At 49.9% G+C, this 51,427-nt stretch carries 44 protein-coding genes; 39 read left to right on the top strand and 5 right to left on the bottom strand.

The genetic code is table 11. The features are described from left to right. Nucleotides 1–302 precede the first annotated feature (302 nt). The 4 genes from pduL (at nt 303) to AC1DWB_RS19095 (ending at nt 4,075) form a co-directional block, all read left to right on the top strand. Nucleotides 303–914 carry a phosphate propanoyltransferase gene (gene pduL / locus AC1DWB_RS19110; protein WP_477542683.1) on the top strand — a complete coding sequence of 204 codons (612 nt, stop codon included), beginning with the start codon at nt 303–305 and terminating at the stop codon, nt 912–914. Between the two features lie 108 nt (nt 915–1,022). Further along, nucleotides 1,023–2,588 carry a tRNA (N6-isopentenyl adenosine(37)-C2)-methylthiotransferase MiaB gene (gene miaB, locus AC1DWB_RS19105; RefSeq protein ID WP_477542682.1) on the top strand — a complete coding sequence of 522 codons (1,566 nt, stop codon included), beginning with the start codon at nt 1,023–1,025 and terminating at the stop codon, nt 2,586–2,588. Between the two features lie 27 nt (nt 2,589–2,615). Then, on the top strand, nt 2,616–3,089 hold the full coding sequence (locus AC1DWB_RS19100) for a YlbF/YmcA family competence regulator (RefSeq protein ID WP_477542681.1): 474 nt from the start codon (nt 2,616–2,618) through the stop codon (nt 3,087–3,089). Between the two features lie 98 nt (nt 3,090–3,187). Beyond that, a complete protein-coding gene (locus AC1DWB_RS19095) occupies nt 3,188–4,075 on the top strand; it encodes a diacylglycerol/lipid kinase family protein (protein WP_477542680.1) in 888 nt (295 codons plus the stop codon). A gap of 130 nt (nt 4,076–4,205) precedes the next feature. Here AC1DWB_RS19095 and AC1DWB_RS19090 read toward each other — a convergent pair whose 3' ends face one another. Then, nucleotides 4,206–5,618: a hypothetical protein gene (locus AC1DWB_RS19090; RefSeq protein ID WP_477542679.1), complete on the bottom strand. Its 1,413-nt coding sequence runs from the start codon at nt 5,616–5,618 to the stop codon at nt 4,206–4,208. A gap of 129 nt (nt 5,619–5,747) precedes the next feature. On the opposite strand from AC1DWB_RS19090, the gene AC1DWB_RS19085 reads away from it, so the two are divergent. From AC1DWB_RS19085 to AC1DWB_RS19040, 10 genes are all read left to right on the top strand, one after another. Beyond that, nucleotides 5,748–6,680: an Rpn family recombination-promoting nuclease/putative transposase gene (locus AC1DWB_RS19085; RefSeq protein ID WP_477542678.1), complete on the top strand. Its 933-nt coding sequence runs from the start codon at nt 5,748–5,750 to the stop codon at nt 6,678–6,680. A gap of 69 nt (nt 6,681–6,749) precedes the next feature. Next, nucleotides 6,750–7,247 carry a mismatch-specific DNA-glycosylase gene (locus AC1DWB_RS19080; protein WP_477542677.1) on the top strand — a complete coding sequence of 166 codons (498 nt, stop codon included), beginning with the start codon at nt 6,750–6,752 and terminating at the stop codon, nt 7,245–7,247. Nucleotides 7,248–7,446: 199 nt separating this feature from the next. Next, nucleotides 7,447–8,223, top strand: a complete 777-nt coding sequence (locus AC1DWB_RS19075) for a phytanoyl-CoA dioxygenase family protein (protein WP_477542676.1) — start codon at nt 7,447–7,449, stop codon at nt 8,221–8,223. Nucleotides 8,224–8,360: 137 nt separating this feature from the next. Next, entirely contained in the window at nt 8,361–8,798 is a 438-nt protein-coding gene (locus AC1DWB_RS19070) for a GNAT family N-acetyltransferase (RefSeq protein WP_477542675.1), read from the top strand. Nucleotides 8,799–8,841: 43 nt separating this feature from the next. Further along, nucleotides 8,842–9,600 carry a phosphoribosylformimino-5-aminoimidazole carboxamide ribotide isomerase gene (hisA, locus tag AC1DWB_RS19065; RefSeq protein ID WP_477542674.1) on the top strand — a complete coding sequence of 253 codons (759 nt, stop codon included), beginning with the start codon at nt 8,842–8,844 and terminating at the stop codon, nt 9,598–9,600. Between the two features lie 196 nt (nt 9,601–9,796). After that, entirely contained in the window at nt 9,797–10,600 is an 804-nt protein-coding gene (locus AC1DWB_RS19060) for a protein phosphatase 2C domain-containing protein (protein WP_477542673.1), read from the top strand. A gap of 53 nt (nt 10,601–10,653) precedes the next feature. Continuing rightward, the gene (locus AC1DWB_RS19055; protein WP_477542672.1) at nt 10,654–11,055 is read left to right on the top strand and encodes a hypothetical protein; all 402 of its coding nucleotides are present in this window, start codon (nt 10,654–10,656) and stop codon (nt 11,053–11,055) included. Nucleotides 11,056–11,084: 29 nt separating this feature from the next. Next, nucleotides 11,085–12,455 (top strand): MFS transporter, encoded by a 1,371-nt coding sequence (locus AC1DWB_RS19050; protein WP_477542671.1) that lies wholly within the window; start codon nt 11,085–11,087, stop codon nt 12,453–12,455. A 52-nt stretch (nt 12,456–12,507) separates the two neighbouring features. After that, on the top strand, nt 12,508–12,693 hold the full coding sequence (locus AC1DWB_RS19045) for a hypothetical protein (protein WP_477542670.1): 186 nt from the start codon (nt 12,508–12,510) through the stop codon (nt 12,691–12,693). A 104-nt stretch (nt 12,694–12,797) separates the two neighbouring features. Further along, a complete protein-coding gene (locus tag AC1DWB_RS19040) occupies nt 12,798–15,005 on the top strand; it encodes a DNA topoisomerase III (protein ID WP_477542669.1) in 2,208 nt (735 codons plus the stop codon). Nucleotides 15,006–15,103: 98 nt separating this feature from the next. Here AC1DWB_RS19040 and AC1DWB_RS19035 read toward each other — a convergent pair whose 3' ends face one another. Further along, entirely contained in the window at nt 15,104–16,114 is a 1,011-nt protein-coding gene (locus AC1DWB_RS19035) for an aldo/keto reductase (protein WP_477542668.1), read from the bottom strand. 662 nt (nt 16,115–16,776) lie between these two features. On the opposite strand from AC1DWB_RS19035, the gene AC1DWB_RS19030 reads away from it, so the two are divergent. The 13 genes from AC1DWB_RS19030 (at nt 16,777) to AC1DWB_RS18970 (ending at nt 34,189) form a co-directional block, all read left to right on the top strand. Further along, nucleotides 16,777–17,511 (top strand): SDR family NAD(P)-dependent oxidoreductase, encoded by a 735-nt coding sequence (locus AC1DWB_RS19030; protein WP_477542667.1) that lies wholly within the window; start codon nt 16,777–16,779, stop codon nt 17,509–17,511. 82 nt (nt 17,512–17,593) lie between these two features. After that, nucleotides 17,594–18,178, top strand: coding sequence for a hypothetical protein (locus AC1DWB_RS19025; protein WP_477542666.1), 585 nt, complete (start codon nt 17,594–17,596; stop codon nt 18,176–18,178). A gap of 135 nt (nt 18,179–18,313) precedes the next feature. Next, nucleotides 18,314–18,892: a DUF4362 domain-containing protein gene (locus tag AC1DWB_RS19020; protein ID WP_477542665.1), complete on the top strand. Its 579-nt coding sequence runs from the start codon at nt 18,314–18,316 to the stop codon at nt 18,890–18,892. A gap of 299 nt (nt 18,893–19,191) precedes the next feature. After that, nucleotides 19,192–19,452, top strand: coding sequence for a hypothetical protein (locus AC1DWB_RS19015; RefSeq protein ID WP_477542664.1), 261 nt, complete (start codon nt 19,192–19,194; stop codon nt 19,450–19,452). A gap of 88 nt (nt 19,453–19,540) precedes the next feature. Further along, on the top strand, nt 19,541–22,069 hold the full coding sequence (hrpB, locus tag AC1DWB_RS19010; RefSeq protein WP_477542663.1) for an ATP-dependent helicase HrpB: 2,529 nt from the start codon (nt 19,541–19,543) through the stop codon (nt 22,067–22,069). A gap of 617 nt (nt 22,070–22,686) precedes the next feature. Next, complete coding sequence (locus AC1DWB_RS19005; protein WP_477542662.1) at nt 22,687–24,093, top strand: extracellular solute-binding protein; 1,407 nt, start codon at nt 22,687–22,689, stop codon at nt 24,091–24,093. A 211-nt stretch (nt 24,094–24,304) separates the two neighbouring features. Next, complete coding sequence (locus AC1DWB_RS19000) at nt 24,305–25,297, top strand: hydroxyacid dehydrogenase (RefSeq protein ID WP_477542661.1); 993 nt, start codon at nt 24,305–24,307, stop codon at nt 25,295–25,297. Nucleotides 25,298–25,390: 93 nt separating this feature from the next. Beyond that, a complete protein-coding gene (locus AC1DWB_RS18995; protein ID WP_477542660.1) occupies nt 25,391–27,013 on the top strand; it encodes a type 2 periplasmic-binding domain-containing protein in 1,623 nt (540 codons plus the stop codon). Between the two features lie 229 nt (nt 27,014–27,242). Further along, a complete protein-coding gene (locus tag AC1DWB_RS18990) occupies nt 27,243–28,964 on the top strand; it encodes an ATP-binding cassette domain-containing protein (protein ID WP_477542659.1) in 1,722 nt (573 codons plus the stop codon). An 18-nt stretch (nt 28,965–28,982) separates the two neighbouring features. Next, nucleotides 28,983–30,836, top strand: coding sequence for an ABC transporter ATP-binding protein (locus AC1DWB_RS18985; RefSeq protein ID WP_477542658.1), 1,854 nt, complete (start codon nt 28,983–28,985; stop codon nt 30,834–30,836). A 95-nt stretch (nt 30,837–30,931) separates the two neighbouring features. Next, nucleotides 30,932–31,864 carry a manganese-dependent inorganic pyrophosphatase gene (locus AC1DWB_RS18980; protein ID WP_477542657.1) on the top strand — a complete coding sequence of 311 codons (933 nt, stop codon included), beginning with the start codon at nt 30,932–30,934 and terminating at the stop codon, nt 31,862–31,864. Nucleotides 31,865–32,166: 302 nt separating this feature from the next. Next, the gene (locus AC1DWB_RS18975) at nt 32,167–33,399 is read left to right on the top strand and encodes an aminopeptidase (protein WP_477542656.1); all 1,233 of its coding nucleotides are present in this window, start codon (nt 32,167–32,169) and stop codon (nt 33,397–33,399) included. A gap of 25 nt (nt 33,400–33,424) precedes the next feature. After that, nucleotides 33,425–34,189 (top strand): TIM barrel protein, encoded by a 765-nt coding sequence (locus AC1DWB_RS18970; RefSeq protein ID WP_477542655.1) that lies wholly within the window; start codon nt 33,425–33,427, stop codon nt 34,187–34,189. Nucleotides 34,190–34,288: 99 nt separating this feature from the next. On the opposite strand, the gene AC1DWB_RS18965 is transcribed toward AC1DWB_RS18970, so the two are convergent. Then, nucleotides 34,289–35,035 (bottom strand): metallophosphoesterase family protein, encoded by a 747-nt coding sequence (locus AC1DWB_RS18965; RefSeq protein WP_477542654.1) that lies wholly within the window; start codon nt 35,033–35,035, stop codon nt 34,289–34,291. 52 nt (nt 35,036–35,087) lie between these two features. Next, nucleotides 35,088–35,954 carry a 4-hydroxy-tetrahydrodipicolinate synthase gene (gene dapA, locus AC1DWB_RS18960; RefSeq protein ID WP_477542653.1) on the bottom strand — a complete coding sequence of 289 codons (867 nt, stop codon included), beginning with the start codon at nt 35,952–35,954 and terminating at the stop codon, nt 35,088–35,090. 115 nt (nt 35,955–36,069) lie between these two features. Between dapA and AC1DWB_RS18955 the strand changes: the two genes are divergently transcribed. From AC1DWB_RS18955 to AC1DWB_RS18945, 3 genes are all read left to right on the top strand, one after another. Continuing rightward, the gene (locus AC1DWB_RS18955) at nt 36,070–36,954 is read left to right on the top strand and encodes a LysR family transcriptional regulator (protein ID WP_477542652.1); all 885 of its coding nucleotides are present in this window, start codon (nt 36,070–36,072) and stop codon (nt 36,952–36,954) included. Nucleotides 36,955–37,049: 95 nt separating this feature from the next. After that, a complete protein-coding gene (locus AC1DWB_RS18950) occupies nt 37,050–38,180 on the top strand; it encodes an ATP-binding protein (RefSeq protein WP_477542651.1) in 1,131 nt (376 codons plus the stop codon). A gap of 21 nt (nt 38,181–38,201) precedes the next feature. Further along, nucleotides 38,202–40,391: a PEP/pyruvate-binding domain-containing protein gene (locus tag AC1DWB_RS18945; protein WP_477542650.1), complete on the top strand. Its 2,190-nt coding sequence runs from the start codon at nt 38,202–38,204 to the stop codon at nt 40,389–40,391. Here the strand turns inward: AC1DWB_RS18945 and AC1DWB_RS18940 are convergent. Then, entirely contained in the window at nt 40,377–40,625 is a 249-nt protein-coding gene (locus AC1DWB_RS18940; RefSeq protein WP_477542649.1) for a DUF3951 domain-containing protein, read from the bottom strand. The two genes, AC1DWB_RS18945 and AC1DWB_RS18940, sit on opposite strands and share 15 nt — an antisense overlap. 118 nt (nt 40,626–40,743) lie before the next feature. Between AC1DWB_RS18940 and AC1DWB_RS18935 the strand changes: the two genes are divergently transcribed. The 9 genes from AC1DWB_RS18935 to AC1DWB_RS18895 all read left to right on the top strand — a co-directional run. After that, entirely contained in the window at nt 40,744–41,685 is a 942-nt protein-coding gene (locus AC1DWB_RS18935) for an ABC transporter substrate-binding protein (protein WP_477542648.1), read from the top strand. Continuing rightward, nucleotides 41,682–43,007 (top strand): dicarboxylate/amino acid:cation symporter, encoded by a 1,326-nt coding sequence (locus AC1DWB_RS18930; RefSeq protein WP_477542647.1) that lies wholly within the window; start codon nt 41,682–41,684, stop codon nt 43,005–43,007. The genes AC1DWB_RS18935 and AC1DWB_RS18930 overlap by 4 nt, the downstream gene beginning before the upstream one ends. A gap of 23 nt (nt 43,008–43,030) precedes the next feature. Further along, on the top strand, nt 43,031–44,746 hold the full coding sequence (locus tag AC1DWB_RS18925) for a MutS-related protein (RefSeq protein ID WP_477542646.1): 1,716 nt from the start codon (nt 43,031–43,033) through the stop codon (nt 44,744–44,746). A gap of 151 nt (nt 44,747–44,897) precedes the next feature. Then, complete coding sequence (locus AC1DWB_RS18920) at nt 44,898–45,683, top strand: HAD family hydrolase (protein ID WP_477542645.1); 786 nt, start codon at nt 44,898–44,900, stop codon at nt 45,681–45,683. A gap of 25 nt (nt 45,684–45,708) precedes the next feature. Further along, nucleotides 45,709–47,253: a glyoxalase superfamily protein gene (locus tag AC1DWB_RS18915; RefSeq protein WP_477542644.1), complete on the top strand. Its 1,545-nt coding sequence runs from the start codon at nt 45,709–45,711 to the stop codon at nt 47,251–47,253. Then, a complete protein-coding gene (locus AC1DWB_RS18910) occupies nt 47,253–48,461 on the top strand; it encodes a multidrug effflux MFS transporter (RefSeq protein ID WP_477542643.1) in 1,209 nt (402 codons plus the stop codon). Before AC1DWB_RS18915 ends, AC1DWB_RS18910 begins: the two co-directional genes overlap by 1 nt. Nucleotides 48,462–48,627: 166 nt before the next feature. Continuing rightward, nucleotides 48,628–49,146, top strand: coding sequence for a sigma-70 family RNA polymerase sigma factor (locus AC1DWB_RS18905; protein ID WP_477542642.1), 519 nt, complete (start codon nt 48,628–48,630; stop codon nt 49,144–49,146). Continuing rightward, a complete protein-coding gene (locus tag AC1DWB_RS18900) occupies nt 49,143–49,487 on the top strand; it encodes a hypothetical protein (RefSeq protein ID WP_477542641.1) in 345 nt (114 codons plus the stop codon). The genes AC1DWB_RS18905 and AC1DWB_RS18900 overlap by 4 nt, the downstream gene beginning before the upstream one ends. Beyond that, a partial coding sequence (locus AC1DWB_RS18895; RefSeq protein WP_477542640.1) for a hypothetical protein occupies nt 49,465–51,427 on the top strand: 1,963 nt, incomplete at its 3' end. The genes AC1DWB_RS18900 and AC1DWB_RS18895, both read left to right, overlap by 23 nt.

The following is a 51,427-nucleotide window of genomic DNA, read 5'->3' as shown; positions in this document are numbered from 1 at the left end:
GCCATGACGAAGTTGATGGAGACGAACGGGATGTTGACCGGGATCATCTAACAGAACAAAGAAAACCAAAGCTACGAAGAGCAAGTTCCAGGTTTCCGAGCGGAGTCGCTCTCCAAACAAGACTTGAAAATGAGCGAAGCGGATTTCTCCAAGCTGGTAGCCGAGTTTAAATAAGTTTCATACAGGAAAAAGGCGTGTGAGCTGATCACGCGTCTTTTCCTTTTGCAGTGACATGGGTATACTGAGGGCAGAGGATATAAATGATGATCCCATAGAGAAACCCCAAGGAGGTTTTTATCGAAATGCAAGAACACAATTTGAACGATACTCCGAACGCCCCGCATAACGTGCCAATCGGAGTATCTGCCCGACATATTCATTTATCCAGAGAGCATTTGCAAGTGTTGTTCGGTGATGGTTATGAATTGAAGCCGATGAAAGAATTGAGTCAACCAGGACAATATGCGGCGGAGGAGACGGTGGCGATCGAAGGGCCCAAAGGTGGATTCGCGAAAGTCAGAATATTGGGACCTACACGCGGGAGTACGCAAATTGAAGTATCACGAACTGATGCTTTCACACTCGGCATTAATGCTCCTGTACGCGAATCTGGTAACATCGAGGGGACGCCTGGTCTCTTAGTGAAGGGGCCAAATGGGCACGTAGAACTCAATCAAGGTGTTATCGTGGCGGCTCGACATATCCACCTACATACGTCAGAGGCAGCAGCATGGGGGATTCGGGACAAAGAACGGCTTCATGTAGAGCTACATGGAGAACGACCGTTGGTGTTTACGGATGTACTTGCACGCGTCTCGGAGTCATATGCGCTAGATCTTCATATCGACACGGATGAAGCGAACGCAGCAGGTGTGAAGACTGGTGATGTTGCGGTTATATTGCGGAGTGTTTAAGTTTCGAACTGCCTGGTAATCTATGGGTAGAAATTGTGAAGACGTTTTATTTTCTAGTGAAAAATGGTATACTTTTTGGGATAGCTGGCTAGAAAGTAGGGTACGAACATGACCAATTCAAGCAAAGACACGAAGGACTACTCCAAGTACTTCGATATGTCGAATGCCAAAGTTCTCCGTGAAGATGAACATGGCAAGCACATCCGAGTGAACGGCCGAGAAATTCATATTGTTTCCCAGCCTTCCTATAAAGAAGAGAAACGAAGAGGCAAGGAAGACGTTCAAGTTCTGTATGAAACCGGAATTCCGGATGACATGAGATCGATCGGTGCAGGTAAGTTGTACAACATTACGACATACGGCTGCCAGATGAACGAGCATGATACCGAAGTCATGAGAGGGATGCTCGAAGCGATGAGCTATACGTCTACGGATGATCGCAACGAGGCCGATATTATACTGCTGAACACTTGTGCGATTCGCGAGAATGCGGAGGATAAGGTGTTCGGTGAACTGGGTCACTTGAAGCATCTGAAGATCGAGAAACCTTCGCTGATCTTAGGCGTATGCGGCTGTATGTCTCAGGAAGAGTCCGTGGTCAGCCGGATTATGCAGAAGCACTCGTTCGTCGACTTAATCTTCGGCACACATAACATTCATCGGCTTCCCGCTCTGTTGAAGGACGCATATTTCGGCAAGGAAATGGTTGTTGAGGTGTGGTCGAAGGAAGGCGATATCATCGAGAATTTGCCGAAGAAACGTGAGGGTATGAAGGGCTGGGTCAACATTATGTACGGCTGTGACAAGTTCTGTACATACTGTATTGTACCGTATACCAGAGGCAAGGAACGTAGCAGACGGCCGCAGGATGTTCTTGCAGAAATTCGGGAGTTGGCACGTCTTGGGTTCAAGGAGATTACCCTGCTAGGTCAGAACGTGAACGCGTATGGAAAAGACTTCACAGATCTGACTTACTCGTTCGCCAACTTGATGGAAGATGTTAAGAAAATCGACATCCCACGTATCCGCTTTACAACGTCGCATCCCCGGGATTTTGACGATCAACTGGTCGAGGTACTTGCTAAACGTGGCAATCTGGTGGAGCATATCCATCTCCCGGTTCAGTCGGGCAGTACGGAAGTGCTCAAGAAGATGAGTCGGAAATATTCGCGCGAGCACTACTTAGAGCTAGTGCGCAAGATCAAGCAAGCTATTCCGGATGTAGTGCTAACAACGGATATCATAGTAGGATTCCCTGGTGAAACAGATGAACAGTTCGAAGACACGCTTTCGTTAGTGCGGGAAGTGCGATATGATTCTGCCTACACATTCATATATTCTCCTAGAACAGGAACACCTGCAGCCGAGATGGAAGATAATGTGGACCCTGAACTGAAGAAGACTCGCTTGGCTCGCTTGAATGAACTGTTGAATGTGATTGGCCGGGAACGCAATGAGGCCATGCGGGGGCAAGTTGTTGAGGTATTGGTGGAGGGGGAGAGTAAGAACAACCCTGATATGTTATCTGGACGGACTAGAACGAATAAGCTTGTACATTTCCAAGGACATGCTGGACTGACCGGACAATTGGTACATGTCCTTATTACTGAACCGCAGACTTGGGTGCTGAAGGGCGAACTAGTGCGTCTTTCGGATAATGCTAATGTCGGCTAGAAGAAACAATACAAAGGAGTGAATGGAATGGCAGCGCATCAACATAGCCATGATCATCATGAGCATGATCACGAAGGCAACTGTGGAATCGAGAAGTTCAATGTAAGAGACCTAATCGTTCGTGAAGACATTATGAAGCGTACAACAGACTTGGCGAACTTGATCTCCACGTCAGATGAAGTCRTATTCTACCGCAAGGCTGAGCAGCAAATTAAAGAAAATCATGAAGTACAAGACTTGATCAAGCTCATTAAGAAACGGCAAAAAGAAGCAGTTGCCTTCGAGTCTTTCCAAAATGCGAAGATGGTAGAGAAGATTAATCTGGAGATTGAGGAACTGCAGGATCAATTGGACGGATTTCCAGTTGTGGAACAATTCAAACAATCTCAAGAAGAYATCAATTATTTGCTTCAAATGGTCGTTTCGGTAGTGAGAGACACCGTGTCTGAGAATATCAAGCTGGATGCTGCTACGGTTGAATCAAAAAATTGCAGTGACTAGTACCGAACGGGATAGTACAATGGTTCTGTTAAGCAAGCCGACAGAAGCGTTGTACTTTTTTTGTACTTCCAGGCATGGTTCGCAGAGGGAGATGCCACATGATATGGTTCATAGTCAATCGTCTGTCAGGGAACGGAAAAGGCGCTTCTCGTTGGCAGGAGATTGAGCGGCTCTTGCAGGGGGCCGAGGCACAATATGGGGTTCGCTTTACGGAATATAGCGGACACGCTGCTGTGTTGGCGAAGGAGCTAGCGGCCAAGCTTGGGACGCAAGCTGTAGTTGCTATTGGCGGAGACGGGACCGTGAATGAGGTTGCGAGTGGGCTTGCTGAGGGCTCCATTCCGATGGGCTGCATTCCGTCGGGCTCGGGTAACGACTTCGCACGAAGCGTAGGTATCCCGAACGATGCTCAAGGAGCTCTGAAGCGAATATTGGACAATCAGGTAACAAGAATCGATGCGGCCCGTTTGAATGGAAAAAGCTTTGTCATAAGTTCTGGAATTGGCTTCGACGGTGAAGTAGCTCGTGTTACGAACCAAGCTTTCTATAAACGTATGCTGAATCGGATTGGACTAGGTAGTCTCTCTTATGTCATTACAGTGTTAAGGTTGTTATTTCAATATAAGCCTTGTCCGGTTACTGTAGAATTGGATGGAGTAGCGCATCATTTCAAGGCGGTCTGGCTTATTGCGATCGCTAATATGCCGTATTATGGCGGAGGAATGCGAATATGTCCCGATGCTCGAGGCGATGATGGTGTGTTCCAGCTGTGCCTCGTGGACGGAATTACTCGTTGGCAGTTGTTGTTGTTCTTCCCTAGCGTATTTCGCGGTACACATACGAAGCACCCAGCTGTCCATATGTTGAGTGCGACTCATGTAACCATTCGGGCAGAACGTGCGCTCTCTATGCATGCGGATGGAGAATGGGCTGGAACAACTCCTGCTGAAGCGGACTGGCATGCCGAAGGCTTATATATTGTATAAGTACTGGATTCACAAACAAAGAAGCTTCCATCCCCGCTATGGCGGTGGTTTGGAAGCTTCTTTGTTAAGAATTTGGGATTGTCTCGTTCTGCTCTACCATTTTTGGGACAACCTCTTAAACAAATTATGATCAGATTAGAAAGATGGCGAAGATGGTCGTGACGAGAAGTCCGATAACGACTGGCTTGAGGTTGCGGCGGGCTAATTCGAACGGATCTACACCACATATTGCCGCAGCTGGTATGAGCGCCCACGGGATTAGTGTTCCGCCTCCCACCCAGATGGCTGCAATCTGACCAAGGGCAGTCAATGTAGCGATCCCGGAACCAATTGCAGTGGAGAATAGATGCGCAATCGAACCTGCCAATGATATACCGGAGAAACCGGATCCATCTAGACCTGTAATTGCTCCTACAGAAGTCAGTGTAACTGCGCTGACAGTAGGATTAACCGGGACATGATTGGCTAAGGCCACTCCGAGGTCGTTAACGATTCCATGTGAACCTTCTGGTAGTAGCTTGCCGAATATATCGATGAATGCCGAGTCACCCAAGTAGAAGAAAGCTGCGATCGGAATCACCGGCCCGAATACGCGGAATCCGAATTGGAAGCCTTCAATTAAATACGATGTTGAGCGTTCCAAGCCTGCACCCTTATGAGTCAGCATGGATAACACAAGCATGATGAACAGTGCAGTCCCGCCGATCAGAGCCGTTGCATCTCCACCCTGAAGATCGAGCTGGAACATGGCTACAATATCAGCTGCAAACAAGAGTGGGATGAGCACCGCAAGCCACGTTTTCATTTGATTGGATAGCRCATTACGTTCTGTATCCGTTGATGTACTGTCCTCCAGGCCTGAAGCAACTGTAGATCGACCTGTATAGGGAGTTAGCTTGCCCGTGCGCATATCCTTGCGCATCATCCAGAAGGCAACAACGGTTGTGACAACGCCCATCACAATAACGAGCGGGATACTGGCATGCAATACATCTCCAACTGGGATGCCAGCAGCATCAGCTGTCAGCTTCGGAGCCCCTTGTATGACGAAGTCTCCTGAGAGTGCAATCCCATGACCGAACAGGTTCATTGCCATCGCAACGCCTAATGCTGGTAAGCCAACGCGCATTGCGACGGGTAACAACACAGCTCCTACGAGCGCAACAGCAGGCGAAGGCCAGAAAAACCAGGAGATGACCATCATGACAATACCGACGACCCAAAATGCCATAGACGGTGTACGTATCAATCGGGTAATCGGGGAGATCATCACTTCATTGATTCCAGTACGAATGAGCACCTTGCTGAGCGATACGATGATGGAGATGATCAGGATCGTTCCTATCAATTCCTTGATAGCAAAAATAAAGCTGGAAAACACACCACTTATCGAATCACTGATCGATTGAGTGGCGACAAGCCCTAGCAGCAATATACCTGCTACACATATGAGGGTCGTGTCTCTACGTTTTACCATGAAGCCGATAATAAATACTACGAACACCAAGTAAATCCAGTGAAGTGAAACCAGTGAAGTATCCATCCATCGCTCAACTCCAAGAAAGGGTTTTCAATATATTCTAGAGTATGCTTGAGCGGAAAAATGTGTGTTATGGTATAATATTGGGAACAACGGGTGCTACTTGGATCTAATCGTTGGAGATGATATCAGATGGAACTGTTGGATCCGAAAGTAGACTTTGTGTTTAAACGTATATTTGGCAGTGAAGAGAACAAAGATGTGCTGTTAGCGTTCCTCAACGAAACGTTAAGAGAGACCGAGCAACAGCCACTGACCCAAATTACACTTGTTAATCCGTTTATTGACAAGGAAGCGGTGAACGATAAGTTATCGGTTCTTGACATTCGCGCTGTAACTGGTGACCTTAAACAAATCAATCTGGAAATTCAATTATTTGACAAGCAGGATATCAATAAGCGGACGCTGTATTACTGGTCTAAAATGTATGCAAACCAACTGGATGAAGGACATATGTATAAAGACTTGAAGAAAACGGTGACCATAAATATAGTCAATTTCAAGGTAGTAGCGAATTCCCGATTTCATAACACATTTCATCTGAGAGAAGACCATTCTGCTCACATCTTAACAGACGATATAGAGATTCATTTTATGGAATTACCGAAATTAGTGGATAATGACTTGTCTGATGATAAACTTATCAATTGGTTGTTATTCCTGAAGGAACCCGAGAAAGTAAGATGGGAGGAGAGGGCCATGGATATGCCAGAATTGAAAAAAGCTATGAATACTTTGGAGTATTTAAGTCAGGATCGAGAAACACGAGCCATCTACGAGATGCGACACAAAGCAATGATGGATGAAGCCTCCTATCGCGATTGGATGGAAAATGCGGAGAAATATGCATTGGAAAGAGGATTACAGCAAGGAATTGAACAAGGCTTAAAACAAGGAATCGAAAAGGGAATTGAAGAAGGAATTGAAAAAGGAATTGAAAAAGGAATTGAAAAAGGAATTGAAGAAGTGGCAAAGAATATGATTGCAGAAGGGCTCGATCTTCCCAAGATTTCCAAGTTAACGGGTCTATCTGAAAATGAGCTTATGAAATTGAAATCCAAATAAGTATACGGGAAGCTCCATTTGGGAGCTTTTCTTTTTAGGCTGAATATCAATACAAGAAAGGAATTTCAAATGACTCCACATATTGCTGATCATCTTCGCCCAGGCTTGAACGTGATCTTCGTCGGCTACAACCCCAGCATCAAATCTGGCGAGACCGGCCATCATTATGCCAACCCGCATAACCGCTTTTGGAGAGTGCTGTATGAAGCGGGTTTGACTCCGCGCTTGTACAGGCCCGAAGAAGACAGTGCTTTATTAGCATTGGGGTATGGATTCACCAACATCGTGTCCCGCCCTTCCCGTACGGCCGCAGAGATCACCAAGGAAGAGTACGCGGAAGGTGCCAGTGAGCTGCAAGTGAAGCTGGAACGGTACCGTCCCCGAACAGCGTGCTACGTAGGCAAAGGGGTGTACGAGCAGTTTAGCGGGGTGAGGCAATGTCCTTGGGGCTTGCAAGCATTTTCCGTTGTCAACGGAGTGAATGATTTCGTCGCGCCGTCCACGAGCGGACTTGTACGCATGACATTATCGGAACTGGTCGTGATTTTCAGCAAGCTTCCAAAATGATTTTTGAGCAATTTGGGTAAATACATCTGGTAGTGAACCCTTTATAATAAGAGCTAGGATAGTAAATAATGACAAAGTTGAGGTGTAGGGAGTGTTAGTGAAAATATGTAAAAGTGAAATGGAAATGAACGGACCGTACTTAACAGAACTCCGAAGTTCTAACGATATAAGGGACGACATGGAGGCACTGCGCGAAAGAATGAAGGAAGATGGTTATATATTAATTCGAGGATTTCATGATCGTGACAAAGTGTTGAAGGCAAGGCAACAGATTCTTGAGAAAATTCAATCGATGGGCAAGCTGAAGGCGGATACAGAGCTCGAGCAAGCCATCATCGGGGAAGGCCAGAAAGGTATTATGTTCGGGGGGACGAACACAGATTTACCTGTTTATCTGGACTTAGTTAATTCACCAGAGGTGATGGATTTTTTTGCACAGTTTCTAGGGGGGCCATCGCGTACACTTGATTACAAATGGCTTCGAGCCGTGCCGCCAGGGGGATTTACCGGTGCTCACTATGACATCGTGTACATGGGGCGTGGAACAAAAAATTTGTACACGCTCTGGTCACCGATTGGGGATACACCGATCGAGATGGGTACGCTGGCGATCCTGCTCGGTTCCCACAATCTCTATAAAGTACGTGAAACCTATGGGAAAATGGATGTGGATCGTGATAATGTGGAAGGTTGGTTTTCTAGTGATCCACTGGAACTGGTCGAGAAGTTCGGTGGACGATGGGCAACCACGAACTTTGAAGCGGGGGACGCGATCTTCTTCGGCATGTTTATGATGCATTCCTCTACTGAAAATTCGAGTGAACGGTATCGCATCAGCTGTGATACTCGTTATCAATTGGCCTCTGAACCGATCGACGAACGTTGGATAGGCGATAAGCCCAAAGCGCATAGGTCTGTCCATTCGGAACAACCTCTCAGCATGGTAGAAGCTCGGCAAAAGTGGGGACTTGCTTGATAGCTGTAATGAATATGGGTGTTATCCGGTTTTGTATGGGCAACTTACGAGAAAGCTCCGAGAGGGGCTTTTCTTATGAAATGAAGTCGTGTGGAGCATAAGATAGGCCTGATAAGGTTGAAAGGGGCGCGATATCAATGTATATTGATTCAATACGCTTAATCCTGCCCACGTCCTCTCCGGACTGGGACGAGTTAGTTGATGAAAGTTTGTTCGAGGGATATAAGCATGTGAAGCGGTTGGCCGACGATTACCGAAGCGGCACGAATCGGTTCGATCAGCCAGGTGAGGCGTTGTACGGCGCGTTTGTTCAGGATAAGCTTGTCGCAGTGGGAGGATTGAATCAGGATCCGTATTCCGAAACTCGTGACATAGGTCGCGTTCGCAGAGTGTATGTGCTGCCGGCATATCGTAGGTATGGGATTGGCCGGAAGCTGATGGAAGCGATCGTTCAGGAAGCGACACGCCATTATAGGATTGTGACCCTAAGAACGGATAATCCTGATGCAGATGCATTATATCAGTCAATAGGCTTCAGGAGAGATGCCTTCATGCGAACACCACTCATTATATAGAATTGCGATCAAATAACCAATCTAGAGAGGCGGATACTACCCATTGAAATTCAGACCATGTATCGATATCCATCAAGGGAAAGTTAAACAGATAGTAGGAGAAACGCTGAATACGCAAAATCGTCCGGTTGTTGAGAATTTCGTGTCTGAGTACGACTCGGCCTATTATGCGCAATTGTTCAAGCAAGACGAATTGACAGGCGGCCATGTTATCATGCTGGGCGGAGGAAATGAAGAAGCCGCGGTTCGGGCTTTGCTAGCTTACCCAGGGGGGCTGCAGATCGGCGGTGGGATTACGGCAGACAATGCGGCCCATTACTTGGAACAGGGTGCTTCGCATGTTATAGTGACTTCCTACATATTCAGGGACGGACGGCTGGATATGGATCGGTTGCGCTCCATCGTCGCCGAGATCGGCAAAGATCGGCTGGTCATCGACTTGAGCTGTAAGCAACGAGAAGACAAGTGGTATGTGGTCACGAATCAATGGACAACATTCAGTGATTTCGAGCTGACACGGTCCAATCTCCAGGAGCTGCAGCAGTATTGCGATGAATATTTGATTCATGCGGTAGATGTAGAAGGCAAGCGAACCGGTATTCTCCAACCACTAGTGCAGCTGTTGGCGGATGGYGTCACAATACCTACTACTTATGCAGGCGGAGCGCGCTCCATTGAAGACTTAGAGTTATTCGAATCATTATGTGCAGGTAAGCTGGATATCACGATTGGCAGTGCGCTCGATATATTCGGGGGTAAGCTTGCTTATCGCCAAGTAGTGGAACATTGCGCAGAGCGTTGAGTACAAGATTGTATGGACAATACGATGGCTTAGCCAGCATTCCTATGAAATCCGCGAGGGAGCCCTCTCAAGAGGTTGGATCGTATCCCCCGCTCGGTCTTGGAAGCCATGCGCCGGCTTCATAAGAAGTGTGGAGTCCCTTATCATTTACCGGATTAAGGTTTAGGATCAATAAGAACAAAGGAGTCGAGATGCGATGAATGTTAAGCACTTCCATAGAAAGAGCCCTTTGAAATCCGAGGCGGAAGATGCGTTCACAATAAATGCAGATGCTGGCATTTATGCCGTCATGGATGGGGTAACGCCGCTTCATACGTATCGAGACGAGAATGGGCATAATGGTGCATACTTGGCGGCGAATGAATTCAAGGCCAATTTTGAACATAGTGGGCCGTATTCTCATTTGATCGATATTTTTACGTATTCGAACAGGTGCATCCGCGAGAAAATGATCGAAGCAGGTGCAGATCTCTCGATCATGCACGAACTATGGTCTACCTGCGTGGCCGCTGTTCAGATCCAGGGCAATTCCGTCAACTTCGCTCATCTAGGTGATTCGATGATCGTGGCCGTGTATCAGGATGGGCGTGTAGCAACGATTACAGAGAACCGGGTGAAGGGCTTATCGGCCAGGGCTAAGCAAGCTCGCGAGCAAGCTAGAAGCGAAGGTGCCATTCTGCCCGACGAGAGCTATTACGATGTTCCGCTTCATCGCAATCAAGGTAACCGTTGGATGGCCAACCACCCTAACGGCTATGGTGTAGCCAATGGGATGGAAGAAATCACGATTCATTTGCAATCAGGCCAGCTGCAAGTAGCACAATTGAAGCATCTGTTACTACTGACAGACGGATTGTTCCACCCTGCGCTGGAGTTGGAGGATACGTGCAGAAGGATTATTGAACAAGGTTTCGAGCAGTATGCGGATGAAGTTGTGGTAGCGGAGCAGCAGATCCAGGCATTACCAGACGACCGGACAGGCATCCTCATTTCATTCTAAGTGACTCTGGTTGGTCGTCTCAATTAAAGCGATACTCGAGGTGCATCTAGGCTATGAACTCATCGGATTACATTAAGATTCGGGCTCTCGAAGGGGAGCTAATGATGTACCATAAGAAGCAAGAACTCGCATTGACTGTCTCGACTCAAGAGCTTGTGATTCAGAAGCCGCATTTGAATTATTACGTGAAGCTGACTGACATCGTTAGCATCGTTCCCTTTCAAACGCCAGGAGGGAGAGGTGTCCGACTAATTAACAAAGATGAAGGCTCTCGCGAAATCGTTCGATTAAACGGTACTTCCGGAACTTATCGATTGTTCGTTAAGCAAGCGACGATGCATAGCCGTAGCGGGTTGACGGAGATAGGCAAGATGGAGTTCATTTTGCCAGTAGCGCAGGACATGATGGATAAGATCGGATTGTATGGAGGATTTAATTGGAGTTACGAATCATGATCCAGTAGACAAGATAGACGAGGTGAAGTATGACAAGTAACCCAGCTGCCGATGAGGCGGCTAAACCGGTTCAAGGAAAATGGCCTGTCATGATCAGTATCGTAATAGCGGTGCTAGTCTCTTCCTTGGACTCAACCATTACGAATACGACGATTCCGCACATCGTGGAAGATTTGGGCGGATTTTCTCTATATGCATGGAGTTTCGTTTCCTATATGATCGCTTCCACGGTATTAACGCCGATTGCGGGAAGACTGTCTGATTTGTATGGACGTAAGAAAGTTTTCGCAACCGGAATCATCATCTTCATGATCGGTTCACTGCTGTGTGGGACTTCTCAATCGATGCTGCAGTTAGTTTTATTCAGGGCGATTCAGGGCGCTGGCGCCGGTATTCTGATCCCGTTCCCCTCGATTATTGCAGGAGATTTGTTCTCCGTGCAGAAGAGGGCAGCCATCCAAGCTTTTTTCTCAGGAATGTGGGGGTTATCAGCGGTACTGGCCCCATTGTTAGGTGCGTTCTTCGTCGAAGTGGCGAACTGGCGTTGGATATTTTACGTCAACATTCCATTGTGCTTACTAGCAATCGCGTTGTTAATCCCCTATAAAGAAGTGTACGTTTCGAAGAAAGCTTCGATCGATTACGGGGGAGGCTTGTTGTTCTCAGGCGGGATCACCATGCTTCTTCTGCTGACGGTTGTGACCAAAGGATTTTGGCTGTATGCCATAGGTGGAGTGATCATGTTAGCCGCTTTTTGGATGGTCGAGAAGAGGCATGCCTCCCCGCTCATTCCTTTCTCACTGTTTCACAACCGTGGGATTTCTTGGATGATCGCGAACTCGTTCCTTGCTACTGCAGCGATGTTCGGCACGGCTAATTACATTCCCTTCTTCCTGCAGAAGCAGGGGTACTCCATCTTCATGAGCGGGCTTTCCTTGTTAGGTGAGGCGATAGGCTGGCTGTTGGTTGCCGTACCGTCGGGACGATGGGTGATCCGATTCGGATACAGACCACTGCTTATCGCAGGGAACACTTTGATGCTCATAAGCGGATTATGCTTCTTGCTGTTATCAGAGCGAAGCGGGTTCTGGGATGTGTTCGGACTTATGTTCATGGAAGGGATGGCGTTCGGTCTGCTAGTGACGGTCACGACGATTGGCGCTCAACAATTAGTCGGGCCTCAGCAAAAAGGCATCTCGACGTCTCTGCAATTTTTTGCCCGTAATATTGGGACAGCAGTGGGGACGACCATTATGGGCGCACTCTTAACCAAAGCTCCCGTGTTTATGGATGGAATTCATCACTTGTTCATCTATGCCAGCATCGTAACGGTGTTCGCCTGGATGTCATCCTTCTTCATTCGCCCTTCACGAAACGAATCTATTGAAGGCAGCGGATAGATCGGGTATGATGGTAATAACTAGGTGAACATGCGGATAGGAGGTTATAACGATGAGCTTCAACATTGGTGGTACGAATGTGCCAGGTGCTGTGGTGGGTGCGATTGAAACAGGCAAGAGCAAGGCCGAGCAGGTCGTCAAGCAAGCGATCAACGATGTCATGAGCGATCCTGCCAAGAACATCAAGCAAGCGCAGCAGCCATCGGGATTATCGACTTTTATGGATATTCGGGTCTAACAGCCTGGAGCCAGGGATAAGAATGAACCGACATCAGACCATGGAGGCTTCTTGCCTCTGTGGTTTGTTTGCATATGGACTCCATAATGAAGGGACTGCATGAGATGAAATCGATCGTATTGGCGGAGAAACCGAGTGTTGCCAAGGAGATAGCTCGAGTACTAGGTTGCAATGGGCGACAAAAAAGTTATTTCGAAGGTCCGCGCTACATCGTGACTTGGGCATTGGGACATTTGATTACATTGGCCGAGCCGGAAGACTATGATGCCAAGTATAAAACGTGGAACCTGGAAGATCTGCCTATCTTGCCGAAAAAAATGAATTTGAAGGTCATGCGCGAGACGTCGCACCAATTCAAAGCGATCGCCCAATTGTGTAAGCGCAGCGATGTTGGTGAGATGATCATTGCCACAGACGCTGGGCGGGAAGGCGAACTTGTAGCCCGCTGGATCATGGAGCAAGTCCAATGGCGCAAGCCGTTCAAGCGACTGTGGATATCCTCGCAGACGGATAAGGCGATTCGCGAAGGGTTCGAGCGGTTGAAGCCGGGCACCGATTACAACGGCTTGTACGCTTCGGCTGTGTGTCGGGCGGAAGCCGACTGGCTGATCGGTCTGAATGTAACGCGTGCGCTCACTAGCAAGTACAATGCCCAGCTGGCGGCGGGCCGTGTGCAGACGCCTACGCTGGCGATATTGATGGAGCGGGAACGGGAGATCGCCGAGTTCCGCTCCGTGCCGTTCTGGTCCGTAACAGCCGATTTCGGCGCATTACGGGCGAAGTGGCGTCGTGGCGAACAGCACGACGGGCGGTTGTACGCCGAGCCGGAAGCGGAGGCGTTGGCGTCAAGGCTGAGCCGGGCGAAGGCGGTCGTGGAGTCGGTCCGGATGACCGACAAGCAGGAACCGCAGCCGCTGGCGTACGACTTGACTGAGCTGCAGCGAGACGCCAACAAGATGCTCGGCTTCTCGGCCAAACAGACATCGTCTGTGCTGCAACGGCTGTACGAGCAGCATAAGCTGGTCACGTACCCGCGCACCGATTCTCGCTACTTGACGTCGGATATGGCCCCGACGTTCAAGAATAGGCTCGATGCGATTGCGATAGGACCCTACGCTCCGTTGATCGCACCGCTGCTGCGCAAACCATTAGCAGTGACGAAACGAATTGTTGACGACAGTCGGGTGACGGATCATCATGCGATCATACCGACAGAGCAGTACGTAAATTTATCTGCGCTTAGCCCAGAAGAACGCAGGTTGTACGACCTGATCGTCCGGCGGTTCATCGCGCTGTTCTACCCGGCGTACCGTTATGCGGAAACGAGCGTTGTGATCGAAGCGGCAGGCGAGCGTTTTTATGCCAAAGGCGTTGTGCCGAAGGAAAATGGTTGGCGAGATGCTTACGGCGCAAGTGGGAGTGGCAGTTCAAACAATGGCGGAGGACATCCATCGATAGATGACGAGGAGGAGCAGGAAGCGGACGGTGCAGCTCGAGTCAGCGGGTCGGATGCAGCCGAAGATCGGGCGACTTCCGGGCAACGGTTGCCGGAACTGGTGAAAGGACAAACCTTGCAATTGCGCTTGGCAAGCGTGGCCAACCATCGGACCCAACCACCTGGCCGATTGACCGAAGCATCGCTGCTTGGACGGATGGAGAAGCAACATCTGGGCACTCCCGCTACGCGGGCGGACATTATCGAGAAGCTGCTTCAGACGGACACGGTCGAGCGCAAGCTGAATCGATTGTCTCCGACTGGCAAGGGTAAGCAACTGATCGAGATCGTAGCAAGCGATCTGCGTTCTTCGGAACTTACAGCTCGCTGGGAGCAAGAACTCGAGCGGATCGCCAAGGGGCAAGGCAACGCTAATGCATTCATGGAAGACATACGTCGGCAAACAACTCGACTCGTCCAGCAAGTCAAAGCGAGCGAGGTGGAATACAAGCCGCACAATCTGACTCATTCCAAGTGCCCGGAATGCGGTACAGCCTTGATGGAGCGCAAGGGCAAGCGCGGCAAATCACTTGTCTGCTCCAACCGCGAATGCAGCTATCATCGGCAAGCGGAGCCTGCATTGTCATTCAAGCGTTGTCCGCAATGTCACAAACGTATGGAAGTGCATACGGGAAAGGCAGGTAAGTACGCCCAGTGCAAGCCTTGCAATGTAATCGAGAAGCTGGACGAGCAAGCCGGTGGAGCTCGCGTACAGCGGAAGCAACAGGCTCAACTTATCCAGCAATTCAGTGACAATGAATCGCTTGGCTCAAGCCTTGGTGATGCTTTGAAGGCTGCGATGGAGAAAAAGTCTTGAGAAATAGAATCCCTCTTCAAACGGGCGGCTGCACAGCAATGTGCGGTCCGCCCGTTTTCGATTTCAATTAGTCGAAAGAAATAGTCGTTTATTTGTTGTCAGAAGCTGAGCGAAATATCGGATAATTGGTCGAGGTGTTCCTTGGCAAGCCGGAAGGAAAGCGCTCCGATGTTCTCCTCTGCATGCCGTACTTTGGACGCCCCAGGGATGGCAACAACCGTATCGCCATGGGCGTGGACGAGCCAGTTTAGTGCGATTTGGCTTGGGCTGACGCTATATGTAGTGGCCAGCTGCTCCAGCAGTTCGACAACAGATCTGCTCTTGTTCAATCCAGCGGTTTTGAATTTCGCTTGGAACTTTCTCGGACCGTTTGCCGCACGAACAAGTGAAGGATCGCTGTGGAATTTACCGGTTAACAAGCCCTGCTCCAGTGGTGAATAAGCAATGATCGTCATGCCGAGTTCTTGGGCCGCCTGCATAATCCCATTGCGCTCGATGCGCCTGTCCAGCATGCTGTATTTCACCTGATTGGAGACGAGTGGGAAGCCGTAATCCGCCAGCACTCGATGTGCTTCTCTCATCTTCTCGGCGGAGAAGTTACTGACACCGGCATGTACGATGTGACCGTCTTTCAACAACTTGCTCATTTCTCGCATCTGACTGCGGACCGTAGAGAAGGAGTACGGCTGATGAATCTGGTACAGATGAATGGTTCGTCCGCCTAACTGTCGGGCCCGTTCTTCAATCGTCTTCGTGATCGAGCTGGCTGTACGCATCACCGGCCACCACTTGGTTGCGATGATCGCTTCATTCCCAGGTTGTCCAAGAGCGGAGAGAGCTTGATCCAGTGCTTTCTCGGATGCGCCCCATCCATACACTTCAGCCGTATCGAACCAATTGATGCCGCCTTGAAGACTGACACGCACAATATTCACGATGTCGGGATCGGATAACACAGGCCAAAATTTGCCGACCAAACCACTTCCTTTACTGAACTGCCAGCAGCCTAATCCGAGTGCTGAGATACGTAGCTCAGTTTGACCTAATCTGCGAAGCGGTGGTAATATAAACTTATTTTGTACACGTTGCTGGGACTGCTCATCGGACATAGGTCAACCCCTCCATCGTAATCAGGATGATAAGTTTCGATCATACCTGGATTGTACCATAGTGTTCCCAGCCTATTCCGAACAATCTCTACAGTTTTTTGCAGAAGCAAAAAAGAACGCTCTGACAACCTCGCAGCTTGGAACTAAGTAAGGTGTGGTCTAGCGTTCTTATGTGTAGTTTTTGATCCCATTTTAAATACTTACTAACACAACGGAAGCCCTACCTCTCATCCGTCCTTACGGCTCCTTGGCCGCGCCAGTCTCGAATTAGCAACACTTTCATACTTCCTTAACCATCAGCCGCTTGTAGTTGGAAATGAAGGGTGAAACGAATCTAATCTTGAGGTCCAAATCTGAGGAATTTCCTGAGGGAGAAATGCGGACATGGAACAAATTCGTTATTTCAAAAACTAAATATTTATTATACAGGATAATGAACGAGATGTAAAGTGAAGTCGAGACTTTCGTAAAAACATACTTCAAGGAGACGGAATAGAGTTTCACACACGCAAGAAAATGTTGGTAGCCAGGTATTCCTAACAACTTGTACAATGAGATTGCCTCCTTGGATAACTGCAGACGGACAATTGTCCGATGCAGGGAAGGAGGCTTTTTGCGTATATGAGGTGATAAACTTATGTTGAAAAAGGAGGGACGGATGGATGTCACAGTCCTTGTACATCATTACGGGTTCTGCCAAAGGCTTGGGAGCATCCTTAGCTCGATTACTTCTCGGGAGTGAATCACATGTTGCAGGCATTGCCCGAAACGATAATGCTGATACTAGAGCACATGCAGGGCACAATGGATACAGCTACACATCTTGGATTCAGGATTTGCTTATGCTCAAGGAAGACCAAGTTCAATCTTTCCAGGAACGTATTCTCGCCGATGGCAGCCGAGCGAAGATGCCTACTTCTGTATGTCTGATCAACAATGCGGCAACAGTAGCGCCCCTTAAGCCAATCGAGCGATGTGAGAATGCAGAGATAAGGAACGGCATGCAGACGAATTTGATCTTTCCGATGTTGCTTACTTCCTCCTTCATCAAGCTGACTGAACGCTGGGACGCGGCCAGAACGGTTGTGAATATCTCCTCGGGCTCCGCCCGATTCGCCAATGCGGGAATGAGCGTCTATTCCAGTTCGAAGGCTGCGCTTCATATGTTCTCGGAAAGCATCCGACTGGAACAGGTAACTGCTCAGCGACCGGTGTCCATCCTTTCTTTCGACCCAGGTATGTTCGACACGGGCATGCAGGAGATGGCGCGAAATACGAGTGTGTCGGACCTGCCAATAACCGGCTACTTCAAGGAAGCGAAGGAGACCGGCAAGCTGGAACATCCGGATGTGGTCGCCGCAACCCTAATTAAGCAAATTAAGGAAAGCTTCCGCTAAATCTGGAACAATATAAACCCGACTCACGTCTATATGTAGACAGTGAACGTCAAGTACCAGTCTGGGCAAAGGCGGAGTCGGGATGTATAAACAAAGGTTGGCTCGGTTGCTTATTATCGCATGCTTCACAGGGTGGTTCGTATCCTTTCAGATGCCCTCCCAGGCAGCGGCATGCTCTTGTGCGGTGCAGAAGGACGCTCATGAGGCTGCAGCTAGATCACAAGCTGTATTCAAAGGCAAGGTTATCGATATAGAGCAGAAGGGAGGCATCATTCGAAGCCTGCTGCGCAAACAAGCTCGTACAGATGCAATCTTCGAAGTGCAGCAATCCTGGAAAGGCGTTTTCTCATCGGTAGTTACTATTAGCAGTGACTGGAGCACATGTGGGTTTGATTTTGTTGAAGGTGAGGACTATTTAGTCTATGCGTATTTGAATGATGAGCGTGATTTATACACAAGCATCTGCTCTCGGACTGGACTTGTTCGTATGAGGGACGACGATTTGAAGCAACTTGGTGTGGGAGCCGCTCCGTCTGATTCACCAACGGCTGGTGAAACATGGTTCTGGGCATGGATCGTCGGTGCCGGTATAGCAGTAGTCCTATTCGGCTATTGGCTGTACGTTCGATCAAGATTAGGCCCATTGAACCATCGGAGAGGGGAGTAACAGCATGCTCTTATCGAAAGTATGGTTGATAACTATCGTTTGTGTAGGATGCTGTTACTTACCGGGTGCGGGGATGGGACACTAAGCAATAATTCCGGGATACGGTCGATGAAAGATTACAAGAGGGACACCTTATTGAGTGCTCAAGAAGTAGCAGATCAGATGCAGAATGCAGGAAGAGGAACCCGGCTTGCGCGTTGGGATTTTAGCACACAGACGAAGTTGATCGATCTGCGTATGCCGATATTTTATGACGTTAATAATATTCTGATCTTGTACGAACATCATGTAAGTGGAGATCGTGCTCGGGCCAAAACTGTTCATAATGCGGCTATTGAAAAGTCGATTGAGAAGTTATACAAGGACGAAGTTGTCTTCAAGCTAGACCGATCTTACAACGTGGAGAAGCTGGAGCAGTTTCTAGCTCATGTGCGGAATGGGACACCAGATCAACTCAAGGTCACATCCATGACTATTGAAGGGGATCCAATCTTCACCTATGCAATCTGGGATGGCAAGAAGCTCACATACGGATATGACAATAGCGAGGATGCCTACGGCGGAACCGGTAAAGGCTTGAGGAAATCAGAGTGCACCTCAGTGGAGAAGAAGATAGAAAAGACTGACGGGGGGAGCTACGCTCGCTATATAGCATCGGGTTGCTTGAAACAGAATCCGACATTGCATATCGCAAGTATTCCGCTCGTCCCGTAGACTTGTTGTTAGGAATATGGACGGGCCGCTTCCGCTTGGAGGACGGCCGTTTCAGTTTGTAGGGGATCTTGGTGACAAAAACAGATTAATTTTTATTTGCATGCAACTATATTCATAAGTCGTTTGTCCTATAACATGAGGTTAGTAATATTTTTGTGACATCTGTCATGACATATGTCATTTCGAAAATATATACTATTAGGTATATAGTCACTATAATGGTCGGAGTGTTATAATCAAGTAAAGGACATTGGACCTACTGTAGAATGAAATATTTCGGTACGAGGTGGATGAGTAATATGACTGCGAATCAGATTATCACGATGCTGAGTAAAATCAGAGATCAACATAGCGAAGTTGAAAAATGTGTGGATCTGATTTACGAGGTACAGCGCACAGGGGGACCGTTGGCAGAGGTAATTACGATTCTGAAGTATGAGAAACCATTGGTTCATTCGTTATTGAAGACGAGATTGCGGCACAACCCAGGCATCAATTTAATTTTGACTATTTCCATGGATTACGGGCAAGCTAAGCAGAAATTATCATTGTTTTCATGAATAGCTAAGTGGGCCGCGGTTGACTCCTTCTTCCCGAGAGTGATACATTGTAGGGATTGAAGTACATAACGAGTGTTCGAGGCTACTCATGCAACCGATTCCTTTACCGATTGAACAAGTTCTAGATGAATTACGAGAGGCGCTGGAGTTCCGCATGAATGCGGTGCTTGCAGCGCCTCCTGGCGCTGGTAAGACGACTCGCGTCCCATTAGCTCTACTGAATGCGCCTTGGGCAAGTGGCAAGCGAATTCTCATGCTGGAGCCGCGACGTATCGCCACACGATCAGCCGCTCGATACATGGCTGCATCGCTTGGTGAACAGGCTGGGCAGACTGTTGGTTACCGGATGCGACACGATTCTCGGGTCAGTGGTGCCACTCGCATCGAAGTGATTACGGAAGGGATATTAACCCGTATGCTGCAGGACGATCCAGCTCTGGAGGACGTCGGGATCGTAATATTCGATGAATTCCATGAGCGCAGTCTTCACGCTGATCTTGGTTTAGCTTTATGCCTGCAGGCGCAGAGCTTGCTAAGACCGGACTTGCGTTTATTAGTCATGTCAGCCACACTTGATACTTCTCGCATCTCGGAGCTTATGGAGGATGCCCCGGTAGTAGTAAGTGTTGGTCGGGCTTACCCAGTGGAAACACGCTATCGATCGGGACCGCGTGATGATGCTGGCTTGATTGCGATGGCGACTACAACGATTGTGACGGCCTTGGAGCGGGAACAGGGCGACATACTGGTGTTTCTGCCTGGTATTGGGGAAATACGGCGATTGGAAACGAAGCTGGCCTGGCTTCGTCTTGATCCGGCTGTAAGTGTTGCAACGCTTCACGGCAGCTTGTCACAGGAAGCGCAAGATCGGGCGATTGCAAGCAGTCCAGCAGGGACGCGGAAGATCGTACTTGCAACATCGATAGCGGAGACAAGTATCACAGTTGAAGGGGTGCGAACGGTAATCGATTGCGGCCTCAGTCGCGTGCCGATGTTCTCGCCGCGGACGGGCTTGACGCATCTGGAGACCGTGCCGGTCGCGATGGATTCGGCCGAACAGAGACGCGGGAGAGCGGGGCGAGTAGCCCCAGGCGTTTGCTACCGACTATGGTCGGAAGCGGAAGAGCGCCAACTTCCCCTTCGAGGCGTTCCTGAGATTTGCGTCGCCGACCTGTCGTCGCTCGCGTTGGAGCTAGCGGCGTGGGGAGCGGCGGATCCCGCCGAGCTGCGCTGGCTCGATTCGCCGCCAGCACCGGCGTACCGCCAGGCGCGCGAGCTGCTCGCTCAGCTCGGCGCGCTCGACGCGGCCGGGGCGACAACGCCGCACGGCCGGCGCATGGCGTCGCTCGGGCTGCAGCCGCGCCTCGCACACATGCTGCTCATGGCCGCTTCGCTCGGCCATGGGCAGCTCGCGTGCGAGCTCGCCGCGCTGCTAGGCGAGCGCGACCCGCTGCGCGCCGCTGGCGGTGCCGCCGCGTTCGCCGCCGCGGACGTGCGCCTGCGCGTCGAGGCGCTGCGCCGAGCGGCGCTCGCAGGCGCGAGTAGCGGCGGCAGCAGCGCGGCGGCCGCGGAGGCGCAGGCGTGGCGGCGCATCGCCGAGGAAGCCGCCCGCTTGGCGCGCGCCACTGGTGCGACAGGCGCTGCCGCGGGTGACATCGAGAATTGCGGCCTGCTGCTGGCCTTCGCATATCCGGACCGCATTGCCCAGCGACGGCCGGATGGCCGTTACTTGCTGCGCAATGGCAGAGGGGCGGCTTTCCGTCACGTCCAGCTACTTGCGCAATCGGACTTTATCGTCGCTGTCGAGTTGGACGATCAAGGAGTGGACTGCCGCATCGATCTGGCGGCATCACTGGACTACAGCGACCTCGAGCGCCATTTTGGCGATCAGATCGAGGTCGAAGAGACCGTCGACTGGGATAGGGAGTCCCAGTCCGTGAAAGCTCGCAAGCGCCACCGCTTGGGCGCGTTAATCTTGAAAGACATTCCGAATCCGAATCCCGATCCGGTCGCATGCATGTCGACCCTGCTACGAGGGATCGAGATAGAAGGACTACATATTCTGCCTTGGACGAAGTCCGCCAAGCAGATACAGGAACGGCTGCTTTTCCTGCATCGTCTGAATACGCAATGGACGGATTTCAGTGAGGAAGCATTAACGGCCACTCTTGAAGATTGGCTCGGTTCGCATGTGTATAACATGAGAAGTCGGGCTGACTTGCAACGTCTGAACTTGACTGGCATCATTCAGGATACATTGTCCTGGAACGACCGCCAGGAGCTGGATCAACAGGCACCGACTCATTTCGTAGTTCCGAGTGGCTCGCGGATACCAATCGACTACAGCGATACGCAAGCTCCATCTGTCGCGGTACGATTACAGGAGATGTTCGGCTTGGCGGATACGCCTCGTCTTGGATGGGGGCGTGTACCGCTAACCTTACATCTGTTGTCGCCGGCAAGTCGTCCAGTGCAAGTGACCCGTGACTTGGCTAGCTTTTGGCGAGATGCGTATTTTGAGGTTAAGAAAGATTTGAAGGGCCGATACCCGAAGCATTATTGGCCAGATGATCCATATAGCGCCGTGCCGACGAACCGGGTACGTCCTCGTCCTTAGTTAAGTGGCCGAGGGTGCTGCATAATGGAATGGGTGAATAACTGGTTACTGGTGAAGCAATTTACATCTGAACATTCTGGCTGTGCATGGCAGAAAACGAGGCTGTCGATTAACAGTTGATAGACAAGTGAAAAAGGACCCTAAGTCATCCCCACAAAACACGCAAGGTCGAAAATCGGCATTACAGCCGCTGAAGCGGTGCACCCGGGCCGTGCAAGGCCGAAAATCGGCCTTACAGCCGCTGAAGCGGTGCACCCGGGCCATGCAAGGCTGAAAATCGGCCTTACAGCTGCTGAAGCGGTGCACCCGGGCCGTGCAAGGCCGAAAATCGGCCTTACAAGCCGTCGAAGAGGCGCACCTGGCCCTGTAACGCGGAAATACCGCGTTAATCGCCCCAAAAAGCCGCCCCAAACCAGTTGTACCGCGGGTTTTCCGCGCTAATCGCACTAACCCTAACCACCAACAAGCTCCCGGACAAATAGCCGGGAGCTTGTTTCATAATGTACATCATCGCACTAACTCATAAGTAACTCTCTTGTCGAAGAACCGATTTTGGTGTAAGCTGATTTACAATAATATCGACGTGTACGAAACTACAAGTAAAGGTTGGAGTGCGTATGGCAGATAGGCCTAGTCGCAGTACGTTTCACGATCGCATGGACGAGATGGTCAGTGTGCTGCGCGATGAGATCATATCCGGGAAACGGCCAGTCGGAGAATTCCTCGCCTCGGAGAGGGCGCTTGGCAAGCAGTTCCGGATCAGCAACAAATCCGTAAGAGAAGCACTAGGAATGCTACAGTCGGAAGGACTGATCGAGAAGATCCCGAAGGTGGGCTCGCGAGTGGCAAGCTTGCCGGATGATAAAGCGATACGAGTCCGGTTTGCCTACCACGACGAGCTCGTGAACGAAGCAGACATTTCCCATTTAATCTCCATGTTCCATAAGCAGCATCCACATATCCGGATTCAGCCTGTGCCGCTAATGTCGGGACATTATGACGATTTCACCCAATTCCTGAATGCGGATCTCATGGATGTGTTCATCGTCAACTACAACGGGTTTATGCAAATACTGGCGGATGACTGCGTCGATTTGCTGGAAACCCAGCAGCCGAGCCCAGACGTATATCCTTATTTGCACAAGGGATTCATGCATGAGGGAGAGCTCAAAGTTCAACCCTTCGTGTTCTCGCCAGTCATATTATGCTACAACAAGACGCATTTTATCGAGCAGAATTTGCTAGAGCCGGACAGTAGCTGGAGCTGGGACGATCTGATGCGGGCGGCTGATAAGCTTACGATACCGAACGAACGGATCGGATTCTACACGTATTTGCAATCACTGAACCGATGGCCAGTGTTTTTATTGCAGAGTGGGATGAAGTTTCCGTTGCCGGGTGCTTCGCCGATTGAGATCAAGGACAGTCCATGGATGGAAGCAATCGAGATATGCCGCAACTTATTGAGGCAGCAAAGCATGGTTCCCATATTTGATCGGGAAGAGGACGCGGAGGAGCTATTCCTGCATGGTCGAGCATCGATTATTATGACGACTTACTTCAGGATGAACGAACTGAAGAAGGCGCCCTTCGAGTATGACATTGCACCGCTTCCCTATTCTAACCATCCCAAAACGTTGTTAGTGACGATTGGACTCGGAGTAATGGCTGGATCGAAGCAGAAGGAAGCTTCCAAGACGTTCATCGATTTCCTTCTGTCTCACGGCTCCCAGCATATGGTGCGCACACGCACCCTTAGCATTCCAGCCTTGAAATCGGCGGCAGAATGGAGTGGCAAAGAAACGATGTTCCGGCCTTCCCGATTTCTGATGCATCGAGAGATTGTTCCGACTTTCAGCCGATTAGATGAGTTGAACATCCCGGAACGACAGTTCCAGAGCTTTCTGAAAGAAATCAAGTATTACTGGTCAGGGCTGTACACCGAGGAAGTGCTAATCGACAAGCTGCAACAATGGGCGGAGGATCAGACGGAGAAGCAAGTGATAGGGATGAGCTCGGTATAAATCGGGATTCCTGCGAAGAGCGATAGAGCTCTTTCATCAGGAATCCCTTGTTTTTTCGAAAACTGTCAGAACATCGTGACTCATTACCGAGTCAGATGTGAGTTAGAGAATCGACGATTTTTAAATTAATGTTGACAAGTAAACCCTTACATCGGTATTATGAAGTCAAAGAGAGTTAGATATGAGTCAATAGAAAGGAATGTGTAGTCAGATGACCCGAATTGCTCTACTTGCCGACAACAACGTAGCTTCTCACATATTTCAGGCCAAACATATGGAGCAGCTTCGAAATCTGGGAACTGTCGTCGTGAACACAGATGCCGTCTATCCTTCGAAAGAACGAGTGATTGAACTTCTACAAGGTGTGGAAATTGCCATTACATCATGGGGTTGTCCTTCCATCGACGAAGAGGTGCTGAAGCACACACCCGATCTGAAGCTGGTCATGCACGCAGCAGGTACCGTTAAAGGAGTTGTCTCCCAGGAGTTAATCGATCGTGGGATTCGAGTCAGCAGCGCAAATGATCCATTGGGTGTTGGTGTAGCTGAGACCGCGTTAGGATTAACGATTGCCGCAGTGAAGCGGATGTGGCCACTTTCCTATAATACCCGCAATGGGGGATGGGAAGAAGACAAAGCGCAAATCCGTGAAATGTATGAACTGAAGATTGGTGTTGTCAGCGCTGGCCGAGCAGGCCGCCATTACATTCGTTTGCTGCAAGGCTTCGATGTTGAGGTGCTGCTGTACGATCCGATCATTAGTGCAGAGGAAGCTAGGGAATTAGGCGCTGTGAAGGTGGAATTGGAGCAGTTGCTTGTAGAATCAGACGTTATCTCCATTCACGCTCCATCGATTCCGCAAACCCATCATATGTTCAATGCCCAAGCATTCTCACTAATGAAGGATGACGCCATCCTGATCAACACGGCGCGCGGAAGTCTGATTAACGAAGAGGAACTGGCAATTGAATTAGCCAAAGGTCGTTTCACCGCTTGTATCGATGTTACTGATCCGGAACCACCGGTAGCAGACCATCCATTCCGCAAGCTGGACAATGTCATTCTGATTCCACATATTGCGGGTGCGGTCAACAATGGGAAGCATCGGTTAGCGCAATATTCCGTAGATGAGATTCGCAGGTATTTGAACAAGGAGCCTTTGCTTGGCGAAGTCAATCTGAAGTCGTTACATGTGATTGCTTAATCAGATTACGATTAGGGGGTGGCATACTAAAGTTCGGAGTATTGTCCGTAATAATATTATTAATAATGGTTTTCAAAAAAAGGGAGGATCTCAATGAAAGCGCTTAAAGTCATCAGTTCGGTATTGGTAGCGAGCGTAGTGCTAGCCGCATGTTCCACTAAAGAAGAAGCCAAACCAAGCACTTCGCCATCCGGATCACCAACGGGATCAACTGCAGCAACACCTGAGAAGAAAGAAAAGTTGACTCTGAAATGGTTTGTTATAGCTCCTGCGAACGCAGTTCTCCCGGCAGCAGACAAAGATTTCATGAAGAAAAAGATCGATGAGAAATTCAATGTGGATCTGAAGATCGAATTTTTGCCTCTTGGCACGGACTATGACACGAAGCTGAACGTCAAGTTGACAAGCGGCGACATTCCAGACATGTTCCTCGCGAATGGTGCAGCGAGCCAGAAGTATGCCGTAGATGGTCTGTTGGCGGATCAGAGCACGTTCGTAACTCCAACGACTATGCCGAACTACTTCAAATGGATCAGTCAAGACGTTCTGAATAACTACCAACTGCAAGGGATCAAGCACGCTCGTTCACCAATCCCTTTCCAAAAAACGACTTACGGCTCATTCTATGTTCGTAAAGATTGGTTGGATAAGTTGAACCTGACTCCGCCGAAAACTTACGATGAGTTGATGAACGTGATGAAGGCCTTTACGAATAACGATCCAGATGGCAATGGCAAGAAAGACACTTACGGCTTCTCAGCTGCCGCTGCAGGTGGCAAGATTCCGCTTGACTTCCCACAATGGATCAACAATGGACTTGTAGCTGACTTCATGTTAACTGGCAAAGACTTTGTCGAAGTACAAACCGATCCTAAGGTGCAAAACGTCATCCAAGGCATCGCAGATATGATCAAAGACGGCGTTGTTGATCCGGACTGGTTCGTCAACAAAGCGCCACAACACTACGACAAAGCCGCACAAGGTAAAATCGGCGTGATCTGGGGGACTACCAAAGAAGTTGGATTGGAATCCGTCCCTTCAAGTGTTCAATCCAAAACCAAGCTGATCGACCCAAAAGCCGACTGGCAGCCAATCTTCCCGTTCGCTAACCAACCATACGGCTGGAAGCAAGGTACTGCAGGTGGAGCTGCTCCATTCTTGTTCGCTAAGTCTGTAGCTGACAAATCACCTGAGAAGATCAAACGTTCCGTTGAAATTCTCGACTGGTTGGCTGGCGAAGAAGGCTACCTGATGACGCACTACGGTCAAGAAGGCAAGCACTACAAAAAAGAAGGCAGCAAAGTTACAATCGATCCAGCTGCATTCGATGCTGACATCACGAAGAATGGTGACTGGCTGAACGTTTACAAATTCTTCACCAACTTGGATGAGCCGTCCGTTCTCAAGCTTGAGATTATCGATCCTAGAATGACAGATCGCGACCGCGCTGTCCTCAAGTTTGTAGAAGCTATTCCTAAGCATGCTGGTGAGCCTGTAACTCTTGCACCTCCACAAGGAATGAATATCGCTGACTTCCGTAAAGAAATGGGTCGTTTGCAAATCGTTGCCCTCCTGGATGACAAGAGCGGTGCTAACTGGCCGAAGTATCGTGAAGAGCTGATGAGCAAGTTCAGCGGCACGAAGATTTTCCAAGGCTATGTAGATCAGATCAATGCTGTATTGCCAGCTGACAAGAAATTGAATGCTTTCAAATAATAGCAATGAGGTTAAGAGAGAGCTGGATCTTAGGATCCGGTTCTTTTTTATGGAGTCCAATAAACTTTCATTATATCGAATTGATCCATGGCAGTTCCGGTGTTCATCGTATATACTAGTGCTCTTGCAAGAAAGGATCGGAGGATGAGGTGCTATTCTTTTATATGTCAAAAGCTTCTGGGATGCAGCAGTTACCTTGTATCGGGTGGAACGGAGGCCGGTCCTCGTATTGGCGATAACCCTGCTCCTAAGCGTTCCAATCATGCCGATTGAATTATGGCTCATTCAGGAGCTGATCGATCGGATCCAAGCTTGGACAGCCCCGGAATCGATCCTGCCTATTATGATCACCGTTGGTTGGTTAGCTAGTCTCATGTTGGTGAATAACATCGTACTTGGTGTTCCGATGCCAATGGCGATGACTAGGCTGAATGAGCTGGGAGCATTGGAAGGACAACGGCTTCTATTAAGCAAGACCGCTAGGTTGCCGCTGACTACTGTGGAAGCACCGCGATACAAGGACCTGCGAGAACGGAGCTCACACATATCCCTTTATGAGCTGTACAACACAAGCCTCCATCTATTCCAAGTTTCTCTACAGGTTGTATTGCTGCTTGCGGTTGTATGGGTGTATGGACAGTGGCTCCCAGCACTCGTCATGTGCATCGCAACCCCTCTGCTGCTGATCGTTTCCGGTAATTCGGTTGTTGGCATGGAACGTGTGACAAGAGAACAAGCCTCGAGCCGTCGGATGGTTCGCCATTATGCTGGGTTAATGACAGGAAGGGAATCATCCAAGGAAGTTCGATTGTTCGGGTTAGGTGATGTGCTTATGCAACGATGGACTTCCCTGCTGGAAGCGCAGACGAAAGAGACACGAACAGCGTTCCGAGCAGCTGAACTTAGGCGACTGATGCCTCAGCTTGGGTTGGCGCTTATGAGCGCAATCATCTTGGCCTTGCTCGTATTGATGCCCGGTTCGGTCGAGTTATCTGTTGGGGAATTCACCTTGCTGTTCCTGGCCTTGAACAAGGTATTGTCGCTCCTCGACTCTATGATGCAACAAGGTGTAGCCTTGCGAAGTCATGTGATAAGGTGGGGGGATTACCGCGAATATATGGCATTGGAGGAAGCAGAAGATGCCGACTGTCTGGTCAGAGATGGCAGCGCTGAGGAAGAGGAAGATGCTTCAAGCAGTCATTTTCCTGCTGGATTGTGGCTACAAGCTAATCGATTAACGTATCGTTATGCGAATGCGACTAGTGATGCGATACACGATGTAAGCCTCGCTATTCCGATTGGCTGCCGTGCAGCTGTTGTAGGGGAGAACGGGTCGGGGAAGTCCACGTTGGTCAAGTTGCTGTCGGGACTGTATACACCTGATGAAGGAGAAGTCGTATGGCGTGATGATAAAGGCAGTCGAATCGAAAAGGCTGCTTCATCGGGCAATCGAGTATCTGCGGTTTTTCAGGATTTCACGAAGCTGTACATGACGCTACGGGAGAATATAGCTCTTGGCAAGCTGGAGGCGATTCGGCATGATCATGCCCTGCATCGTGCCTTGCAATCCACAGATGCTGGTCATTCATTCCGGGACTTGGACATTCAACTCGGAGCTTCATTCGGAGGCATCGAACCATCTGGCGGAGAATGGCAGAAGATCGTCACAGCTAGGGCGTTGGTAAGGGAAGCGGCTTTCGTGTTCTTCGACGAACCGACTGCAGCGCTTGATCCGCAAGCCGAGAAGGAGGCATTCGAGCTGTTTTTGCGTGTAACGGAACGACGTTCCGCCATGCTCGTCACCCATCGACTCGGGGCGGCCAGGCTCGCTGATCTCATCTTCGTGCTAAAGGATGGCGAATTGATCGAGCAAGGGACACATAACGATTTAATGGAACAGCAAGGCGAGTACTTCCGAATGTTCCAGCTGCAATCCGCTTGGTACGTGTGAGAAGGGGTGAATGAATACATGAAGGGCATCGTCTACCTGTTATTGCGGATAGGGCGCTCCATGCCGCTTGCAACCATAGTTTGGATCGGCATCCCCTTGTTGTTAGGCTTGCTGCTCGTTCTGTCGTATGCGGCTCAGAGAGAGCTTGTCGATTTGTTCATAACCGCCGGATCATTGGCGGGAATGGGGTGGGTGGCGCGTTTCAGCCAGGCGCTGCTCCCCTTACTGTGGATTGCCGGCATCGCCGTCGTCGCCAAGGTAATGGAAGCTATCCAGAATATGATCAATATGCGCGTACAACATAACGCATCCATGCTCGTTCAACGAGAAGTACGGAGACGGGCGCTGGATGTTCCGCTTGAACGGATGGATCAGGCTGTCTATTATGACCGCTTGCAGCGAGCGCAATCTACGGCGGAGACTCATCTGCTTGAGGTACTGCACAACGTCATTACCATCATCCGGATGCTATTCGAAGTGTTGGGGACTATTGCCGTAGCCATGCTTGCCCATCCGTTAATCGGGTGTATGCTTGTCCTAGTTTTTATCGTGTCCTTACTTATTCGTGTGGAGTCTGACTTCGTCAAGCGCCGGTTGAATCGAGACTTGACCCGGTCCGGACGCCAATCCGACTATTTGAAGGAAACGATTACGAGGTCGGAGACGATCCGGGATATGCGTATTTCTGGCTCGATCGGATATTTGATCCGGAGATGGACAGAGGAGATGCGTCAGTCGCTGACGCTACGCTCCAATGCGAATCGCAGGGAAATTCGACGGGGCATGATCGTCTCCTTGGTGCAAATTGCCGGACTATCCGGTGCGGTGGTGTGGATGCTTTATCATATGCAGACTGGAAGCGTGACACCGGGGACGCTGGTCATCGTCTTTCAGGCGATCCGACAAGCATATGGCATATCGGCCCGAATGGCTTTTCCGATCGGGAAAATATATATTCAGAGCTCCCAACTGTTGGATTTGACGGAGTTTCTGAATGAGCCGCTGGAGGCGGACAAAGACTGTGCAAAGCCCAAGGCAGAGAAAAGCACGGGAATCAGCATGGATCAGTCCCAAGCCTCGAAGGAACCGGGTACGATTGGACGTATCGAATTGGATCATGTTTCTTATGGCTATTCAGGCGGTAACGGCTCGGTGTTGCACGATCTTAATCTGGTGTTGCGACCGGGTGAGACTGTCGCGCTTGTTGGGGAGAACGGAGCGGGGAAGTCCACCCTGGTCAAGCTGCTTCTAGGCTTGTATACGCCGACAGAAGGCACCCTTACATGGGACGGCGCCGACTATAAGGCGCTCGATCCCAAGCTGCATCGGCGGGTCATGTCCGCCGCATTCCAAGATTTCGTCCGGTACGAGACGACATTGCGTGACAATGTCGCTCTCGGCTTGCCGGACGCAGCCGTGACGGACGCGGCGGTGCACCGCGTCCTGCAGGCGAGCGGCGCCGCCGCGCTTGCGCAGCAGCTGCCGGGCGGGCTCGACGCCCGGCTCGGGCTGCTGGCCGCTGGCGGCCGCGAGCTGAGCGGCGGCCAGTGGCAGCGGCTCGCCATTGCCCGGGCTGCGCTGCGTGACGCGCGCTTGCTCGTGCTCGACGAGCCGACGTCCGCGCTCGATCCGCAGCACGAGACCGAGCTGTACCGCTCGTTCCGCGCCATGGCGGAAGGGCGGACGGCGCTGTTCGTCTCGCATCGGCTCGGCTGGGCGCGTTATGCAGACCGGATCGTCGTGCTGCGCGATGGCCGAATCGTGGAGGACGGCAATCACGATCAGTTGCTCGCGGCAGACAGTGACTATGCGGCAATGTTCCGGGCGCAAGCAGAATGGTATCGAGGTGGGGAACCGTCCGCAGTTGAGTAAAATTCTATGTAAAGGGATTGGAATAAGCAGATATTCGCGATATAATCGAGATTGGAAGATCAACTATAGAAAATGATTCATGAAGGAGAATGGGAATGGAAAAGGTACTAATATTTGGTCACAAAAATCCGGATACAGATACGATTTGCTCCGCGATCGCGTATGCTGACTTGAAAACTAAGCTTGGCTTCAACGTAGAGCCGGTTCGGCTCGGAACGATCAGCGGTGAAACGCAATTCGTGCTGGATACGTTTCAAGTACAGCAACCTCGCTTGGTTGAGAGCGTTGCAGGTGAAGTGAAGAGCGTTATTCTCGTGGATCACAATGAGCGCCAACAAAGCGTGAGCGACATCGATCAGGTGCGGGTGACGGAAGTAATTGACCACCATCGAATCGCTAACTTCGAAACGAGCCATCCACTGTATTATCGGGCTGAACCGGTAGGTTGCACGGCGACGATTCTGAACAAGTTGTTCAAGGAAAACAATGTGGCTATCGAGAAAGCGATCGCGGGCTTGATGGTGTCGGCAATCGTATCGGATACGTTATTGTTGAAATCGCCAACCTGCACACCAGAAGACGTTGCTGCAGCTCGTGAGCTGGCTGAGATTGCAGGCGTTAACCTGGAGAGCTATGGCTTGGACATGCTGAAAGCTGGAGCGAATCTGCTCGACAAGACGATTGCTCAATTAATCTCGCTGGATGCGAAAGAATTCCAGATGGGCAGCTACAAAGTAGAAATCGCACAAGTGAATGCGATCGACACGAACGATGTATTGTCCCGCCAAGTGGAACTCGAAGCCGCTCTGAATGGCATCATTGCTGAGAAGGGGTTAGACTTGTTCTTGTTCGTTGTAACGGATATCTTGAACAACGATTCGATCGGTGTGGCGCTGGGGCGTTCGGCAAGTGCAGTGGAGCAAGCATATAACGCCAAGCTGGATGGCAATAAAGTAACATTGAAGGGTGTCGTGTCGCGGAAGTCGCAGATTGTCCCTGTGCTGACCGATACATTCAACAAACTGTAATCCAATCCTCCATCATAGACGAGTCACTGAATGCTTCTCTCGGTGGCTCGTTTTTGTTCACGATTCAGAATGATTATCTTCGCTGATTGTTTATCGACTCGGCAAACGCACGGCGTCAAAAAAACATCGTTAGGCGTTTATCCTTGGTTCAAGTTCAAGCGGCCTGGTCATGTTAGGCGGTTATGATTCGGTGGATTATGGGAAACCATACTTTAGCGAAGTACTGTGATGTGCTTTACACGGTTTGTGGAATCGACTATGATTTTCGATGTACTGAAATGATGACTATTGGAGGGAACAACATGAGCAATTGGGAACACAACTTGAGCAAATATGCCAAACTCGCCGTTCGTGTCGGAATCAATGTACAGAAAGGCCAAACTTTGGTCGTTAACGCCCCGATTGAAGCCGCACAACTGGTGCGCAAAGTGGCTGAAGAAGCCTATGCGGTCGGTGCCAAAAACGTACATATTGAATGGAATGACGACGCAATTACCGCCATCAAGTATAAGCAGGCGCCGGAGGAGGCATTCAGCGAATACCCGATGTGGAAAGCACGAGGTTTGGAGGAGATGAGTGACGGCGGTGCCGCCTTCTTATCGATAATTTCACCGAACCCTGATTTGTTGAAAGATATCGATCCGAAGCGCGTTGCTACGGCTACCAAGACCGCAGCCTCGGCCTTGCAGAAATACCGGAGCAATTCGATGAGCTACAAAGCCAGATGGTCGATTATTGCAATTGGGAATGAGCAGTGGGCAGCCAAAGTATTTCCGGATTTGCCGCTGGAGGAAGCACAAGCCAAGCTGTGGGACTTTATATTCGAAGCGACACGTATCAACCTGGACGATCCGTTGGAAGCTTGGTACGCACATAATGCCCGCTTGCGGGAGAAGGTCGATTATTTGAATGCCAAGCAGTATCACAAGCTGGAGTATTCAGCCCCTGGAACGGATCTATCGATTGAGCTTCCAGAAAACCATGCTTGGTTAGGCGGGTCGAAGGACGCCCAGGACGGCATCGTCTTCAATCCGAATATGCCAACCGAAGAAGTGTTCACGATGCCGCATAAGGACGGTGTGAATGGGGTAGTCCGCAGCACGAAGCCGCTGAACTACGGTGGAACAGTCATCAATAACTTCAGCTTGACGTTCGAGAACGGCAAGGTGATCAACATGACGGCGGAGCAAGGAGTCGAGACGCTCCAACACTTGCTGGATACAGACGAAGGGTCACGTCGTCTTGGGGAAGTAGCCTTGGTGCCATTCCATTCACCCATTTCCGACTCGAACCTGATATTCTATAACACGCTATTCGATGAGAATGCTTCCAATCACTTGGCGCTTGGGCAAGCGTATCCGACTAACCTTCAGGGCGGTACGGATATGACGAAGGAACAATTGACCGCAGCTGGCGTGAACACAAGTCTCGTGCATGTAGATTTCATGGTGGGTTCGGCGGAAATGAACATTGACGGCATTACGAAGGACGGCAAGCGCGAGCCGATCTTCCGGAACGGCAACTGGGCTTTCTAAGGCGCAGAGAGGGGAACCAGGCTCGATGAACATATCGCTTTGTATCGGGGCTTACAAGGGACAAGATGCGGTTTATCATCTGGAGAAGATCAAGGAGCATGGGTTCCAGGGTCTGGAGTATTACGCTTGGTGGAATTTGGATCTCCATGAGATTGTGAAGGCACAGCAACGATTAGGGGTTGGCATCATCGCAACCTGCACCCGGGAATTCAACCTTGTAGACGACACGAAGCGCGAGGACTATGTCTCAGGGTTACAAGCGACGATCGAAGCGTGCCGGATACTAGGGACGCGCTCGATCATTAGCCAGACCGGTCAAGCTATCGCTGGCGTCTCGCGGGAAACGCAGATCCGCGCTATGAACGAGACGCTCAAGCGCTGTGCCGTCTTGTGTGAGCGAGATGAAGTTATCCTGGAGCTGGAGCCGCTGAATGGGCTTGTGAATCATCCGGGGCATTTCCTGCAGGCGTCGGATGAAGCGGTGCGCATCGTGGATGAAGTCGACAGTCCGTTCGTTAAGCTGGTATTCGACGTCTATCACCAACAAGTGACGGAAGGCAATGTCATTCGGAATGCGACCGGCTACATCAGTCGGATCAATCATTACCATATCGCCGATAATCCGGGTCGGAATGAGCCAGGGACAGGCGAGTTGAATTATTTGAATATACTTAATGCCATTAATCAAACGGGTTTCGATGGTTTCGTCGGGTTGGAATGCGGATATACCGTCGATACGGATATTGCCTTACAACAATTCAAGACTAACCTTTTATCGAAGCTGCAGTAAATTGTTTCTAGTCTATTAGCCCCGTCACCCGTCTGTGGAGTTATCCAAGACATGGGTGCCGGGGCATTTTGTTGCTTCAATGACTAGGACGTATGTGTTCTAAACAAGTGATTGCTCCAGCTTGGCATCATAAGGATAGCTGGCCGTTCTCAAGGCATATTCGAATGAATCGAGATCCGGCATGTCGAGCTCACGTGCAATCCGAATAGCCTTCTCCCAATCGTATTCCACTCGGCGCAATTGGATCGCGATCTGATTCCTATCCAGGTCGACGATTGCATAACTGGCACGGTTATCTCCATCGAATGGCATGCCGATACTTCCGCTGTTCACGACTTGTCTCCCTCTGCATGTACGGACGAAAGCGTGGTGAACGTGACCGAACAGCACCAGCTTCGTATGTTCATGCTTGTACAATCGATCGATTTCTTCGAGAGAAGCCCAAGGGTATGTGATGTCGTACAATGTGTGTGGGGAAGCATGATACAGCTCCGTAGGTATTCCTTCGAATTCGCAACTTAACCCTGTAGGCAGGGTGGTTAACCAATGCTGGTCTTTCATAGAAATCCGGCTCCTGTCATAGTTGAGCGCACGAAGCTGCACCTCTTGCTTATGATTGTTCGGGGTCCATTCCGGCTTGAGGAACTTATCATCATAATTGCCGCGAATCGTTACGAATGGATTCAAGGACCGGACCATCTCGATACATTCGACTGGCTGCGGTCCCCGCATCACTATATCGCCCAAACATACGATACAATCAGGACTTTGTTGTTTCAAATCTTCGATGACTGGTTCAAACGCTGTGGCATTGCCATGCATATCAGAAATAACTGCAATTCTCATCGGATCTTTCCTCCGTAATCAAATCTATTAGTTCCTGATATACAATATACAGTCATTGCAGAGACTTCATCAACTCTGCACTGATCTCGGTCATAGGCAAGCGAAGTGTTCCAGATTGTATAATACCTCGATACTCGAGCAGCCATTTGATCGGAGCAGGATTCGGTTCACGATAGAGCAGCTCAATCAGTGGAAGCAACCGATTGAATGCCGCTCGAGCCTCGTCGATCCGGCCAGCTTGATAGGCTTCGTATACTTGGACAAATTCCTCAGCAGCAACACTGGACGAAGCTACGATTCCGCCTCGCGCACCAACGCAAAGTGCGGCATAGAAGTAAAGATCCTCCCCGCACAGCACGGGCTTAGTCTGGGCGCGAGATAGCTCGATCAACTGGCGGATGCCGCCAGAGCTGTCCTTAAGACCGATCACATTCGGTATGGCGAGAATGGACCTGAGCGTATCGATGGACAGTTCAACGCCAGTTCGGTAAGGGATGTTGTAGGCAATCACAGGAATTCCGACCTCTGCGGCTCTACGATAATGCTCGATAATGCCGGCAGGAGCTGGTCGATTGTAGTATGGAGCGACGATCAGAACGGCGTCTGCTCCCCATGCAAGGGCTTGCTCTGTTTTGCGGACAGTCGAGGCGGTATCGTTGGTGCCTGTTCCTACGGTAATGGGAAGCGCGATGTGTTGCTCAGTCATCACACGTTTCGTCTCGACGTATAACCGCTCAACTTCTTCCCAAGTTATGGTGGGTGATTCCCCGGTTGTCCCACCAATGACAATCCCGTGAATGCGATGTTTGAATAATTCGGACAAGTATGTCCGGTAGGAGGGGAGGTCCAGATCTCCGTTCGACTGGAAGGGCGTTATGACAGGCACGTGAATGCCTCTTAATTGTTCGGCGATCAACATTATTGTTCACTCCTTGTGGTTGAATTGCTCCCAATATAGCATGGATTGTTGCATCGGAGTTATCTATAATGATTGATATACAGTATCAATAATATTGATGAATGGACGGAGAGAGATGGACCTGAATTACTTCATAACGTTTCGCGAAGTTGTGAAATGCCGAAGCTTCACGAAAGCTGCCGAGGAGCTGGGATATGCCCAGTCCAGTGTGACTACCCAAATTCAGAAGTTGGAGCAACTGTATGGCGTGCCTTTATTCGAACGGTTCGGTCGCGGCATACGATTGACTTCAGCTGGAGAGGCTCTGTTGAAGCTTGTTCTCCCCATGTTGGAGTTGTATGCGGAGTCCAAGGAGACGATTGGTAGTCACGTAGCCGGGAACTTATCCATTGGTACAATTGAGTCGTTGGCAGCTTTTTACTTACCCCCGTACTTGCAACAATGGCAAGCTGAGTTTCCGCGCAATCATCTATCGCTCTTCACTGTGAATGAAGCGGGGCTTGTGGATCAAGTGAGGGATGGCAGCTTCGATATGGGCATTCTGCTGGATCGGAAGGCACAATACCCTTTGCTGGACTGTATAACACTTCGTGAAGAGCCGCTTGTAATCGTAGCAAAGCCGGGCCACCCCTTAGAACAGCTATCAGTCCTCACGGTTGCGGATTTGCAGGGACAGTCGTTTGTCGTTGCGGAAGAAAGTTGTCTATACCGATCATCGTTCGTCAAGCTGCTTAAGGATAGTGGGGTGGACTTCCGGATTTCCTTCGAGCTGGGCAGTCTGGAAGCGATCAAGCAATGTGTGTTGTACGGCTTGGGAATTGCTTTGCTCCCACAGATTGTCGTTTCCGACGAGGTCAGGAAAGGAGCATTATCCGTTCTTCCTTTCACTCATCCTGAGCTGAGGTTCTACATTCAGCTTGTGTATCACAAAAAGAAATGGATGTCCCAATCGCATACCGCTTTTATGGAGATGCTTCATCCAACTACAGTCCGAGAATGATCGAATGTTCTGGACTGTTTTTTTATGCAATGATATAATTACGATATAGCGTAATACGTAATTACATAAAACATTTGTCTGTGGAGGTATTTTTGATGACTAGAGATTACGGGATGGAGATCGACGTACTACAGGCACAAGTAGCGGAGATAAAGCAACTCATTGAGCAATTGAGCACAAATCCGCCGAACGTGCGGACAGTATCACAATCCTCCCCATTACCACTTCACTCACAGCCACCATTACTCGCGACTGGTGTGGAGGAGGTTAGAGGTTCGGTTCATTACTCCGGACAACTAGCTAGTAATGAGCGGAGCGTCCGCTGGGAGCCGCAAGAACGACAGCTTCAGGATGTATTACAGACGAACAGCGAGAAGGCAGCTAAGGTGCTGGCGGCTCTCGGCCACGAGATGAGGTTGGATATTTTGATGGAAATCATGAAGGAGCCGCTGACTGGGATCGAACTTGTCGAACGGTTGAACATGGGGACGACCGGGCAGTTGTACCACCATCTAAAAGCTCTGGCCGGTGCTGATCTGTTGACCCAGGAGGAGCGTGGGGGGCRGTATGTCATCTCGAACGGACGAACACTCCCGCTCGTGCTGTTGTTGGCGGCGGTTAACGATGTACTGGATACGAGTGACTTCATCGATATGACACAAGCACGCAATCAGGCTTCTCGGTATTTGGGTCAAGAGATTGAAGGAGGTCATGACGTTCATCTGCTGCTCTGGGCGGTGATGGAAAACTCCATACTCGAGCATCGAGCCGGATATGGCTCGGAATTGAGGCTCTTCCTACACCTGGACGGAAGTGTCACCGTTGCCGATAATGGCCGAGGAATTCCGGTTCAAGTCCTTCCACGAACAGATAAACCGATCGTACAGACGATTCTAACGGATATGCAAAGTCAAGGGAGTGGTTATGTGGCACCGGGGGGCGAGAAAGGCATAAGCATTGCTGTTGTGAACGCTCTATCTCAGGCTTTGACGGTAGAAATACGCCGCGAAGGTAAAGTATTCAGGCAGCAATATCGCAACGGAATTCCACTGACAAGTGTGCAGGTTGTCGGCGCTACTAGCGAGAGTGGAACGTCTGTAACGTTCACCCCAAGCCCGGAATTGTTTCATTCCTGCTTCAACCTAGACAGACTCGAGCAGCGAAAGTCAGAGCTGGCAGCCGATTATCCGAATTTGCAAGTTGTGATCGAGAATGACAGCCATTGATGATAGGGGAGGGTTTTTGTGATGATCTACGAATTGCATGATGAGGGAGTTACAGTTTCACCTATTGATGTCGGGTATAAGGCCTTCCGCTTGAAACAGCTGGTGGACTTGGGCTGCAACGTACCGGAAGCATTGCTATTACCCCGCACATGGTTCACTTCACGATCCTACACCGGAAGTTATGCTACAAGCCTCTCGAAGCTTGCTGATGAACTTCCACACAGACTCCCCTCAACGAGCGGGTGGGCGATTCGGTCGTCCTCGCTTAGTGAAGATGGTTCACAGGTTTCGCTCGCTGGAAAGTATGTGACGATGATGATCCAGCATGCGAATCAACTTCCAGATGCGGTTTCAGCTGTGTTGGGCTCCGACGAGACAGGAGAAGAAATGAGTGTAATCGTACAGAAGCGCATTCCTGCTGACTTGTCGGGTGTCATATTCTCTGTCAATCCCATAGCACCGAGTAGGGGACCAGTTATAGAGATTGTACAAGGAAGCGGAGAACAGCTTGTTAATGGACAAGTGACGCCCTGGACATACAGGAATGGAGGTTGGGTGGATTCGGAATCCCCGGAACCGATCTCACAGGAATTCACGGATCTGCTCCTTAATCAAGCGCAACTGCTTCGTAACGAGCTTCAATATGAAGTGGATCTTGAGTTTTGTATAGAGGGAGAGTTGATCTATTGGTTACAGGTGCGACCTATCACTGCACTTCAGTGCACCTCAAAAATGTCGGATGATTCTGCTCGTATGCCTGGACAATGGTTTTTACTCGATCAGTGTTCAGAGCCGGCAACTCCGCTAGATCGGACGCTGGACCCAAGCGGCCTATTCCACTCCGAACACTGGGATACACAGTTTGTTGGTTCGTATCCATACATCATGCCGAAGTTCACACTAACTGCACCCAGTCATTCCGATTCCTTATCAATATGGGAGGAATGGTTGCACATTAACAATAAATTCGAGCCAGTATTCGACCAATATATACAGGAGGATTTGACTGCAATTCCGATTGAGGCTCTATGGCAACGATTGCAGGAGCGAATCGACAATTTCCGAAGCTGCTGTTCCGCCTATATGAGCCGGGAATGGCTCAAGTTACGTCGTGATCTCGGGAAGCGGTTGCGAGAATACATCAGAGTCGCTAATGGTGAGCAGACGAATGTGGAGGTCGAGCTCAGCTCGCTCTCCGCAGGACTGGATACGATTACGACCCGTAAGCATGAACAATTGAACGCCCTCATCCACGACGCCCGACATACGGTTGATTTCCATCTTATCGCGAAGGACATCGAGCTGCATCCGCACCATCCATGGGTACTTCGTTTCCGGCAATTCATCGATCAGTTCGGTTATGAAATCCCGCATCCAGCGCTTGTCAGCTTGCCATTATTACGTGAAGATCCAGGAAGTTTAATGACATTAATTATTTCCGGATTGGAAGCGGGTAGAGAAGAGACCGTCAATGTACGGCTGCAGAATAAGGAATGGCAATTACGAGCCGCACAATTACAAGCCGAAATACCAGAGTGTGACCGAATCCCGTTTATGACGTGTTTGATCGAGTTCAGACAGGCGATGCTGCGTACAGAAAACGATGATTATTTGTTGAGCAAGGGAGCAGCGTCAGTAAGACTCTTATTGCTGGAGCTGGGGGAGCGACTGAAACAGTCCGGCTACCTGGAGCATAGTGACCATATTTTTTATCTATTTGCAGAGGAAATCAATCAGCTTGCAGGTGGGATTTCGATTCGTGTACATGACCAGATTCGACTGAGAAGGAGGGAATTACGGATAGCTCGATGCTGCATTCCAGCTCAAGTTCTGCAAGATGGTAGGGAGCTGGAACGATCGGTAGATATTGAGAAGCGGGATCGGATCATAACAGGCCAGACCGCATCAGGAGGAGTGGCTGAGGGGATCGTATTCATCGTGGATAATCCGTTGGATCGTGCGATATATAGCCGGATGACAGCGGAATCGATTATTGTGACATCCATCTTGTCGCCAATTCTTACATCTAACATCATTTCGGCTGCAGCCATCGTAACCGAGACAGGCGGGTTTCTTTCACATGGAGCGATCTACGCACGGGAACAAGGCATCCCCGCTCTAGTGGCTGTTACCGATGCGARGAAATTGCTGCGTCATGGGGATCGAGTTGTTGTAGACGCGAATGCCGGTCGAATCTTACTTGTTCGTTAATCGAATTCGCAATTTCTTGCGATTCTTGTTCTTGTCGTCACCTTGATCGTCTTCCTCCTGCTTCGCTTCCTTCTCCTCGTGAAACTGTACATTGGATTGACCGGTAATATAGTCGAACGGGGTATACCGGCTATCCGGAAGTTGCTTGTTCTTAATCATCTTGACTACGATAATACCGAGTAATCCGATGATCGGTACGATGAGAGACAGGATGGCGTATAACGTGAAATCCATTTTCATCCACCTTTTTTACTTATTTTGTCTTATAATGCTAGTATACGTGATTCGTTGTTCGGTCGTTTCACTACATGTGGTTATTTCCATCTATTCTTGATAAAAAGCAGGTGTACTTTTGCAAAGGCAACGTCGAGTAGTAACCGTATTAGTCATGACTATGATTATTTTATTCTTCTTTAGTAGTTTCCAAGGATTACGTACTTTATTTCCCACTCAGGCAGCCGAATCGGCTGCCTCTTCGGCTGTGACAGGGGGTAATGTGACCGCACTAACACAGCCTGCGACGTCAATCCCAGACGCGGGGGCGGCTTCCGAATTGTCAGCGATCATCGCTCGCGGGAAGCTTGTCGTGGCCATGTACTCGCAAGATCGACCTCCATTTTTCTATAAGGATGAACAGGGCAGACTCGTAGGCAGTGATGTTGTGCTGGCTCAAGACATGGCGAAGCAATTGGGGGTTACCGTTGAATTCGATCGCAGCGCCCAGTCATTCGACGAGGTCGTTAACATTGTAGCGCAGGGGAAGGCCGACATCGCGGTATCCAAGTTGAGTGTGACGTTACCGAGAGCGCTTAAGGTCAGGTTTACAGAGCCATACATCGTACTGAAGCAAGCGTTGATTATTAATCGGACACAGCTGGCCCTTACGAAGCGGGAGAATCAGGATATCATTCAAGTCGTGAATAAACTGCATAGTCGTATCGGAATCATGTCGGGAACATCCTATGTTGGTTTTGCCAAGCAACTGTTCCCGGATGCAGAGCTGGTCACGTATACTGACATGGAAACGATGATGCGAGATGTCGCGGAAGGCAACCTTCTGGCCGTGCTATACGATGAGAATGAAATCAAGAAATACATATTCGAAAAGCCGGAGCGGTCCATCGATCTGAAGATCTCGATTCTGGAGGAGAAGGAAGACCTGATCGCGATCGCGGTGGCACCGCAGAACACGCAGTTGTTGTACTGGATGAACCTATATTTGAAGCTGAATAAAGTGAATATGAGCATAGACAAGCTGCTTAAGGACTACAACCAGCTCAGGAGGCCCTCGTGAAAACATTTCGGATAAGTTCAGTGCTGAAGTTGAAGTGGATGAAGACGACTTGGGCCATAATTGGCGGACTGGTCATCGGTGCATTGCTGGGCTTGTTGAACAAGGACCTGGCTCTACGAATAGCTCCTATCGGAGATATGTACCTCTCTTTCTTGAAAATGTGTGTCATTCCGATCATGATTACAGCGATCGTTCCTAGCTTGGGGCGACTCATCCTCACAAGTGGAACGTCCCAATATTTGAAACGAATGATCGTTTTCTTCGTCGTTATGCTGGCTAGTGTTAGTGCGCTCGGACTGTTAGCTGGCTGGATCGGTCAACCGGGGTCAGGCTTGTCCAGTGAAACGCGTGCTGTGCTGGGACAAGTGCTTGTGGACTCGGAAGTCAGCGGCAGTGGAAGCGGGTCAGGTTCGACAATCGGGATCGCGCAGTTTTTCCTCAATATGATTCCTTCTAATATTTTCGGTGCCATGGTGGAAGGGAACAGCTTGCAAATTTTATTTTTCTCGATGATATTCGGCATAACTGCTGGATTCGTACCATCGGCCAATAAGAGTGAGATGCTGTTCGACGTGATGGAGCATATATTCAAAGTGTTTCAGAAGGCGATCGGCTGGACGTTATACGTATTACCGGTTGGATTGTTGTGCATTATGGCTGGACAGATCGCCCGTACAGGTGTTGAAATGATGCTGGCGATGGGCAAGTTCGTGCTCGTGATATACGGAGCGTCGATCGTCATGATGTTAATCAGCGCATTACTGATCTCGATTCGCTTGCGAATCTCTTACTTGCAGACTTGGAAGGATTTGCGGCAGACGCTCATTATCGCATTCGGAACACGGAACAGTATCGCTACGATGCCATCGATTCTAGAGGTACTGTTGAACAAGTTCCACCTGGAGCAACGGACTGTCAACCTGGTCATCCCATTGGGTATTATATTATGTCGATTTAGCATGGTGCTCGTGTTCTCGCTCTCGCTTGTGTTTATATCACAACTTTATTTTATTCCACTTGGATTTGACGGGATTGTAATAGCCTTGGTCGGTTCCGTGTTGGCAGCTGTTGCAGGAGCTGGAGCGCCTGGAGTTGTGTCGCTCTCGATGCTGTCTATGGTAGCAGCGCCGTTAGGGCTGCCGTCTAGTGCCGCCATCATCCTGTTGATCGCCATCAATCCCATTATTGATCCTATTATTACTACAGCAAATGTCCATCTGAACTGTGCGACGGCGGTATGGATCGCGAACCCAACCACGATGCAGCATAATCCCGATTTCCCGGTACAGGAATCCCCGCAATCAGCTGTACATGCGGTGTGACTATATAAGAGAGGAAGATTAGGATGCAGTACGCCCCGGTCAGCTTGCTAAGTCCCTTGACGTCGACGGAAGCTGGAGTTTTTCGTCTGACAGAGGCGCAATGGGAACAATTGGACATGCTCAGTATTCTTCGCCTGCTCAAGGTGAAGGGAGCCAAGGAGAATGCATTAAAAGAGTTATTCGCCCAACCGTCTACGGATATTCCYGTCTTGGAATACCGGCTTGATGTGACAGAAGATTTGCTGGCATATGATCAATTGGTTACTTGCTTCTCTGCGCTCATACCGGACATCAGCGAATTGACGGAAAGTACTGTAATGCGAAGTCCTGAGACCGACGATCTGATGAAGGTGGTATGGAGATTTCGTGAGCTTGAAATGTATGTCAATTGCATGAGTGCTTTACGAGAAGCGTTCTCAAGCATTCCTGAGGGCGTGCTCCGCTCTGATGGTTTGCTGAAGCTGAGGCAGCGGCTGTCGGAAGAAATGCAATCCGATTCATTCATTAGGCTGGAGCAAGAAGTTTCTAGACTCAAACCAGGACTTGATCGCATGTCCAGTGTGACGATCGGTATCAATCTGAATGGTCAATTGGAACCGGTACAAGCTACGCTCTTGTCTGTGAATGAAGAACGGTTCGAGGATGGCAGCTCCATGGTTAGTAAAATGTTATCCTTGATGAACTGGTCTTCGGGTTTGAGCACCATGCATTCGCACCCGGATTTTATCAAGGACAACTCTGTGCTCAGTAAGGATTTGAACGGATTGAGGGCGATCATGTTCCGTGATCTGAAGCGAGTGCTGAAGGACGTGCTTCGTCCCTTTGAGAAGCTTCTTGCTGATTATACCCGGCTGAAGACGGAGTGGCTCGGACCATTGAAGGACGAGCTCACCTTTTATTTGGCTGCAGTAGGCTATGTGAAGCGATTACGCGAGACGGGCATGCCCATATGCCGACCTAAGCTTCTTCCGATGGAACATCGGACTTGCCGGATTCAAGGGTTGTACAACCCCGCGCTAGCGATACGCATGGCCTCAAGTCAAGGATCGGGACTTAACGATAAGACGTCGAACATCATAACGAACGATATATCATTTGACGATGAAGGCAGGTTGTACTTATTGACCGGGCCGAATTCTGGTGGCAAGACCACATATGCGCAAGCCATCGGTCAGATTCAAGCGTTAGCCCAGATCGGGATGTATGTTCCGTGTACGGAAGCCGTGCTCAGTGTTACAGATGGTATCTACACCCAATTTTACGTGGAAGAATTACCCTTTATGGAGAGTGGGAAGTTGGGCATAGAGTCAGGCGGGATTCGGGAAATGTTCACCAAGGTGACTCGACATAGTCTGATTTTGTTGAATGAAACGTTTTCTTCTACGAGCCCCGGGGAAAGTCTCTACTTAATGAAAGACCTCGTAATTGCGTTCCGGATGGTTGGTGTTCGTGGGGTCATTACGACGCATCTGCATGAGCTGGCCGCATGTGCCCAGTCGATGAACGACGAAACGCCAGGAGATAGTACGATTGTCAGCCTAGTCTCTGGTGTTGTTCGCGAATCGGATTGGAATGAACCCGGTACTGATCCAACTGAGGCGTATCACAAGAGATCCTACAAGATCATTCCCGGTCCGCCACAAGGACTTAGCTATGCACGGGACATTGCAGGAAAATACGGCATTAGCCTGGAGCAACTCAAAGGGCTGTTAACAGAKCGCAATGTGATATCGGGTTAATAAGAGATGTAACATACCGCTTAGCTTGGGAGGTCCGACGAGGGCAAGCCCGAGCTTCTTTTTTGGCTTGTTAGCGTGTCCCAAAAATGAAACTGTCCTAGACAGGGGCCTCTGTTATAATAAGGTATACGAATGAATGGGGTGGCACAAGATGATCAGACTGGCAGCATTTGATGTAGACGGTACGTTGCGGGACCGGGACTACTTACCCGAGTCGACCAAGGCGGCCTTGAATAAGCTTAGAGAGCAAGGAATTACACTTGTATTGTGCACCGGACGCAGTGAGCATGAGATGGCTTCCCTGCGAGAAGAGCTTGGGATCGATTGGGCGATCACATGCAATGGCAGTCACATTGGGTATCGGGGGAGAACGGTATTCGGCCAACAATTCGAGACGGACACCATACGCCGTTGGTTGAATGCTGCCCAGCAGTTGAATCATACGGTTCTTCTGTATGGGTCAGAGCGGATGTTTATGAATCAACCTGCAGACGCTCCTTATTTTGTTCAAGCCCAGCAGGAAATCGGCTTCATGGAACCGGATTTATTGGACATTACACAGCTTCATAATGTGACGCTCCCGGATGTGTACCAATGTATTTTATTTTGTGGTGAGGAGGATGAGTCATCCTATCTCAGTGGAGAGACGGAGTCGTATTATCAGCACCGATGGCGGACATGGGCATTGGACTTGAATCCGGCGGGAATGAATAAAGCGGTTGGTCTGCTGCAGCTGTTGGACCATCTGGGAATTGCTCCAGAAGAAGCGGCGGCATTCGGTGACGGCTTGAACGACATGGAGATGATCCAAGCCGTAGGAGTGGGCATCGCCATGGGCAATGCGACGGAGGAATTGAAGCAACGGGCCAGACATGTGACCCAATCGATTCATGAAGACGGAATCTCCTACGCCGTCGAGACGTTTATATTGAAATAAGTAGAGACAGGAGGGAGGATTACGAATGGAAGACATGATGAACCGAATTACGTCGGCCACCGCAGCCTGCTCTTGTGGGAAGCATAACGCCATTACTTTGGACCAGGTCGTGGTTGATCGTGATGCGTTGTTGCAGGTGGCGGACTATCTCAAGAACTATGCTTATGAACAAGTAGCTGTCGTTGCGGACGCGAATACGTATCAAGCTGCAGGACAATCGTTGATCAATAACCTCACAAGTGCGGGTATCCAAACCGTGCTTAGTATAATTAAACCTGATACACAAGGGGATGTAGTGGCCGATGAGATTTCACTTGTGCAACTATTGCTGGATGTCCCCCATCAGTCGATCGATGCGATTGTAGCCGTAGGATCCGGGACGATCCATGATCTGGTCCGGTTCGCTGCCTATAAGATGGGCAAGCCATTCATCTCCATTCCGACTGCACCTTCCGTTGACGGGTTCACGTCTGTTGGGGCACCGCTTATTATCCGCGGGGTGAAGACGACCATCCCGGCTATCGCACCGGTTGCGATATTCGCCGACCTGAATGTGTTGATGGAAGCACCTCAGCGCTTGGTTGCGGCCGGATTTGCCGACATGCTGGGGAAGACGACCTCGTTATTCGATTGGCAATTCGGCCATCTTACCGCAGGTGAACCTTATTGCCAAGCAGCGGCACGGATCACGAGCGATGCGCTGGAAGCCTGTGTGCAACATGTATCCGAGATCGGCAGCCGCAGTGAGAACGGAATTCGCCTGCTGATGAATGCGTTGATCGAGTCGGGTCTAGCGATGCTGCTGTTCGGGCAATCTCACCCTGCCTCCGGAGCTGAACATCATTTGTCCCATTATTGGGAGATGGAATATTTGAAGCTCGGACGTAAGCAACAGTTGCACGGTGCCAAGGTGGGCATTGCTTGCATCGAAATCTCCAAGCTGTATCATTCGCTCGCAGCTTCACAATTCATGCATGCTTACCCGGAGGAAGTACTTTCATTATTGAATCACATTCTCAGTCTGGAACGTATCCGCGACTTGCTGGAGCAAGCTGGAGGGCCAGCTGCACCTGAGGCGATCGGGATTGATCGGGAGTTGCTGCTGCGCAGTCTGACTGAAGCTCACCGCGTTCGGAATCGATATACGTTATTGCGAGCCTATAATGAGAAAAAGGCGGCGGATGCAGCACGGAGCCCGGTCATCCCGATTTTGCGAATATTCGACGAGGAGAAGGCGAAGGACTTCTACATCGACTTCTTGGAGCTGCAGCTCGACTGGGAGCATCGTTTCGAGCCTGGAACGCCGCTTTACATTCAGGTTTCGGACGGCGGCCAGCTCGTTATACATCTGTCCGAACACCATGGAGATAGTACGCCAGGATCGGCGATACGAATTGAAGTGCAGCATATCGACATGTGGCATGCCAAGCTGTTGGGCAAGGCATATCGCTATGCCCGTCCGGGTGTTGAGAGTACCCCGTGGAATACGAAGGAAATGTGCATCCAGGACCCATTCGGCAATCGCATTATTTATTATGAGCGACAAGGTGAAGAGAGGGAACGTTCGTAATGAACCAATCGGAAGCTATGTTGGAACCGCCTTTGCGACTAAGACGGTTATGGATTGCAACTGTACTTGGTTCTTTATGTGCGTTCGGCCCGCTGTCCATCGATATGTATTTACCAGCTCTACCTGCCTTGACAAACGACCTGAGTACGACCACATCGCTGGCTCAGCTTAGCTTGACTGCCTGTTTGCTTGGATTGGCGTTAGGCCAAATCATTGTTGGGCCATTAAGTGATGCTCATGGTCGGCGCAAGCCGCTCTTGTTGGCTATGATCGTCTATATGGTCGCCTCCATTATGTGCGCGCTTGCTCCCTCCATAACGGTTCTGATCATAGCCAGATTCATTCAAGGAGCGGGAGGCGCTGCCGGGATCGTCATCGCCCGGGCGATTGTTAGGGATATGTACGCCGGTACGGAGTTGACCAAATTTTTCGCTTTGCTGATGCTGGTGAACGGAGCGGCTCCTATTCTTGCTCCAATCTTCGGCGGTCAGCTGATGAAGGTCGTGCCTTGGCAAGGTGTATTTGTCGTCTTGTTCGTCATTGGGATCATCATGTTCTTGGCTGTCTTGTTCGGTTTGCCGGAAACGTTGCCCGTCGAACGACGCTCTACAGGGAAGATCAAGGATACGCTAGCCACGTATCGCAGGTTACTGACAACTCGTTCATTCATGGGATATGCCTGGTCGCAAGGATTGGTGATGGCCGCCATGTTCGGGTATATCTCCGGGTCGCCATTCGTGCTGCAAGAGCTGTTCGGTGTGTCACCGCAAGGTTTCTCTCTGTTCTTCGCCATCAACGGCGCAGGTATCATTATGGCCTCTCAGATTACGGGACGATTGGCTGGACGCGTTCAAGAGTCCAAGCTGCTGCTTACAGGCTTGAGTCTGGCTGCATTAGCCGGAGCTAGCCTGTTAATCGCCATAGTCAGCGGAGGGGGGCTAGTTGCTGTAGCGATCCCACTATTCTTCGTCGTATCAAGCGTAGGGATCGTCGCAACGACCAGCTTCTCACTGGCTATGCAGCATCAGGCGAAGTCCGCGGGTAGTGCGGCCGCTTTACTTGGGCTGCTGCCATTCATCTTCGGCGCTACGGTTGCTCCGCTTGTAGGGCTGGGAGGCAGCCTGACCGCTTTACCGATGGGCATCGTCATTGCCGCGGCCGATATTGGAGCGTTCGTCTGTTATTGGTTGCTCGTCAAGCGGGGGTAATTTTTGTGAGTACTGCGAACTAGTACAGCGTAATAGCCAAGCCACAATCCGCATTGAAAGATGCGGATTTTATTATGTTCATCTTGCAACCTGTTGAGGTTAACAGGCATCTGTATAAGAGTGGAGAGAGGGGGAAGCAAGTCTGGATGTCGTACAGGGATTACGAGTGGGAGACGAAGAAGCGCTTCGATCGGTAATCGAGCTGTATGGCGATTACTTATTACGGACGGCCTTTTTGCTTCTTAAGGATCGCGGGGCTGCAGAGGAAGCGGTTCAAGATACGTTTATCACAGCCTTTGACAAGATCGGACAGCTGCAACAGCCCGAGAAGCTGAAAGGCTGGCTAACCCGGATTGCCATTAATCGATGTCGCATGAAGCAGCGAAGGTGGGACTGGAAGCACTTATTCCCTTTTGCCAGGATGGAACCGCTCGTCGATAAGCATATGTTATCTGAGACGGAGGAGCAATTCATGCTGGAATGGCGCAAGGAACGGCTGAGCGACGCCATTCATAAGCTGACCTACATATACCGGGAAGCGATTACGCTCTACTACTATAACGAGATGAGCATTCAGGAAATTTCCGACTTTATTCATACGAATGAGAATACAGTTAAGGCCAGGTTAGCCCGTGGGAGGACCCAGTTAAGGGTGATTTTAGAACAAGGAGGCGTAGAGAGGTGAGCATGGATAAGGTATCGATAAAGGATCGGCTGGAGGGAGAACTGAATGAGCTGGGATTGCAATTTGAACAAACGACACTCGTATTAGATCGCACGCATCCCAAGACATGGAAAGCCCGAATCGCAGCGTTCTGGAATAAAGAAATTGTGGACGTTCCCATTGCCCCGCTTGGAGCTGCAGCTGCAATCCTTCTCACTCTCTCTGCCGTTAACTCAACCAAACAAAATCCGCATGAGGATGGTATTCAGAAAGGGCAGTTAGTCGAAGCGGGGGGCAACACTTACTGGAAGGATGACTATGAAAAGGCGGTAGCGCACAATGAGAATCAAAATAAAAGTTAAACATGTGGTCCTTCTCAGCCTCGTCATCTGTCTAGTCATACCGTTATGCACACGAGTTATTTTCCCTCAAGTGGGATTGTTGCTGGCCCGTCATGAGTATGTAACCGGTGAAGACGTTGGTAAAGTTCATTTGCTGGAGGCTATCGACAATGCGGCTACCAAGCGGCAGAAATGGGAACTGATTCGCACATACATGATTGAGCCCGGTCCTGACAAGGCGACTGGAACAAGAAATTACGATATCTTCATAAGTCCGGGCCTCACACAAGTGAATTATTCCGCTGCCAGGCAAACGTTTAGCTGGGAGGAGAAAGTTCCGTATTTGCAGCAGTATGTTCGAGGAGCTGAAGCTAATGGCTACTTGTCCCGCTCGGCTCAGCAGTTGGCCTATTATTATAACAGCGAGGGTCAGCTTGAGCAGGCCGTGCAGGTGTTGGAGATGGCTGAAGGGCGGTTGGTAGGAGAACGCTATCGATCTCAGCGGAGCGAACTAATGCTGGAGCGGGGCAAGTTGTATGCGGAGCATGTCGAGGATCAGAAGGCCGAACAAGTGTTTCAGGAGCTTGAAGCTACATTAGAATCCAATAACAGCTACCTGAAGGAAGGGATTGCCAAGGTTCGGGAGCAAATTACCCAGCGTCGAATAGATCAAGATCCATCGAAAGTTAATGACATTAATAATATGACATCCCGCGTTTCAGGAGTGGTTAAGCGGGTTGATGGACAGCCGCTTGCACGAGTTAGTGTATTCCTTCGTGATGAGAAAGCTGTGAATCGAAGTGTATTGGAGTCCGATCCGTATCAGACCATTACCGACTCTGAAGGGAGATATAGCTTCAACGGTGTTGCTTCAGGCAGCTATCAGTTGAGTATCGGCGTGAAATTCGATCAGATCAGCGGTTGGATTTGGCCGGTTAACAATTACGATTGGATTGACATCAGGGAATCCGTGAACTTGAATCAAGATATTGTGCTGCAGCCCTTGCTAGAGCTGATATCACCTGTCAATCAACAGAAAGTGAAGGGACCGAATATCCAGTTTCAGTGGCAGCCTGTTACCGGAGCGGCTTACTATTCGGTTCAGGCCTCAATGCCAGTGAAAAGTGGTTCCTTAAGCGGACTTCTTCGCACCCATATTACCGACACGCATATTCAAGTTCCTATCGAGGAACTGTACGATTTGAAGATGGGTGTATCGTTCGGATCGTCCGGGGACTTGTCTTCGGTTGAACCAGCATCGATTCTTGGCTTTGCTTCTGTTGGCAGTCGGTTTTCCTGGAGTGTAGAAGCTTATACAGCGAACGGTAATCTTTTGACGAAAAGCGGAGGGTATCGGCTGAATGAAGACTCAATCGGTAATTTGCCGTTTTTCACTCTAGCAGAACGCACCTTGACTCTTGGAGATGAGCTCTTGCTGAAGGGGCAAGTGCGGGAGGCACTCGACGAGTACCGCAGCGAACATGCGAACAAGCCTAATGATGTACATGCACTTCGTATGATTATTCGAATTCTACAAGCTGAAGCCGCGGTTATGGGCCGTAAAGAGAAGCCTAGTGCGGCCATACCCTACTTATTGGAGATCGTGAGGATTCATCCGGCGGAATCGTACTGGTTCGATCTGGCTTATTCGGCCTATGAGTTGCAAGATTGGGCTAGTTTCAACAAGTGGTATGCACAATATGAGCAGGCTATGAAATATCCCGTGCCGTCCTATGTTCAGTCCATTCAAGCAACTGCTCTGATGAAGCAGGGCAGAACGACTGAAGCAGAGAAACAATTCGAAGCGGCTATGAAGAATGATCCAAGCCATCGATTTGTCGGCAACTATTTGGCAGTGATGCTGTACAACAAGCAGCCGTTCGATACTGTCATACAACAAGCTCATAAATATCCGGAGCGGGCATTCGGCGGCCAGGCAGTACCTTGGGAAGGACTCATCC

The organism is Paenibacillus sp. P4_E11 (genome assembly GCF_056401635.1).
Note: the sequence above shows the minus strand (reverse complement) of the source record. Positions and strands in the feature narration are given on the sequence as shown.

Coding starts and splice junctions, on each gene's coding strand:
- pduL (WP_477542683.1), top strand. CDS start 303: ATGCAAGAACACAATTTGAACGATACTCCGAACGCCCCGCATAACGTG.
- miaB (WP_477542682.1), top strand. CDS start 1,023: ATGACCAATTCAAGCAAAGACACGAAGGACTACTCCAAGTACTTCGAT.
- AC1DWB_RS19095 (WP_477542680.1), top strand. CDS start 3,188: ATGATATGGTTCATAGTCAATCGTCTGTCAGGGAACGGAAAAGGCGCT.
- AC1DWB_RS19085 (WP_477542678.1), top strand. CDS start 5,748: ATGGAACTGTTGGATCCGAAAGTAGACTTTGTGTTTAAACGTATATTT.
- AC1DWB_RS19080 (WP_477542677.1), top strand. CDS start 6,750: ATGACTCCACATATTGCTGATCATCTTCGCCCAGGCTTGAACGTGATC.
- AC1DWB_RS19075 (WP_477542676.1), top strand. CDS start 7,447: ATGAAGGAAGATGGTTATATATTAATTCGAGGATTTCATGATCGTGAC.
- AC1DWB_RS19070 (WP_477542675.1), top strand. CDS start 8,361: ATGTATATTGATTCAATACGCTTAATCCTGCCCACGTCCTCTCCGGAC.
- AC1DWB_RS19060 (WP_477542673.1), top strand. CDS start 9,797: ATGAATGTTAAGCACTTCCATAGAAAGAGCCCTTTGAAATCCGAGGCG.
- AC1DWB_RS19055 (WP_477542672.1), top strand. CDS start 10,654: ATGAACTCATCGGATTACATTAAGATTCGGGCTCTCGAAGGGGAGCTA.
- AC1DWB_RS19050 (WP_477542671.1), top strand. CDS start 11,085: ATGACAAGTAACCCAGCTGCCGATGAGGCGGCTAAACCGGTTCAAGGA.
- AC1DWB_RS19045 (WP_477542670.1), top strand. CDS start 12,508: ATGAGCTTCAACATTGGTGGTACGAATGTGCCAGGTGCTGTGGTGGGT.
- AC1DWB_RS19040 (WP_477542669.1), top strand. CDS start 12,798: ATGAAATCGATCGTATTGGCGGAGAAACCGAGTGTTGCCAAGGAGATA.
- AC1DWB_RS19035 (WP_477542668.1), bottom strand. CDS start 16,114: ATGTCCGATGAGCAGTCCCAGCAACGTGTACAAAATAAGTTTATATTA.
- AC1DWB_RS19030 (WP_477542667.1), top strand. CDS start 16,777: ATGTCACAGTCCTTGTACATCATTACGGGTTCTGCCAAAGGCTTGGGA.
- AC1DWB_RS19025 (WP_477542666.1), top strand. CDS start 17,594: ATGTATAAACAAAGGTTGGCTCGGTTGCTTATTATCGCATGCTTCACA.
- AC1DWB_RS19015 (WP_477542664.1), top strand. CDS start 19,192: ATGACTGCGAATCAGATTATCACGATGCTGAGTAAAATCAGAGATCAA.
- hrpB (WP_477542663.1), top strand. CDS start 19,541: ATGCAACCGATTCCTTTACCGATTGAACAAGTTCTAGATGAATTACGA.
- AC1DWB_RS19005 (WP_477542662.1), top strand. CDS start 22,687: ATGGCAGATAGGCCTAGTCGCAGTACGTTTCACGATCGCATGGACGAG.
- AC1DWB_RS19000 (WP_477542661.1), top strand. CDS start 24,305: ATGACCCGAATTGCTCTACTTGCCGACAACAACGTAGCTTCTCACATA.
- AC1DWB_RS18995 (WP_477542660.1), top strand. CDS start 25,391: ATGAAAGCGCTTAAAGTCATCAGTTCGGTATTGGTAGCGAGCGTAGTG.
- AC1DWB_RS18985 (WP_477542658.1), top strand. CDS start 28,983: ATGAAGGGCATCGTCTACCTGTTATTGCGGATAGGGCGCTCCATGCCG.
- AC1DWB_RS18980 (WP_477542657.1), top strand. CDS start 30,932: ATGGAAAAGGTACTAATATTTGGTCACAAAAATCCGGATACAGATACG.
- AC1DWB_RS18975 (WP_477542656.1), top strand. CDS start 32,167: ATGAGCAATTGGGAACACAACTTGAGCAAATATGCCAAACTCGCCGTT.
- AC1DWB_RS18970 (WP_477542655.1), top strand. CDS start 33,425: ATGAACATATCGCTTTGTATCGGGGCTTACAAGGGACAAGATGCGGTT.
- AC1DWB_RS18965 (WP_477542654.1), bottom strand. CDS start 35,035: ATGAGAATTGCAGTTATTTCTGATATGCATGGCAATGCCACAGCGTTT.
- dapA (WP_477542653.1), bottom strand. CDS start 35,954: ATGTTGATCGCCGAACAATTAAGAGGCATTCACGTGCCTGTCATAACG.
- AC1DWB_RS18955 (WP_477542652.1), top strand. CDS start 36,070: ATGGACCTGAATTACTTCATAACGTTTCGCGAAGTTGTGAAATGCCGA.
- AC1DWB_RS18940 (WP_477542649.1), bottom strand. CDS start 40,625: ATGGATTTCACGTTATACGCCATCCTGTCTCTCATCGTACCGATCATC.
- AC1DWB_RS18920 (WP_477542645.1), top strand. CDS start 44,898: ATGATCAGACTGGCAGCATTTGATGTAGACGGTACGTTGCGGGACCGG.
- AC1DWB_RS18915 (WP_477542644.1), top strand. CDS start 45,709: ATGGAAGACATGATGAACCGAATTACGTCGGCCACCGCAGCCTGCTCT.
- AC1DWB_RS18910 (WP_477542643.1), top strand. CDS start 47,253: ATGAACCAATCGGAAGCTATGTTGGAACCGCCTTTGCGACTAAGACGG.